Below are 57671 nucleotides of genomic sequence, written 5' to 3'. Positions count from 1 at the left end.
TTTTTGACCCTTTTCTTTGAACCACGGATAAACGTAAATGAATGTAAAACGGTTAAAGGCAGAGACAGACCGCAATAGTACTAAGTTAAAGATTTTATAAATGGTGTTCCGCGCGAAAGGGCAGGCGGGCCGCCTGCGATACTATTGGTGAGTAAAACGATATCCACGGCCTCCCATGAGTTGCCAATACGACCGTACCGCAGGTGATTCAGAGCGAATAGCGACGAATCTTCGTCTACTCCGCGCAAAGCAAATCCTGCTAAACTTAGCCCCATTCGGGATAGACCGCCGGGCTGTCCGAATGCATAAACGATAAAAGTGCGCTCAACCCAAAACCTATCCCCCTTCAACGTTTCCCTTCGGGTAAACGTTCCCTACAAATACTGCCGGGTAAACGTTCTCTGCAAAAACTGGCGGGTGTAGAGATCGCTTAACCCCGAAGGGGAAAGCGATTCAACTTCACCGTATTACCCCAGTCATCTGCGTTTGAGGCCACGTTGCCGTGCTCAAATCGGCTCACGAGATGGGCTGTCCGACGTTGTAAGGATGCAGATGGACAGTGCGAATGGGCGGCGTACCGGGCGGACGGCTGGGACAGCCGTCCCTACCAAAATCTTATTAATCCTGCGGAACCTGTCAGAAAAATGCCGCACGTAGATTCTGAATCCCTTTTTCTATGAATCAAAAAAAACACGAAGAACCCGATTTAATTCTTCGTGCCCTTCCTGCCTTCGTGGTTAAAAACCCGTCGCTATATTATTTTGCTGCGGCTTCCTGTTCGGCTTTACGCTGGGCGCGGGAGGCGGATTTGGCGGCCTTTTTTTCGGGGGAGACTTCTTTCTTTTCTTTCCCTTTGTTCCACTCGAGATAGTTGCGCTTCATGCGCGTGTCCATGGCCGCGAGTTTATCCTCCCAAGGGATATGGCGATCGTAGAGTTGCCCAAACAGTGGATAGTTACCGTATTCCACGCACTCCTGTTTCCAAACCGCCAGCGAGCCGTCGTATTTCTTCTGCATACGGTTCAGGATTTCCTGTTTTTCAGGATTGGCCGCGAGGTTGTTCATTTCAAACCGGTCTTTAGACAGATCAAACAGCTCTTCAGCGGCCTCCATCTCATGATTGAACGGCCAGTTGATGTATTTATAGTCCTCGGTCACCACCGCCAGCGAATGCGTCGGCGCACTACCCCAGGCATTAATCAGCAGGATCGAGTCGTGGACTTTTCCTTTCGGATCATCCAGCAACGGCATCAGGCTTTTACCGTCCATATTCTCAGGGACAGGAATGCCGGCTACATCCAGCACCGTAGGCGCCATATCGATGTTCGCGGTCACGGCTTTGACGCGGGCGCCTTTGCCGGAAACCGGATGCCGCGGATCATAAACAATCATCGGCGAACGGCTCGGTTCTTCATAGGGAAGGACTTTGCCACCCATGCTGTTTGCGCCGCAGCTGTAGCCATTATCGGTCAGGAACAGAATGACCGTATTATCGGCCACTCCCTGACGTTCCAGCTCTTCGCGAATCATACCGACGGCATAGTCGATGCCGTAAACAAGCTGGTTATATTTCCGCATGGTTTCCTGATATTTGTCCGGGCGGAAATCCTTGATGCTCATAAACTGCCGGCCACTCTTTGCCTGTTGCGGTCGGAGGGATGCTCCCGCCTCATCATAGTTCGGCGGCTCGTCCCACACGGTATCGGCGTAGACGTCGTTGAAAAATGGATCGGGCGACATCGGACCATGCGACGCTTTAAAACTCACCGACAAACAAAACGGCTTGTCGCTCTTAGCGGCATTCTTAATAAAATCCTGTGAAACCGCGCCGCAGGCACGGGTGACATGAGGGTACTTATCGGCATATTGCGCAACATATTCATTATCGGCGGTCCGGTATTGACCCTGCGCGGGCCAGCCATACCATTCATCAAATGAATCAATCGGCAGATCGTCGTTGTGATGATAATTTGAACTGCCGTCGGCCGTCGGCTTGACCGCGAATCCGAATTTGCCGACAAAGCCGGTATGATAGCCGGCCTGACGCATCAGAATGGGATAGGATTTCTGCCATTTATCCGCGGTCAGCGGTCCATGACTGAAATTACAGCCGGTTTTGTATTCATACATGCCGGTCATCACCTGAGCGCGGCTCGCCATGCAGATGGCCGTGGTGTCATAAGCGCGGTCAAAAATCACGCCGTCAGCCGCCAGTTGATCCAGATGCGGCGTTTTCGCCTGCGGATTTCCGTAACAGCCCATGGAGCGGTAACTTTGGTCATCCGTTAAAAGTAGAATCACATTCGGCCGGTTTTTGGGTTCCGCCCCATGGGCAACCGAACTGCAGAGTGCGGCGCCGACCGCCAGATTTCCGATAAAATTTCGTCTTTTCATGATTACACCTTAAAATTGGTTAATATGCCTGTAAAATAATAACGTCACTCCGGCACCCGGTTTTGATGAATAATCCTTATTTCACAACAAAAATGAAAATACCTGCCTGATGTCGTTCATATATTTTACGCTAAAAAGATCAAGAATGAGCTGTTGCACGGCATTTACCGATTGGATGGAGCTCGTATTCACTCAGACTTCCACCGCAAAAGATGGTGCGCTGCCCATTGCAGATGGCCATAAAAAAGATAAAACTGAACGATCCGGAGTTTTTATGTTTAAACCTATTTTGTCATTCATCAGCCTGCTTTTCATCACAATGGCTTCCGCCCATGCCGCGCCCCGGCCGAATATCATTCTGGTTATGGCGGACGACATGGGATGGGGCGATCCCAGTTATAACAGCACGAATGTGGTTTATGCCGATGGGACCCCGCATCCGGACCAGGGCTGGATTCATACCCCGATCATGGACGATATGGCAGCCAGCGGCCTGCGGTTTGACCGCTTTTATGCCGCCTCGGCCGTATGCTCACCCACCCGGGCCAGCTGCCTGACCGGTCGCCACCCCTCCCGCGTCGGCATCGGCGGGGCCAACAGCGGAAAACTCGGCTTCGATGAAACCCCGCTTTCCACCATTCTATCCGATGCCGGATATGCGACCGGCCATTATGGGAAATGGCACATGGGCACCATGACTACGCTGCGTAACGATGCCAACCGGGGTGCGGTTGGCAATACCGCCGATTACAGCGCTCCGTGGCATTTTGACTATGACGTCTGTTTTGCCACTGAATCGAAGGTGCCCACCTACAATCCTTACAGCGGTGGAAGTCCACTCATTTCCGATTTTGACGATTCCAATTTTTACGGCACGCGTTACTGGCGTATCCCGGACACCTGGAACGAGACCTCCGGCGAAGGTGATGTGGTTCTTCCGGCAGATGTCAATGATGCCGGCGATGGCGACGACTCCAAACTGCTGGTTGATCAGGCCATCCCTTTCATGCAGGACGCCGTCTCCAACAATACACCGTTCTTTCTCGTGCTCTGGTTCCATACGCCGCATAAGCCGATTATCGATCCCGACGGTGTAAGCGGGGTCAACTCCAGCGATGCCGCCAAAGATTCCATTGAGGATCTCGATACCGCATTGGGCCGCTTACGCGATCAACTGACCACACTGGGAGTTCGCAGCAATACCATGTTCTGGGTCACCAGCGATAACGGCCCCGAAAACGGCGTCAATTCGTTCAATGAAACCGACACCGTCCGCTCGATCCGCTCCGGCCGTTACCGCGACCGCAAAGGCAAACTGTTCGACGGCGGGATCATTGTGCCCGGCATCCTGGAATGGCCCGACGTAATTCCCTCGCCGATGTCGACTGATATCCCGGTGGTGACCAGCGATTATTATCCGACGATTCTTGACTATCTGGAACTCAGCGTGCCGAACCAGAAACCGCTCGATGGCATTTCACTCCGTCCGATCATTAACGGCACCGCCACGGAGCGGACCAAACCAATCGGCTTTAAGCTCGGCAATGACACGGCCTGGATGAATGACCGCTACAAGCTGGTGGATCAGGACACCGGATGGTTGCTGTTCGATATGGAAAACATTGCGCCCGGCGAAGAACCGGAACAGACCCCGCTCGCCACGGAAACCAACGTGGCTTCCCAGCCGCAGGAAATACAGGATATCTACAACACCATGTTGTCGGAATACAATGCGTGGATCAGCACCGTCAACACCGACACCCCGTATGTGCACGCCTCCCAGCCGACCGTAAGCCTGAGCACGCCGTTAAGCTCTGTTGCCGCTCCGTTTAACGTGACGGCAACCTTCAGCAAAGAGGTTACCCAGCTGAACGCCGGTGAATTTGCGGTGATCAATGGAACTCCATCAAACCTGACCGGTTCGGGCACTAACTGGACGGTAACGATTACCCCATCCGCACCGGGAACCGTAAACGTGTCACTGCCAGAAGGCAGTGCCATTGATACCGACGGAAACATCAATGCCGCATCCGGAACACTGGATGTGACCTACATCAATGCCTCGGCCCCCGATGTGGTTCTCTCGACCCCAACGAATGTGGTGACCACCAACTTCAGCGTCACCGCCCTCTTCACCGAAATCGTAACCGGGCTCGATGCCACCGACTTTACCATCAGCAATGGCGCGGCCTCTAACCTTTCGGGTGGACCGACCAACTATACGGTGCTGATTACGCCCGCCACACCGGGAACTGTTACCGTTTCCCTACCGGCCGGCGTGGTGCAGGACAGTGAATCCAACGGCAACAATGCATCCAATCCGCTCAATATTACCTATGATCCCCCCATCGCCCCCACGGTTGTTCTGACCGGCCCTTCCACCGCATCCGGAGCATATGCCGTCAGCCTTGTATTCAGCGAAAATGTAACCGGGTTGGATGCCGCCGACCTGAATGTACTCAACGGATCCGCCACCAATCTGACCGGCACTGGTGACAGCTATTCGGCAACCATTACGCCTGCAGTTCCAGGTAATGTTACCGTTTCGCTTCCGGCCGGCGTTGTAACAGATCTCGATGACGCTCTGGGCAATGCGGCCTCCGCCCCGCTCATCACCTCCTTCATCCCATCCGGTTCCGGAGGACATACGGTTGATATTCTGCCTCCACAAACGGCCGGGCAGACCGTCGACAGCGATGGGCTTGTACCCGGACACCAATCAAACAATCTGGATAAATTCAGTGAACCGGAGGCCCCATTCACTGCTACAAACCTGTTTGTTCGCGGAGCCAGTAACTCCGAACGAAAAGTACGGGCCTTTGCCCGCTTTGATCTCTCCAGCATTTCGGGAATGCCCGTTGAGCGGGCCACCCTGAGTTTTAATGGTTTTTCTCTGAACAGCAGTTCCAATAACGATACGGATATCGAAGTTATTGCGCTGGCATCGGATTGGTCGGAGAACGGAGTTCCACTGCCCACCTATACCCATCCTGTTATTGGCTCGCCGGTTAACGGCGGCAGCGTAACCACCGGACTGGTCAGCCTGGTCCGGGATTATACATTCGACCTGACCGATATGGTGCGGAACTGGACGGACGGAACCTGGACCAATTACGGCCTCCGTATTCAGCTTTCCAATGACGGAATGAACAATGGCGTGGGTATCCGAACCGAGGGCGAAGGTACGATTGCGCTTAGCGTAAGCGCAGCGCCATTGAATACGGAATCTGACCTGGGTCCGGGAAGCAGCGATTTCACCCTGCGCTGGAACGCCCTTCCCGGGGCGTCCTACAGCGTTGAAGCAACGGACCACCTCACCAACGCGTGGGAAGTGGCAACCAACCTATCCGGATCCTATACCGGAACCAACAGCTTTACGTTTGAAGGTGATACCGCCCTATACTCAAACCGTTTCTACCGGGTCGTCTATCCGGCAGCGCCGTGAACGATGGGATAAGCAGCCGAATGCTGCGGCCGCCAGTATGGGGCCTCAGCATCTGCTCCATCAGCTCTGCAAGCCTGCCGTGCTGAAACATAGTGCCGGTTATTACAAAGGGGCCCTCCATGGCCGCTTCGGCCCTGCACGGCGTAACACCCTCTCGTGGGCGCGAATTATAATTCCGGCAAGACCGGCATAGGGCAGGGCGTCACATCAAATACATGAGAAGAACCGACGGCTGATGTGAGCCCCTGTCCAATCCGGATCAGGACCTGATCGTTTCGCAGAACCGCATCAGCAGCAGTTGGATCCTTGCAGGTAAAACGCACTTTATGGATCCGATGCCATGCAGCCCCATCAGACACCCACCCGCCGTTAAAGGCGGTTGAACGCGTCAAGTCAGGATTCTTTTTCCCGACATGCTCCAGAAAACCGCCTGACTTTTGAAGGCTGTGAATGCCCGGACGTTTGATCCGGGCAATCAGCTTCCACTCCTTCGTTCCGGCAATACCAAACCAGGCGGTGTAGATCGTCTGACCGCCGGTATGAGCCACCGCGACAAATACCTTATAGCGCACACCCGGTTTCCATGCATAGTCCAGTTCAGAGTGGAATCCGGAGCCTTCATGACCAAAGCGGTGGTTCCGCGGCTTTCCGAGCGTTGAGGCCTCGACCAGCTCCGCTTCCCCGATCACCCTGCCCTTTTCCTTGGTATCCCAGATGGAAAAGTTAAGATGCTTTGCACGTCGTCCCGGCGAGGCCAGCCCGACATAGCCCCCGTTAAAGCTGATCGAGGAATAGGTCCCCGGCGGAACCTCTACCGCTTCTATCTCACGGTATAATGCCATGATTTTCTTTACCGGGGAAACCGCCGATGCATAAACAGCCTTCAGATGCACGTCTTCCCCGCCTATAACCCTTGAGGCAGTAGACAGGCCTGCCGCGTATAAAAGGGCTTTTCTACGGCAAAGCATTCGGTGTCCGTTATTGAATCTTCAAAGCAAAAGCCCATTCGCACGGTTTCTCCTGCGGGAAGGTCACTTCCAACCCTTCCTCCGTGCGGGTCCACTTCAGTTTTTCATCGGAACCGACCATGGAAACGGATTTGATTTCCTCCGGATAGTACTCCGAACCGGCTTTCAGGTTTTTGACCACCACCTTGCCGTCTTCCGGCCAGTTGAGCGAAATAGCATACACCGTCTTGCCATCCTTGGACTGCGTAAAACGGATGTCCTGCGCAGTCCAGGGCAGACGGTAGTTCCACACCGGCATATCCTTCCCGGACTTACTTTTCTTTCTGTCGCTCATGTCGGCTGTACCTTCGGCATATACCTTCCATGGACGGGTGGCATGAATCGCCTCGGAATTGACTTTCAACCAGCGGCCCATGCCTTTCATGATGGCCACTTCTTCCGGTGGGATGGAGCCATCGCCTTTCGGGGTGAGCGAAAGCAGGAAAACGCCGCCGCGGGAAACGAGGTCGATCAGGCTGCGGGTGTGGTAGTCTGGACCATCTTTATACTTTTTGTTTTCAACATAGCTCCAGGGATACGCGATGGCGCGGTCGCTGAGGAACCACGGTCCGACGTCGTAGGGCATTTCGCGCGCATTTTCAAAGCAGCGCATGCCAAACTCCTCCGGAAAGTTAAAGTCGCCAGCATGTTTGTTACAGATAATCGGTTCCTGGCCGCGCTTAATGGATTCGTTGTAGTAGTAGGCAAAGGTATCGAGCACCATCTGTTCGGGGAGCACGCCCTTCTTAGTATCGATGCCATCAAACCAGATGCAGTCCGGCTGATACTTATCGACCACTTCCTTGATCTTATTTTCCCAATCCGCCGCAAATTTTTCACCGGATGCGCCGACTTCTTCATTCCAGTAAAAATCGTTATAGGCCGGATCGTAGACGTCCCACGTTTTCTTCTCTTCCATCGGGGTTTTGGATTTGGACAAGAATCCGGTGGAATAGCCAAAGGTGCGCTCGTGATGGAAGGTCGCCAGCAACTTCATGTCGTCATATTTTCCGACCGCGGTAGCAATCTCGCCATAGATGTCCCGTTTAGGCCCTTTATCCATCGAATTCCACTGCGTGAACTCCGAATCCCACAGGCAGAAACCGTCATGGTGTACCAAGAGAATGCCACCGAACCTTGCGCCGGCCTCGTGCATCAGCCCCACCCACTCATCGGCATTGAACTTTTCCGCCGTGAACATGGGCACAAAATCCTTGTACCCGAATTGATCCAGCGTGCCATATTTTTCAACATGGTGGGAATAGATGCCCTTCACATCCTTATCCGGGCCACTGTAGAGATTCTTAATATAATCCGGCCCGCCCATGGCCGGCACCGAAAAGACGCTCCAGTGCGTATATACGCCGAACTTGGCATCCTGCATCCATTCCGGAATATCCTGCTGCGACAGCGACTCCCAGCTTCCTTCAAATGCGGCTGACGCAACACAAACGGTTGTTCCCAGCAGTAAACCTGTGATGATTGACTTCATAAATTTTCCTTCGTTGTACCCTCTAAAATAAACAGTTCCTGAATAATTAACGCTTCAAGGGGCAATAACTTTGATGCTGAAATTTACATTTATGCCTATTTTCCTGCGAGACATCGCTTCCTTTCAGGTAAGCGATCGCTACACCGTCCAGAGAAACACAGCCCTTAGAGAACATACCCAATGGTGTAGAGAACGTTTACCCGGAGCGCAGCGTAGGGAAACGTTGCTTCGCCCTAACACTTTACAAGTCTGTATACTTTAAATGTCTTCCAACCATGAAACCGCAACCCCGAAAACCGCGCAGACTTGAAAACCTGTTTCACTCCTACGATTCGCCCATCTACTTCATTACCTTTTCAACCTTCGACCGGAAACCGATCCTCGCGACAGAACCCGCGCACCAAAAATTTCAGGCTTTCGCTGAACAGGCGCGCGATCACGGTGCGGCTTTCGGTCGCTATGTCATCATGCCCGATCATATTCATGTATTTATCCGGATCAGCCGACAGAACAAACTCGGCACAACGGTCAGACTGCTGAAACGATCTATATCTGCGGCTATTGAAAACCCTCAGCCCCATTGGCAGCCCGGATTTTTCGACCACGTCCTTCGGCATAGTGAAAGTTATGCTGAAAAGTGGAATTATGTTCTTCAAAATCCTGCACGGGCAAAACTTGTGGAAAAACCTGAAGACTGGCCCTATCAGGGAGAAGCAACCCCTCTCTTCTTCTGACATCGCTTCCTTTCAGGTAAGCGATCGCTACACCTGGTCGATATAGTCTCCAACTTAGATCATATGCCGATCGGTGTAGAGAACGTTTACCCGGAGCGGAGCGCAGGGAAACGTTGATTACCCGGCAAAGAAGCATTGCCCGCACCTCAGTTCAAATATTCCTTAACCACCTCGATCTGTGTCCACTTTTTATTGCCGCGGACGGGATCGTTCGTTTGTGGCACGCCGGGCGTGCTGCGCCCGTTGTTAACATATTCCGCCAGCAACCGTTTCAGTCCATCGACCACTTCCGGATGCTCTGCGGCCACATTCGTGGTTTCTTCCACGTCGTTTTGCATATCGAACAGCAAAAGATCGGCGGAATTAATTACGGGTTTATCCTTCGGATTCTTTCGACGTGAACCACCGTGATTATCGAACAAAAGTTTCCACTTACCGCGCCGGATGGAAAACTGCCCCGAATCGGAATGGTGCACGACACCACGACTTCCAATGTTTGGAATGGCCTTTCCTTTCAGCGCCGGCAGAAAACTCACGCTGTCCTCGCCAACGTTTTCCGGAAGCTCCACGCTCGCAAGCTCGGCAACGGTCGCTATCAGATCCGTGGTGCAAATCAGTTGATCGGAAACCGCTCCGGATTTCACGCCCTCCGGCCAACGGACGAGGAACGGAACGCGGTGCCCGCCCTCCCAGGTCGTCCCTTTAAGACCGCGATACATCCAGCTCGAGTAATGGCCTTTTGCCTGCGCGTGCTCGAATTTTGATCCAGGCGACGTCCCGTTATCGGCTGTAAAGATCACGATCGTATTATCCGCCACGCCCAGCTCGTCGAGGGTATTCAGCACTTCGCCCACCGCCCAGTCGGTTTCCATACAGAAATCACCATGCGGGGTAATCCCGCTCTTTCCTTCAAATGCGGAACTCGGAACAATCGGCGAATGCGGCGAGTTAAGCGGCATGTAGACAAAAAACGGCTGATCGGCATTTTTACGAATCCAATCGCAGGTTTTACGCGTAAAGTCGGGCAGCACCTGGCTTTGAACAAATTCCTTCGCGGCCCAGCCCGGCTTGGCACCAATAAAACCTCGCGCTTTGACCGCTTCCTTATCCTCCAAAAACTCCAGCGTACCCTGAGCCAGCCTGCCATCGATATAGGCGTGCGGGTCCATATTGAGCGACGCCGCAATCCCGAAAAAATAATCGAACCCGACATCCAGCGGGCAGTTTTTCATGGGCGCAGAAAAATCCACATTACGCGGCATGGTTTGAGCAATCTCCTTGCCATCGGTGCTGGTCCAGTCCATCCCCAGATGCCACTTGCCGACGCAGGCCGTATTATATCCCTGCTTCTTAAGAAATGAGGCGACGGTTTCGCGGTCCGGATGGATCATGTGCATGTCATGCCCATGCTCCACACCGGTTTTCAGAAACGTGCGCCAGGCGTAGCGCCCCGTCAGGATGCCGTATCGTGTGGGGGTGCAAACGCTCGAATTCGAATGCGCGTCCATGAACTTCATGCCCTCGGCGGCCATACGGTCGAGATGCGGCGTCGGGAACTTACAATCCTTGTTATAGGCCATCACATCGCCCGGCCCCATGTCGTCGGCCAGAATATAGATGATGTTTGGTTTTGCGGCGCTAGCGGTTATCGCGGCGGATAAGCCAATCGCGGCGATTAAAGCTGATTTTTTCATTTCTTTTTACTCCCTACGTTCTTCCATTTTCCAACCGGTTTGAATTCCGGATCGTTGTAATCCGCTCCGGCGTGGCTGGTTTTAAAGCTTTCGAGCAATTCGGCGATTTCGCGGCTCATGCGTTCAACACGTTCGGGGTGCGCCGCCGCAACATTGTTTTCTTCGCTCCAATCCTTGGAAAGATCATAGAGCTCGCCCTTGGGCAGCAGAAGCTTGAACTCTCCATCAACCAATGAAACCTCGTTGCCGCGAATGAACGGTATCGCTTTTTCACGTTGATCCATTTCGCCCGCAAGGATCGGCCAGATATTCTGCCCGTCAATCGGCCGCGCATCCGGCATCTCATACCCAGTAAGGTTTCCAAGGGTTGGAAAGTAATCGAGCGTGGACAACGGAACATCAGACTCGGTTCCCGCCGCGAGTTTTCCGGGCCAGCAGGCCAGCGCCGGAACGCGCACGCCGCCGTCGTACAGATCGCGTTTGCGACCGCGCAACCCGCTGGTCACCCCCTGCCGGCGTTTTGCAGGCGTCTTACCCTCCGGGCCGTTATCCGAACAGAAAAAAATCAGGGTGTTGTCCGAAATTCCCAGTTCTTCAACTTTCGCGCGGATACGGCCGACCTGTTCATCGAGTTCGGTGATGCATCCATAATAATGCGCGCCTTCTCCATGCTCCTCATACATTTTCAAATAGTCCGGCCCCGCCTCGATGTCCTCGTGCGGCGCGTGGAACCAGACCACGGACAGGAAGGGCTTGCCGTCCTTTACGGCCTGCTCCATGAAGGGCACCGCGCGATCCACCACCACGCGGGCGGCGCCGCCAGCCAGTGTGGGATCATCGGGATCCAGTGCCTTCCCGTTCTCGTAAAACGGATTGTTTTTTGCTCGGTTTCCAGCGCCTGGATTCCAGGTGTTCACCGCGGATTCGGTGACGAATGAGCGGTCGTAGTCGCGCTGCCACGGCGGCGCGAAGTTTTCCGCGGGCTTGCGCTTGGCCCCTTTAGAGGAAATGACCTTATCGAGCGTGCCCAAATGCCACTTGCCAAAATGTCCCGTGGTGTAACCTTGTTCCTTGAGCATGCTCGCTAAAGTAATTTCCTGTTTCGGAAGATGTCCGACGTTCGCAGTCCAAATACCATAGCGATGATGATGCCGTCCCGTCAGGAAGGTGCCGCGGGTCGGCGAACAGACCGAATTGCCGGCATAAAAATGAGTGAGTTTAATTCCATCCTTCGCCATCTGGTCGAGATGCGGCGTCTGGATGATCGTGTTGCCGTTGAAGCCGGTGTCGCCGTAGCCCAAATCATCGGCCATCATCAGAATGATGTTGGGCTTCGCCGCGTCCGCAAACAAGGCCGAACCTAACAGACTAAGAACAATCAATGTGTTTTTCATAAATTAACCTTCGTGATGCGTGGCGATTGAGCCGTGATTTTCTTTTTCACGCCTCACGTTTCATTCGTCATTATTTTCCGCGTTTCGCCGATTCGACGTCCTTTTTCTTGGTGCTCACCGAATTTACCGCAACCTGATTGGATATCTGAATGGCTTCTTCTTCACCGCCCTCCCAATGGGTGGCGATGATTTCCGCGATATGCGGCCGGCCATTTTCCATAGTGCCCGGTGGCATAGCCATGATCCCGGAAAACTTCGGCAACCGTGTAGACATCGCCGCGCATCATCGTGCGGCCCAGGCTGGTGCGCCACGCGCCGGTGTGTTCCGCATATTGACCGGACATCAGCCCCGCCCGCGATGTCGTACACATCGGCATCTGATGAAAATTGCTCAGGCTCACCCCCTCCGACGCCATCTTATCGATATGCGGTGTTTTGACATGCGGATTACCCTGATAGCCAATGTTGTTCCCGGTGTCATCCGTCATGATCACAATCACGTTTGGACGCTTTGCTTCAGTCCCCGCCGCGAGCAATGCCCATGTGCCGAATAGAAATGCGATTCCCTTCAAAGATCCCTGCATAAACGTTCTCCGTACAAACCTCCTATATATAACGCCGCACCGCGTCGGTCTTTGATTATTATTATCAGGAATAATGAATCAAAAACGTCGAATAAAGCGGTGTTTATTTATACATATGAACCGTGACCATCTAAATGGAGCTTAACCCATGTTCAAATCAATGCCTTCGACCTTATCCATACCGACCTTCTGCCTACTGCTCGCCGGCTGCGAGCACCCGTCCGCAGACATCCCACCCAACAGGGATATCCATGTCGACCCACAATCACAGCAGATCGGAACCGGAACGAAGCAAGCGCCTTTCCAAACCTTGGAACAGGCGCGGGATGCCATTCGGAAACTGGATGACGCAGCGCGGAATCAGGAAATCAACGTATGGCTCGCCGATGGAGATCACCGCCTCACGGAAACGCTTGTGCTCAATCGTCAGGATGGAGGTAAAGCAGAACACATGATCCGTTACCGGGCGCTGCCCGGTGCTACTCCCGTTCTGACCAGCGGAAAGCCGGTCACTCAATGGAAAAAACTAAAGGCTCCGGTTGAAGGATTGCCCAATACGGCGGAAGGCCACGTCTGGGTGGCCGATGTCAGTCAGGAAGAATACGGCCGCTTCACCACTCTCTTTACAGGCGATAAACGTCTGCCGCGCGCCAAGAGCGCCCGCTTCCAGGGCGAGAAACCCACCGGCTATGAAATCGCTGATTCCCGCAACGTTATGCACAAGAAGGATCGTCATCTGCTGCGCGAAATCCGCTACCTCGATGGTGCGCCGATCCGCCAGTGGTCGAACCTCGATGATATCGAGGTTTTCTTCAACCCGGTGCCCTGGGCGCTCAACTTTATTCCCCTCGAAAGCATTAATCTGGAGCAGCGCCTGCTAACCCTTAAATATGAAGCCAACGCTCCGGCCTTCTCGCAGAACGGCCCCTATGCCTGGATCGAGAACGCCGTCGATTTTATCGATGAACCCGGCGAGTGGGCACACAACAGTCAGACCGGTAAGTTGTATTACTGGCCAATTGATGGCAAAGAACCTGCGAATATTCTGATTCCGCAGCTTCATGAACTGGTCCGTATCGAGGGCGAGATCGACTATGACGGCCCAGTCGACCAACCGGTCAGAAACATCAGTTTCGAAGGACTGACCTTCACCCACGCCAAACGGTCTAACTGGTATAAGGACCGTAAGGGATGGGGCATCCAGCACGACTGGGATACCTTTGATTACGGCAACGCCATGCTGCGCCTGCGCGGCGCGGAAAATATTCGCATTAAAGGCAACCACTTTACCAACTCCGGCGGCTCCGCCATCCGCCTCGACCTGCACGCACAGAACAATACCATTGAAAACAATCTAATCGATTACGTGGGACACATGGGCATCCTGCTGGCCGGCTACGGCCCGGGCACCAAAGACGTCAATCATCACAATACGATCCATAACAACATCATTCACCACGTCGGCGAAATCATCTGGCACGGACACGCCATCTTTGTCTGGCAGAGCGGCGATAACATCATTTCCCATAACTGGATCCACGACGTCCCGCGCAAGGCGGTCGGCATCTGCGGCGTGCGGGTGCAGATCCTGATGAAATACAACGAGGATTTCGATGAGGCGGCCCAGACCATCCGTTGGAACGAGATCGAACAGACCGCCACCTGGTCCGACGATGTTCAAACACACTTCATGCCTTACCTGCACGCGAAGAATAATATCATCGAGCACAACAAGGTTACGAAAACCCTGCTGCAGCTTTCCGACGGCGCCTCGCTCAACGTTTCCGGCGCCGGTGAAGGCAACATTATTCGTCACAACTACGTCTACGACGTCGACTATATTGCCGTGCGCACCGACGACTGGCAGCGCGGGACGACCACTACCCAGAACATTATCGCCCGCGCCGGAACGGGCGTCGTGCACAAGGACTACAATCACATCGTCAACAATATCTTCATCGACCTGAACGGCGAAGCGATCCGTATGCGCGCCTTCCCGCGGCAGGTGTTCGTGCCCGACTCGATCATGCAGCGCAACATGGTCTACAGCTCGAAAAAAAATCCGGTACCGCCCTATGGCGAACGCGACCTATGGAACTCCCCCGAGTTCAAGGTTGTAAAGGCCGGCACGAAGCCCCTGCCCTACGAATATCACCTCAACAACAACCTCTACTGGTTCGACGGCGCCGAGGAATTCCTCACTCAATTTCAGGCTAAAGGCGTGGAAGCGAACTCGATCGTCGCGAACCCGAACTTCGCGAACGTCGAAAAGATGGATCTGCGACTACCCGCAGATTCACCTGCTCTGATAAAGATCGGCTTCGAACCGTTCGATGTAAACCTCGACAGCTTCGGCATCACCAAGGACTACCCAGCCCATCTATTAGAAAAGGACAACCGCCTGACGCAATGGGGCAAGCCCACCGTCAAAGGTGCCGACTCGCACCGAAAGCATTACTGATGTTTTTAGACCGGATAACAGGATCGTCAGAAATTACGTTCTAGATCCTATTCATCCTGTCAAACTGCTCTGCTGTTTGTGGAGGGACAGCGTCCCCGCTGTCCGTTGACGACGAGGACGTCGTCCCTCCAGCTAAGGCGACGGATTTTCGAACCAGACGACGTTATTATTAAAATGGCCGGCGACCAGTAAATCCAGGTCGCCGTTACCATCCATGTCCACCGCGCGCAGGTCATAGGATCCTTGATCCGCACCGATGTCGTGGCGGGTGAACCCGGCCTTCCCGTCGTTTTCATACCAAACAGCCTCACCGTCCGGCTGACTGCCTACAGTCGCCACATCGGGATCGCCATCCCCGTCCAGATCATCGACGATCAGGCAGTGGGGGTTGACGATGTCTGGATCGTTTTCGATCAATTCAAATTGCGGCCCTTTAAACCAGAGCACACCGGTTCCATGACCGCGGCTTGCCACATAATCCATATGGCCATCGCCATCGAGATCGATCGGAAGAATATTGGTGGCACCAACTTCCTCGTCGGCCAGCATATGTTTTTTCCAGGGATTGGAAAGGTCGGCAGGTTGTTCCCACCAGGCAAACCATTCCCCGCCAGGATGTTTTTCACCGCCTTTCGCGGCGCAGGCGATATCCGGCCGGCCATCCCTGTTCACATCACCCAACCCCATGTAATGCGAGCCGCCTGGCGCATCGCGATCCGCAAAAATACGACGTTTCCATGCGCCGTCTTTTTTCGTGGGCGTTTCAAACCAGGCAATGGAGTTAGGAAAGTCGGTTTTAGTCGCCCGGCCGGAGTTTGCGATCAGATCAGGCCTTCCATCGATATTCACGTCGCCCGTAATCAGGCAGTGCGTCCCGAGCAGCTCATCGTCGATAGTTCGATAGATCCAGGGTTCGCCGGAAAACGGGTCATCCGGGCACTCCAGCCAGAACAGCGTAAGGTTGGAGCCGCAGAAATCCACATCCCCGTCACCGTCCACATCCAACAGGCAGCTGTGGATGCACATCGGTCGCGGTTTATTGCGGGAATGCTCCGGACTGAAGGTATGTACCACATAAGGTTTCCAGTCCGGCCCTTTCAGTGCCACAACATGCCCGTCATAGGATGCAAGGATATCCATTTTTCCATCCCTATCAAAATCAGCAGCCACGGCGGAATTGATTGCACTTTTCGCCTGGTCCACCACCACCTGTTTTTTCCAACCATTGGAAGCCTGTACTGCTGCTCCAACCATGACCGATAAAACCACTAATTCTGTTTTCATGACTTCTTCGCTTTGTACGCTTCAATGTTCGCTATTTCGGCATACCCGGCCACTTTTTCAATCAGGGCTCTTTTTCCGGCTTCATCCAGCCGGGCAAATGAGCGGACAATCCCGGTATTCTGGCGAATATGGTCCAGGGATTCCATACCGCTCACCCATGACGTGATCGGCTGGGACAGCACAAACTGCATATTTTCCTCGAAGCTGATGGCATGGGGAATCGGAAACCGTTCAGGAGCTTTGACCTTATTTTTCATTTTACGGCCATTCAAACCGCCGCCGGCCAGCGTTTTCATGGCAATCACCGATTGACCGGCCTTCACGGTTGCCGGAAGCAGGTCGCGGGTGAAGCTGTTGTCCGGATTTGCGGCATCGACCGGGTTTACAGGAAACTGGCCACATACCGTGAACGGAGCTTGTTGGGTTTTATCAAGAAAATGTAATGCCGCATCGGGATGCGTGTGGCAGGACCATCCCAGATAACGCGCCTTCCCCTGCTCGTGGAATTTCTTTATCGCCTCGAACACGCCGTCCATTTCCCGCTCATCCACCTCTTCCGGGGTTTTGAAACTATGCAGATAAAGCAGGTCCACGTAATCGGTATTCAGGCGTTTCAGCGAGAGTTCAAATTGTTCGATGAATGTTGCAGCGGTGCCGGCGGTCGATTTGGTCATGATGAACGTATCATCCCGATATTTTGGACAGAGGTATTTTCCATAAAGGGTTTCGGCATTTCCACGGGAATAGCCGTACGCGTTGTCGAAGAAGCGCACGCCTTCCTCCAGTGCCCGTTCAATACAGGCCTGGGCATCGGCGTCTTCCATCCGGCCGATATGCGCCCCGCCTACCCCCAGCAACGTGAGCGATTCGCCGGTATCAGCCAGCGGCCGGGTCGGCAATAGGTTGCCCAATCGGTCCGATTTACCCGTTGTGATTTTCCCGGCCCGCGCGGAATTGGCGAGTAACGTTGCGGCCAGTGTACCGGATGCATTGAATGTTCTTCGGCTGGCTGAATAGGTACTCATGATCCATGCTCCTGTTTATTCGAAACGCCATGCTAGCCGATTTACGACCGATAACCTATACCCATATTTAACCCGATACCATCCAATAGATGGAGGGCTGTCTAGTAGGTCACTTTATAAACAGAGGCCAGATTGAACGGCGCATTCTTTGCTCTGAGCTGCAACCCTTCATCAGTCATCGTCCAATCGATGGAGGTATCTGAACCCAGTTGTGAGATGGATTTAATCTTCTGATTAAAGCCCTTGAAGGATTTCAGCGTGATTGATTTTTCCAGCGGTTGGAAGGCGATGATGTAGATGGCGCCGCCTTTTGAGGTGTAGCGGAATTCCTGTTCGTGAATGTGCATACTATGGCTGGTGTAGTGCACGCCCTCTTCATTTTCAATCAGCTCACCGGCATATTCGCCATAGGTTTTCCACGGGTTGGAACTGTAGATAGCCTCGCCGTTTATCTTCAGCCAATCACCCAATGCCAGCAGGCGGATTTTCATGCCTTCGGGAATGGTTCCGTCTGCCCGCGGACCGATGTTCAGCAAGAGGTTGCCATTTTTACTGACCACGTCACAGAGCAGACGCACCAGTTCGGCCGGGGTTTTATAGAGATCGTTGATCTCCTCGTTTTCCATATAGGCATATGACGTACCGAGCGTAGCCGGATTCTGCCAGCGCGGCCCGATCGTTTCCATCTTCAGGTTATCGGCTTCGATGCAGCCGACGCCTTCCGGCCAGTTGATGGTTTTGCCCTTGTTATTGAACCACACCTGCTTACCCCACCCTTCGGCGGCATTGAGATAATCGGCCATCATTTTACGGAATGCGGCTTCAAACTTAGCCACCTGGGGATCTTCTTCCCGCAGGAAAGGCACATCATCAATCCACATAAAATCGGGCTGATATTTGGTTTCCGCCTCTTTCCATCGGGCCACATAGTCGGCAATAAAAGCATCGTCATATTCAAATGGACCATAAAGTGACGCCGCCTCCGGCATACGCTCGATCTCTTCATCAATCAGACCCGTCTCACGGGTAAAACGATCCGGGTGGCGTTCGCGATGATAGGTGATGCCATACTTCATCCCCTCCGCGCGAACGGCTTTTCCGAGGTCCCCGATCAGGTCGCGCATGGGGCCCTTTTTTGCAGCGGTCCAGGGCGTCAGCTCGGAATCCCATAAAACATATCCATCGTGGTGCTCCCCGGTCGGCAGGACATAGGTAGCCCCCGCATCTTTAAACAGCTTCGCCCATTCAGCCGGATCCCAGTTTTCCGCCTTGAACAGTGGCACCATATCTTTGTAGCCGAACTCCGGCATGGTCGCCCCGAACTTTTCAGTCATGAATTCGGTATAGCGCTCGGGCTTTTTATACATATCCGCCGTGATGGCTTCGGCATAGCCGCGATGCCGATCTTTATAACCGGCCACACTGTAGGGCCCCCAATGAATAAAAATACCCAGCTTACCCTGGTCCCACCATTCCGGCACCGGAGCAGTGGCCAATGATTCCCATTTGGGTTCGTAGGTTTTTGCCTCGACGGCACCAACAACCAACAAAGCCGCAATCAAACTGAAAATAATATTTCGCATCGTATTCCCCAATCGTTGAATTCATCCTGATTCTACAAATAGAACCCCGCAGAATCTGTAGAAATTGATAATTTCTAAAAATAAACTGAGCCCGCAGATCACGCGGAACACGCAGATATTTGCAGGGAGGTTTCATCCGTAACCTGGAGGAACATTATCTCTCCGTATCCCACGGACGCTGAGGACAGCGTCCCTCCAGATAAGAGCCGCACCGTGGAGGGGCATCGTCCTCGATGCCTGCCCAATCGGAATGACGGTCTAGTGAAAATGCTTTTTATCGATCGCATCGTAGCTCATGGATTCTTCTTCCATGATAAACGGCTGCCCCGCCACCATCTTTTCGCCAACGTCGCCGGAGAGCTTAATCTTAAAGGCATACGCATAGTTATGCGGTTTCTTTTCCAAGGATTCGATAACGAGTGCATCCGCTGTCTGTTTCGTCTTCAGCTCACCATCATAGCCCAGCAGTTCGATACTTTCGATTTTTGCGTTTGGAATCATGTCCTTACCGAGTGATCGGATGACAAATTCATCCTCTTCCCAGTCGAGGAAGATGGCATACATAAAGTCGCCTTTTTGCGTAAAACGGATCTGGCCCTTTTTATCCGCTTCGCGGTAGTCCCAATAGATCACGCCTTTATCGGGTTTATACATAAAGGTGCCGAGCGGTCCTTCGGAGGCAATTTTCCACATGCGCGTTCCATAGATAGCATCGCCGTTTACCTTCAGCCATTTTCCGATCTCCGCACAGATCTCTTTTTCCTTCGGCGGAATGGTGCCGTCGCCCATCGGGGTCAGGGACATAAAATAATACCCGCCGCGTGACACCATATCGATGAGGGCATCCACATGATAATCGGGGCCGAATTTGTATTGTTTATCTTCGACGTAACTCCACGGATAGCTGATGGCTTTGTCCACCAGGAACGGCCCAGTGGCAAATGGCGGCTGATCCCGTCCTCCTTCGTAGCATTTAATGCCGACGCCCTGCGGAAAATTAAAGACTCCAGTGCCCGGAAGTTTATTGAATACGGCTACCTCGCGGTTTTCTTTTTCCGCCTTCCCGAAATAATAGTTCATCATTTCCAGATGACTTTCTTCGGTGCAATGGTCGGCCGGCTTGAGCCCATCAAACCAGAGGGAGTCCGGATTATATTTATCCACGACTTCTTTCACTTTTTTCAGCCATAGCTCATCAAACAGTTTGGCATCCGCTTTTCCCCACTTTGGAAAAAACCAGGTATCGAATTCAGGATTAAAAAGATCGAGCTTTGCTTTTTCCTCTTCCGAAAACTCGCTCTCTTCGAGCTGACTGGTGGCATAGCCGAAACTGCGGGCATGGTGAAAGGTGGCGATGGTTTTAAAATCAGCACCTTTGGCTGCATCCACAAATTCGCCATAGATATCGCGCTTCGGCCCCATCTTACCGACATTCCATGGCACGACATCGGAATCCCACAGTAGGAAGCCGTCATGATGCACAATGCAAAGTCCACCGAATTTTGCGCCGGCATCTTTCATGACATCGACATATTCCTGCCCATCGAAACCTTCGCACAAAAACTTTTCCGTAAAATCGGAATACCCGAATTCGGTGGGCTTTCCATACTTTTCCGTGTGCCAGGCGCTGACCGTCGTCGCACCTTTTTTCTTATCCACCCGATCTTTATACATGTAGCGGATATAGGTATTGCTGACGTCTTTATTACCCGGAACGGAATAGAGCCCCCAATGGGTATAAATGCCGAACTTGCCGTCTTCCAACCATTTTGGAACGGCTTCGCCCCTAAGCTGCTCCCAGCCCGGCCGGTATTCAGCTGATGGAATCCGGAAATGGGGCTTATTATATTTATTGCCCTCCATTTCTTTCACCCGCTCCTGGGCATCAGCCCCCAACGGCGCACGGTTTTCATCTGGATAAATATGCTGGTTGGATTGAGCGGCAGCAAATGCACTACCGGCGGCCAAAGACAAAAATACGGTTGCAGTTATTTTCATACATTCCTTTAGTTCAAATACAAATCACATCACAGACTAAATGCCGCTGCCGGTAGTGATCTTGACGGTTCCTTCATGCAAACCCAACAAAAAGGTCCCGCCTTTTCGGGCGAGACCCCGTACTGAGGAACGTGATGATGAAAATCTATTTATTTACAAAACCTACACAATCATGCAGCCATCCATTCGTCGGGAATCAGCCTGTAATCAGACCAAGCGATTCCAGCCGGGTTTCCGGCTCTGGCTCTGAAACCGTCTCTTTAACTGTATCCGGTTTCTTTCTTCGTTTAACATTCTGCTTCGATGGCGTGTTTGGCACTCCATCCATTACGATGTCCGCCAATACACCTATACAGGAAATTCGGGACTGATTATCCGATCCACCGAGATCCAGCGCTTTCACTAGAATGGATACGTCAGCACACTCCCCAAGATCTATTGAACTGAAACGGGTATTGGTGACAGTCAAACTACCGCCTATAACAGCGCATGCACTTTGCCCTGCTGTAAACCCGTTCATATCGACCCGGTTAATCAGCATGCCACCAACGCTCGCAGTCTCACCGGTATTTCCTGATACAGCAAACCACTCACGGAGTTCGAAAACGACCGATTCTCCCGGCTCAAACTGCGCATCTCCCAAACCGAATCCGCTTCCGGTTCCGCAGATACTCTCCGCGTTTAGGGAAGATACCTTCAGCGTAAATCCCCAGTTTATGTTATTCACCTCATCCTGAAAGGTGAAATCGTGAGAAATTGAACTTCTACCGTCTTTGGCCTTTTTAGCCATATCGGCACCAAAGCCACCCACCAGATTCTGATTCAACTTTCCGGGGTTTACCGTTTCGTTGGCTACCGCCTCATCTGTCTGCGTCCTGACCGATATGCCATACGATACCACCCTGGCCTGGGCAGCACCTGCCAGCAAACAGAGTATGCCTATAACCTGCTTAAAGCATCTCAACCGCCTCCATCGATTATTCATCTGCATATACCCTTCGGTTTTTCCAATGCCAACATTCCCCAAAGCCGGAGAAAACCCATACTCTCTACAGAAATAAAAATACCGCAGTACTCCCTGATTTTGACATTTTTAAAAAAGAGTCGAAAAACGGACGACGCTTTCTTCAATAAAAAAGCCCCACCCGCGAGCGGATGGGGCGAGCAATGTCCCATATACACTGAGCGATATAAATTTAGCCCATCATAAAGCGACGGCGGATAAAGAGGATACCGCCACCAAAAACCGCAACCATACCGAGTGTGACCGGTTCCGGGATGACCGTTATGCCCACATCACCTATAGTGGTTCCGATCATAATTTCATCAAAACCTAGCTTGCTGTTTGTAGAGAGCGACAGCGTATCCAGGTTTGTTTCATCGACCGCAAATTCAGCAGTGGAAATCGCTGCATTGGGATCAATCTCCCAGTCTGTATTCCCGAGAAAGAGCGATAACTTGTCATTTCCCGCGGCACTGAACTCGATTTTTCCAACGACCAGCACGATGTCATCAGTAAGCGCAACTTTTGAACCTATGACACTACGATCACCACGATCTTTCCAAACGACGGCACCAAATCCACCACTATCATGCTGGAAACCAAATCCAGCGGATGTATTCGTATCCGTATCCGTGGGAAACTTCGGCGTTCCGCTTCCGCCCGCCAAAAAGCTGGCTCCACCGATTGCAAATTGCGCATTTGCGGACTGGTCATATAACACGCTGAACCAAAGCTCAGTTGTAGCATCGAGATCAGCACTGATCCCCCGTCCTATGCTCTCGGTTCCTCCCGCGGAAGTTCTCGACAGGTTATTTCCGTAAGAACCCGAGCCGAAAGAAAACGCGCTGGACGTGATGTTAAAATTCGGATCATCTGTAACATAGGCTGGAGCATCAACACCCTGCCATGCCCCGGAAAATCCAGTCCCCCCATTCTGAGTTCCATTGGTCAGACCTCCTGACGTTACAGCATAGTTAAACGACTCCTGAACTAGCAATGCAGACTGCGCCGAAACTGCGAGCAAACAAACTATCCCTGCTATGCATTTAATTTTTCCCATTTTCTTTTCTCCTTTTTCACTGCATGAATTCACTGAAGAGCAACCGCTTCGTTGCTATCAAGAGTGGTAATGCCGCGGCGGGATATCGTTTTGATGTTTTTTATAAAAATCTTATAGGGGTATTCACTTCGCTGGACTAAGTCTGTATCTTGTGGTTTCTTCCCCTGACCGACAGGGATATTTCCTTGAACCGAACGGGTTCCATAGCGACTGCATTTTGTAGCAGACGGTAAAGCAGCATTCCCCGCGAGCGGGAAGTGCGCCGGTTGAAGCGGAACGTGTATTCGTCGAGATAGTATGCCAAATGCTCGTGACTTACTGCGCCCTGATGTGTTCCGCCAAGCCACCGCTTAAGCAAACTGGCGACTCGATGGCAAAGGGGGAGCAGGTTCGCGCCAACATCCTCGGATTTCCGAACGACTTTATGGTCGTAGCCCAAAGCTCCCAAACCATTGTACCCCTTCCACCCGTCCGTCTTCACCTGCGTACCCGGATCAACCGTTTCTCGGATGGCCCCTTCAAGGCTTTTGGATGAGGCATCGGGTATTTTTACAAGGCGAATGCGACCGACGGCCTTACCATTCTCCTGCGCCACGATCAGCACAAGGGTCTTGCCTTCGGCTCCGCGCCCCCGTTTCCCGGGCCTTGTGCCGCCTATGAAGGTTTCATCCACCTGCACGGTTCCGGCCAGTCTTTCCCGTCCCGGACGTACCATCGCCCGGCGGAGCTTGTGCAGCCACGTCCATGCGGTCTTGTAGCTTCCGAGGCCGAGAACGCGCATCAGTCCCAAGGCGCTGGCTCCGTTCTTCTGGCTTGTCACCCACCAGATCGCCCTGAACCAGGACGCCAGCGGTTTGCGGGTGCCCTCAAAGATCGTACCCGAGGTTACAGATGTTTAACGACTGCACGTCTTGCACTTGAAAAGGCCGTCTGACAGTCGCCACGACTCCCCATGGCCACAGGCCGGGCAAAGGAAGCCGTTCGGCCATCGCAATGATGCAAGATAGTCGCGACATGCTTCTTCACTTGAAAAGTTCAGTTCCAATTCTTCCAGATCCTTTGGATACGCTTCCATGAAACGTGTGTACCACAACATGTGGGTCTAGTCCATCGAAGTGAATACCCCTAAAATCTTAAAACCTGCCTCGGCCCAGAAAAACAGTTTATGTCCCATCTGAATAAAGAACATCTCCTTCCGTTTTCAGGTAAACAAACACTATACTTCTTTAGCGGCGAAACATTTATTTACCCCTGTCACAGCAAGGGAATCGGCAACGTAGAAGCCTTCGCGAGCATGCCTCGCACCTCGTCGCTTTACACGCTCAGAGCCTGCCATTCGACGGAAACGCGACGAGGGCGTCGCGTCTACATTCAAACGCTAAACATCTATTCCCTGCAGTTGGGCCATGAACAAAAAAAGCCCCACCTGAAAGCAGATGGGGCATGCTGAATTTTTTGATTCAGTTATCGGTTAGTCCTTCTCAACCTGGAGGCGGATGAATTCTGCGGCTTCCAACATATCAGTGCTATTGGTCACACTCTGGAATTCGCCATCATCAAGGCCGCGTTCTTCGGCTTCAAGACCGGCGCTTCCCCAACCACCCGGGATAGTCAGATTGCCGTTGAGGTCCACGATGAACGTCAGTGACGGATCATCCGTACGTTCATTGTAAACGTGGTAGAAGAATCCACCGGCCTCACTGGTCTGCGGTGAAACTGTGGCGGCATCATCCACCAGCGGGTCACCACCCAGCGCATATTCCATCAGGTTATTGAGGCCATCGCCCAATCCACCATTTTCGGCATCATCTTCAAGACCGTCATTCACCCCGGCGGTCAGCCCATTATCTTCAGCCCATAAACTGTAGCCTTCCAACGGAAGGTCTCCTGTGCGCAGCAGTTCGACATTATCGATGAAGAAGTCCGGTCCGTAGCGATGGTAGAACACGATCGCCACATCCTGATCCGCCTGCACGTTCAGGTCGCTGAGCACGAGCGTTTCAGTCACGGTGTTCGTGTAGGTCTTCGATCCCAACAGGGTGACCTTAGCGTTTCCATTCGTTTTAAGATACTCACCGGTTCCCGGAGCATGGTCCCACTTGACATAATTATTGGTTCCGGATGTATCCTGATCGAGTGCCCAAAACTCAACACGGGCGATGGAATCGTTGGACGGAAATGTACCGTCAACCTGCACATCCAATGAGAGTTCATACGTACCCTCAGTCAATGCAATCGTATCCTGCAAGCCAACATCATCATAACCCGCCGTATTGCGATGAATGATGGTACCTGTGGCCCGAACCGCCGTATCGGCCGCATTTGACTTTAACTTACGATCCACGTGACTGAGCCCGGTGCCGCGCCAGGTATTGTTCACCCCGTTCGTATTGGTTTCGGTAGCACCCACAACAACAATCGAGTTGGTCACCGCTGAATCCTCAAACTGTGCGGCAAGAACCGCATTCGTGCTGTTGACCGGCAGTTCATAATCACCAACACGGGTCAGCACGAGGTCATATAAACGCACGTCGCATTTTCCGGAACGATGCATCACGAAGAGCGCATCCTGGTTGTCTTTCACATTCAGATAAACGTATCCCGTTGTGCGGGCAACATCGCCTGTTCCTGCCAGGATTCCATCCCCATGCTCTGAATAGTAGCCATTGCCGTCATTCTGGATATCCACATCCACCCCGCCGCTGGCTCCTGTAGCAATATCAAGCACCACCTTATCCGGATTACTGCTGGTGGAAAACAACTGCTGATCAATCAATCCATAGGCATTAAACGACCAGATTACATTGGCGCCATCGGTATTCAGCACTTCATAGTCAAACTCATACCTGTATAGCCCATTGGTCAGAATATGCGTATCCTGCGCTCCGAAATTATCAGATCCTGCAGTATTCGCTTCAACCAGGTTATAGGCTGAACGCGTGTTGCCGGAAGAGCTCAACGTGATACTGCCCGCAGAGGTCTCCTGAGTAAAGTTTCCGTTATGGTTCCAGTTATTAGTAAATGCTTCGAAATTATTCATCGGCAGCGTGCCGCCTCCAAGGGGGCCGTTCAGATTAACCGCATTCCCAAACACCTGCTGGATGACCGAACCCGTCGACAAATCATAATTGAACGCCGCAACGGAAACCGTATTGGTATAATCAATACTGCTTCCAGCTTCACCATAAACCACTTCAACCGTGCACGTTGAACTTTGCTTATTGCCCAGACCGACGAATGAATCGTCAAAGGTGACTGTAATGACATCCGTGGTCTGAATAGCGCCCGGATTGTTCGCTGAAAACGCTCCCGGATGCTGTTCGTCGAGAATATTGACTTCAGAAATGACTACATTGGTATATCCCGGACGCCCTTCAACGTATGAAACAGCGATGTCATTGCTAACAAGTGTTGCCGGAGCAACGAGGGTCAATCCCAGACTGCTGTCGCTGCTGAACTGGAACGGTGGATTGCTGAACGTACCTTTCAGCGCAACCGTATTGGTTTGGAGAACATTGTCATCCAGATTTTTATAAACGATATCAACAGTACCCGTCGTCGTGAACGCCTCCGTTGCACTGGTAATTGCCTTTATTGCGGAAGCATCAAACGCAAAATCCAATGCTGTAATCGCTGGAGACGGAGTGCTCAGGGTGAAGGGTGTCGCGGTGATTGCCGTGATAGCATTCGAAACACTCATTACATTCAACGCGGTGATTTCAACTCCGGAGGAGCTGTTTGCATATTCCGTCAGAATGCTGTTGGACACAACAACGGCCGGATAATCCGCAAGGAGATCCTGTGTGTCGTCCGGCGTCAAATTAAATGTAAAAGCAGCCGAAGCCGGCACGACATCGTTATATGTGGCGCCAACACGAATTTCGTCAATTCCCGGCCCGCGGTTGGATGAGATGGTCAGCGTATTCAGAGAGCCGGCTGCCGTAGGCTGAGAAACCGTACTGAGCGGTGCCCCTGGAAGGACGAGCGTGGCATCGACCTCATACAAGTCAACCGTATCATTGCCACCTACATTCCGCTTTACGTGTCCCACTAGTAACAGAACATTATTATCAGATTTTGCTACCGTACCACCCACTGATACCGATACCGCACTTCCTGCCGGCCAGACAGCCGCTCCCAGATTACCACCTTTATGAGTGAATCCAAACCCTGGCCCCGTGGCCATATTTCCATTACCACTGCTGCCATCCCCGAAAGCGCCGCCACCGATGCCGAACTGCGTGGTGGCAGAGGTTTCATGTAAAACGCTAAACCAGAATTCTGATGGTAAAGATGCGGAAATCGTTCGCTCAATCGCTTCAACTCCGCCCGTATTTGTACGTTTCAGCTTATTACTTGAAACCGTCAGCGAGCCCAGACTAAAGCTACCTGACGTAACATTAAAAAATGAGCCTGCCGCATCTGAACTACCCCAGGCACCGGATAATCCTACCCCACCGCCAAGGCTGGCACTCTCGATACCGCCAGTCGTCGTATCATACTCAAATCCCTCATAAACAAGCGGGTCTGCCGCCTGAACCGTTCCAGCCACGGCCATCACAGCCACTAAACTTATCCATCTCTTTATATCCATTTCCATCTCCTGCTTTCGCTTGGATTTATCTGATTCTTCGGAATGCTCCCATGCATCCCCTCCTACAGATGGTGTAAATGCCGACTCAAGAAGGTGGTTTGATATTTTTTTAAATAAAAATAAAAAGTCCCACCCGCGTTAGCGGATGGGACCTGCACAAACTTATCTCTGAATAGAGGTTAGTTACTTCCGTTTTAACTACATACCATTTTGCGTTCCTTAAAGATGAGAGATGAAAGATGAACTATGACAGTGGGTCTGCGACGCATTCTATAAAAAGGCCAATGCCGCCTGAGTTCTGATTTCATCTGTCATAGTTCATAATTCATAATTTCTGCTGCGCAGCCGCATTAGTCTTTTTCAACCTGCAAACGAATGAACTCGGAGGAAAGATCCACATCCGTCCGGTTGGTTACCGACTTATAGTTACCAGCCGGAACCGTTTCATCGACATAGTCGATACCTGCCGCACTCCAGTTGGTGTACACCAGGTTGTTTCCGGCTTCAACGGTGTAGGTCAGTGTACCGTCATCCGTACGTTCGGTATGAACATAATAGAGCCAGTTGCTTCCACCATCCATACCCATAGTGGATTTCGGCAGGATATCGTCGCCTCCTGCGGTTGGGTCACCATTAAGGGCATATTCCAGGAGGTTGTTGACGCCATCGCCATCAGGATCTGATTCAAGCGCCGTATCGAAGAATCCGGCAAAGCCTGATGCCCATCCCTCATAGCCAGACAGGACTGCATCGCCGGTGCGCACCAGCTCGATGTTGTCGATGAGCAGATCAGGCCCTTCCCGGTGATAAAAAACGAGGGCAACGTCCTGATCATTAAGTACCTGCATATCCGTCAGCGATACGGTGGTCGACAGTGTATTGGTATACTCCACCTTACCCAACAGACTGAAGCCCGCGGTTCCATCCGTTCGCAGCGTCGCAAAGTCGCCGGGTGCGTGGAAGATCTGAACCTGATTAACATCACCGGCCGGATCCTGTGATAACGCATAGAGCTCAACGCTGACCAAGGAAGAATTCGATGGGAACGATCCCTCAATATCAAGATCAAGCGTCAGGCTGTATACCCCGGATGTCAGAGCAATCGTATCCTGCACACCGACGTCATCATAGCCTGCCTCACCCCGCCGTAACACAATCGCTGTGGCCTTCCTGGTATTATTATTTGCAATGGAGGAAAGCTTCTGACTATCCCAATCCACATTGGTACCGCGGAATGTATTCGCAATCGAAACCCCGTTGCTGTCCGTTCCTGCGTTGGTATCGGTCTGATCCCATACAACAATTGCATTTGTTGCACTGGCATCATTGAAGTCGGCCGCCAGTACCGCATTCGGTGAATTCGGTGTATCGGTGTTTGGATCAAAGTCCCCGACACGGGTCAGTGTCAGCTCATAAATATAGGGCTCTGCATTTCCACCCGACTGAATCACGAACAGGGCATCTTCTCCATCCTGAATGTTCAGATAGACGGAACCGGTCGTGCGCGCAATGATATTTGAACTGATCAGCTTGCCGTTCGGGTGAACGCGGTAATAGGCAGAGCCCACCCCTACCGGATCAACATAGACCGGGTCACCGGTACCCAGATCAAACTCAACATAGTTGACCATACTGTTGGTATCGTAGGTATCCTGGCCGATCAAGGCATAGGCCCCGAAGCCCCACATATTTTCCGCATTAGGTGTTCGCGTCATTTCAAAGTCGAAGTCATAGCGATACAGGCCGTTGCTCAGAACCACCGTATCCTGCGGGCCGAAGTTATCCATGCCGCGCGTGCCGCTTTCGATCAGATTCACCGTTGAGCGGTTGTTACCGCCGGACTTCACCCACAGATATCCGTCACCAACCTTCTGCTCCAGATTTGCGCCGATCCATTTATTGGTGGCCAATGCAAAGTTGTTCAACTGCAGCTTACCATCACCAAAGGTTTCAATATTGGATGGATTGGAAAATACCTGCTGAATGACCCCCTGCGGCAGGTTCAGATAAGTAACTGACACCGAGTTGGTCACAACATAATTGGTGATTCCTCCGGCTTCCTGCCAGGTGATCAGAATATCAGCGGTCGCGCTGTCCTTATTCTGCAGCTGACCACCGCTGTTGTCGAATGCCACCTGAATGACCGAATTGGACGGCTCAGCATCCGGGATCGTAAACGGAGCTGTCAGAACGCTGAATCCATTGGTGGAGGCATTCACCAAATCAATCGCCGTAATCTGCACGTTGGTGTGTCCCGGACGACCGGCCACATAGGAGACCGATATATCGTTGGTTACCGCTGTTGCGGGATATTGCAGTCCCAGGGAGAGGCTGCTGTCATAATTAAAATCAGCGGCGGAATTGCGGAACTGTCCGATCAACTCAACCGTATTGGTTTCGGAAACTCCACTTCCCACCTTGGTCCAAACGATATCCACCGAACCGGTGGTACTGAATCCGGCCGTCGCTCCGGTAATATTGGAAACCACAGAGGCATCATAAATAAATTCCAATGCCGTGTTCGAAGGAATGGGATCGGTCATGGTGAAAGGCGTCCCGGTTAAAACACTGAACGCATTGGTATCGGAAAGGTTCAACGCCGAAATCTCGATGCCTGCTGCGTGGTTGTCATACTCCACCTGAATACTGTTCGTTGCTGAAACTGCCGGATAATCGGCCCGGACAATCTGCTGGTCTTCCGGCATCAGGTTAAAGATGAACTCCACAGAAGCGGCTATAACGTCGGCATAGGTAGTTCCGATGCGCAGCTCATCCATTCCCGGGTTGCGGTTGGTGTTCTGGGCTACCGTATCCAATAAAGACTCTGTTGCATTGACTTCAAGTGTGGCGATTGGTGTATCCGGCAAGACCAGATCCACGCCGACGGAATAAAGTTTATAAACATCCGCGCCGCCAGTGCCTGTATTAAATGAAACATGGCCGACCAGAAAAGCTGTGGTTCCACGCGAAAGAGCCAAGTCACCGGCTCCGTTGAAGGTTACAACGCCCCCGTCGTCCCAAACTGCGGCAGCAATACCCTGTCCTGTTCCTGAAAGGTTTCTGTTCTGGAAACCAAATCCAGGTCCCGAAGAGAGAGTCAGGGCGGTGTCGTTGGCAAATGGGCCTCCTCCGATAGCAAAAGCCGCATTATCACCACCTTTCCAAAGCACACTGAACCACATTTCACCTGCAGCAACAAAAGCAGTTACATTCGTCGCATGAATCGGCCGGCTTAATTCCTCTGTACCGCCTGTTAATTCGCGGAACAGCTGATTACTGCTCACATTCAGCGATCCCCATGAAGGGCTTCCGGCGGTGATGTTCCAGTTTGCGGCGCCGCTGGTATCGGTTACAAACCATTCGCCGGCAAAGCCAGTCCCTCCGTTTAATCCGGTACTTCCTGTGCCTGACCATAATCCCCCGGCTGTGGTCGGATATTCGAATCCTTCATAGGCTAACAACACCGCATTCGCAGAACCCGCCGTAACTAAAACAGACGCCACTGCCATCCACTGCTTGACTTTCATGCTTACTCTCCTGTTTATGCTTTATTACACGCTGTATGGGGAATGCGGTATGAACCGCCTTCATCTCAGGTAATGCCGTACAAAATGCTGATTTTGATGTTTTTTACAAAAAAAATGCATTTCATAAAAAAATGTCTGCTTTCCGGCGTTTCATGGGTATGATGGATGACATGAAAAACGGCCAGAACGACCAATACGCCACTCGTAAAACCCTCATCGCGCGGGTACAGAACCAGCAGAATGAGCGGGCTTGGGAAGAATTCATCGAAATCTACCGGCGGTATGTGTATGCCGTAATTCGGAATATGAATATATCAGAGGCTGATGCGCAGGACATCCACCAGAATATCATGATTAAACTCTGGGAAAAACTTCCAAACATTGAACTGGAACGCATTACCAGTTTCCGGGGATACCTCAGCACCATCACCAAAAACGAAGTGCTGCAGTTTATCCGTTCCAGTCAGCGCCGTGTTGCCCGCGAGGAAAAAGCAGCAGCGGATTCCACGCTGAGCTACCTCGACAATATCCGCCTGCCGGAGATCGATAAAATTGCCGATCAGGAATGGCGTATCCATCTCACCAACCTGGCCTTGAAAAACATAGAGTCCCTCTTTTCAAAAAATGCCATCGAGGTTTTCCGCCTCTGCATTCAGGGATGGAGCACCGAAGAAGTGATGTCGCGCACGGGACTTTCGGAAAGCACCGTCAACACACTCAAGTCGCGCGTCAAAACCCGCTTTAATACCGAACTGGAGTTTCTGAAACAGGATTTGGAGTAGAGAGAGGTAGGGATGGCTCTCCGAGCCGTCCGCCCTGCCGCACCGCACAAGCGCAGAGCTGTTCCACCGAGAGGCGCGCTCGGAGAGCGAGCCCTACCTAATCCACCCGGATAAACTCCACATCCGGCGCATGTTTCCTGAGATATTTATCGGGGTGATCCAACGTATGGAAAACCTTTTTCACCTTGAGCCGGTCAAAGACATAGAATTTAAAGGATGGAATGGTTTTAAGACCGGCAATATTCAGCTCGTCGACCAACATGCCGCTGATCCGTTCAAGATCGTTCAGTCCAGAATCGCTTAAATCCAGCGAATGCAATTTAAGAGGCCGCAAGACGTTGGCCTGCCTAATCGTTACCGGAATAGGCATAATAAAGACGGAATAGGGTTTTCCCGCAAGAGACAGATGCAATCCTTGCTCACCGGAAACCAGCTCCAGGCTGTTCATGGATTTTTCAGTATAGGAAAGATTATTGAGCGTATCCAGCATGACCTCAACCACCGGCAGCAACTCCTCTGCCGGCATCCTCGGGTGTTCGCTGAAATAGTAATAGGCCATATAGTAGGCCACGTTCCGGATATGGCGTTTAAGTTCATTGAGCAAAGATACCATTTCAGTGGCACTCAGCCATTCCTCGTCGGTTTTATTTGCTCCATATTGTTTCGCCAGATCCCGACAAGCCTCATACCGCTGGCTCACGGTGATCTGATCAAAACATGCCGCGGCCTGTCTAAAATCCTGCACCACAAAATGCAGCATAGCCAAATATTCGAGCATGACCTGCCGATTTTCAGGATCAGTTTCCTGCAGAAGGTGACTGTTAATGGACTTAATCTTTCCCGGTGCATTCAGGAAATCTTCATCATTTATAAAATCCAATGCAGTCGCCCGGATACTGTCTGAAAGGGTGCGCGAAACTTCTGTTTCCTCTTTATACAACCTGAGGTTTTCCTCCGCTTCGCTCCGGGCCGCTTCGGCCTGTCGTTTTTCCCCCACCACCCGGACGAACGCACCAACCCCCAGCAGCAACAGAAGAATGGAAGATATTACCGCGACACGAAAAGCAAACTTCCGGCGTTTGATCAACAGCCACAGCTGCATCAGCCAGCCCGCATCCTGGGCCTTGGTGGCAAACCCCATCAGGTAGCGGTCGAGTTCATCACGGAAGGCCTGCACACTGACATAACGATCTTCCGGCTTCAGCGATAACGCTTTCATCACAACCGCCTCAAGCCCACTGGCAATCGAACGCCCCTTCAAGGCTCGGGATGGGGCAATAATATTCCCCGCAAGGGTGCGTTCAGCGACCTCCGTCATGGACGTGCCGGAGACCGGCGGTCGAAAAATAAGAATAAAATACAGAAGGGCTCCCAGCGAATACACATCGGTCTGTGCCGATATCTGTTGACCGGGTTTCACTTGCTCCGGAGCCATAAACCCCGGTGTTCCCTTTACTACCCCATGCCGGGTCAGATCATTGAGTATATCTCCGTTCGGCAATTCCTCAGCGGGCAATTCATCAGTATCCAATCCATCATCCGACCGGATAATTTTGGCCAACCCCCAATCACACAACAACGCCTCACCGTAAGGACCGACAAAAATATTTGCAGGCTTAATATCCAGATGAAGGACCCCTCTGGAATGGGCATAGGCGATTCCATCACAGATTTTAACGAAAAGCTCCAGCAGACGGGACAGCGGAAAGCGCTTCACATAATCCTCATCACCCCGCTGAATCCTTCGGATAATGGTCTTCAGCGTATCGCCATGAACATATTCCATGGTGAAAAACGGATCGCCGTTTTCATCGAGCCCCTCATCGTGAATGGAAAGAATGTTGGGATGCTGCAGGCAAGCCGTCAACCGGCCTTCACGGAGAAACTGCTCTTTCTGCTCTTCTGTTGCATCCTCCAGCGGTTTGGCCAGCGCCACCATACGGTCGGTATGCAAATCACGCACTTTGTAGATACGCTTTTCTCCGCCCGCGCTGACAAAGGTTTCATCCGTATAATGCCCGTGGGCTTCGCGCAACGAGTTCAGGATAGGAAGAAGATACGTCTGCTCTGCACCCTCCATATCCCCGGAATCTTCATACAGCGATTCCAGGTCGGGCAGCCGATCCGTTAATTCCTGTTCAAGCTCTGAATAGTCATCGCTCATTTCGGGAGTTTCGCGCATTTCACACCGCTATTCAATAGAGATGCGCAGGCGAATATACTGCTCACCGTCATCGGCCTGCACCCGGTTGGTTACGGATTCAAATCCCGGCTCGAGGCTTCCTGTACCGACTTCCATATATCCATTGGTGTTCCAAATATTGGAAACAAGATTTGTGCTCCGCTCCAGCCAATAGGCCAGTCCGCGGCTGTCGGCATCGGTGCGCCGGCGATAGACATATTCCATCCAGTTTGTTCCGCCAATCTCAATCATTGAAGACGCCGGCATAACGGCATCAGCATCGTCATTGGTCGGATTGCCGCCCAGACCGTATTCCAGCAACTGATTCATGCCATCGGTATCGGTTTGGGCAAAATAATTCGTCTCCGCACCCACCAGTCCAAATTCATCGCTCCACGTGTCATACGCCGGTACAGGCGCCGGAGGCTCTGAACTGTCCGGAAGCACATCGTCAACCGTTCGGCCGATTCGAATTTCGTCATAACCCGGCCCCGCCTGGGTTTCAATGGTGAGTGTATTCAATGTGCTTTCATCGACATCCAACTCAACGGTAATTGCTGATCCCAATGTAAGGTTGGTCGAAACCGGATATAATGACAACCGGTCCTCTCCCGAGGTTCCGACATTGAACTCGATATACCCCGCCACGAGCACCGGAGTATTCTGGCTGATGGAAATAGAACCGCTGGATTCGTGGCGGCCGGATGCATCCCAGATACACGCTAATGCATTCAGATTATCGGCATTGGTGAAACCGAAACCAACATCACCATTAATATTATCGGGTGGGCTACCATCTTCCTGTAAGGCTCCTGACCCAATGGCGAATCCTTCATTTTCATTCGGACGCCAAAGCACGCTGAACCAAAGGTTCGTAGCTCCCAGATCGCCGGACAGCACGCGGGATAACGATTCTTTTCCTCCGGGCGAAACCCGTTGAAGCCGGTTACTTGAAACCGCCAGATCGCCCCAACTGTCACCGTCCGACACAATGGTGAAGTGATCATCCGACAATCCATTCTGGCTGCTGACCCAGACATTGCTGAATCCTAACCCTCCATTAAGGCCATGAATCTTCGTGCCAGCCTCATATTCAAACCCCTCATAGGCGAGCAGCTCGCCTGCTGGAGGTTCGGCGGCCACGTCAATATGAAGTATTGCCGTATCACTTCCACCGTTGCCATCAGAAACCTGCACATTGAAAATATTCAGGCCGGCAGCATCGGGCATTCCGGAAAGTTCCCCATTGGCCGCCACACTCAACCAGGAGGGCCCGGACAGTTTAGAGAAGGTCAGCGTATCCCCGTCCATATCATCGGCATCATCTGCAAGGGTATCCATATAGTCCTCTCCAACAATGCCGTCAGTTCCAATGATTGGATCAGCATTAAACACCGGAGCGTCGTTCACATTGATTACGGTGATCCGAAGTGTGGCCGTATTGGCATCCTCGCCATCGCTTACCTCAACCTGCCAGCTATTCAGCCCCACATCATCGTTGCCCGGCATTCCTGACAGCACCCCGTTGGTCGCCACGTTCAACCACGATGGACCGGAAAGCTTGCTGAACAGTAATGAATCACCATCTAAATCCACGGCATTGTCCGCCAGGTTACCGCTGTATGATGAATCCTGACCGCCCACGGATTTCACAACCGGGTTGGAGGTGAATATGGGCGGTGTATTTCCTCCCTGTGTCTGCGGCACGGCATCCGCCCATGGCGTACCGTACGACTGCCGTCCATACTGATCCACTGCCCGGACTTTATAGTAATAAATCTGCCCCGGAATGACGGCCGTATCCACATAAACAGCGGAGGTCACCAGCGACGCATTGATCTTAACAAAGTCATCTTCAATATAATCGGTTCGGTAAACATCATAACCCATCACATAGGTTTCCGGACTCGCATCCCAACTCAGTGCAATATTCCCCGGACCACCGAGCGCGGTTAAATTCTGAGGCATCGCCGGAAGATCAGGAAGGTCCGCGGCATATTCAACGATCAGCACCGGACTGTTGGTGGTTTCCGAACTGGAAATGGCCCGGTTTCCGTTACCCAGTTCCTTAATCAGTCCAAATGACACCAGGCCGGTGGATACGCCTTCCCCGACAAAAAACGAGCTCCACCCGGTTTTAATATCCTTACTGTCCAGAATAGGCCCATCAATTTCCGGACGGTTATTCCAGGTGAGTGTAGACTCACCCCACGCGGCATTGGTCATAGCATAAACCCCCAGCCCCCCTACCGTTCCGCCATTGGGGTTATGCAGGTTCAACGTAGCCGAAACCACCTGGCCGGTCACATTGACATCAAACATCATGTAACCGTGTTTCCTAACGTCTCCATTATTATAACTGGTAAACTTGATCGAGGTATCAGTGCCGAAATTCTGTGTGGCATAGGTTGCATTGCTGGCATCATAGTGCGCATACGTATCGGCAATCGGAGTAAAGCTTTGATAAACGGTCGTCAGCTCGGTTCCCGGTGTGAAACTCCATTCGGTGCCAACCACGGTTCCCGTCGGCGTCACTTCGTCAATCCGCCAGAAATAGGTCTGCCCCTCCACCAGTTCACCCGGCTCAAAAATATTGTTCACCTGATTGGTGCTGAACGTGAGAGCTCCCGAAATAGTGCCGAAATAAATATTGTGTGAGGTCGAATCCCGGCCGGCCAGCCACATCAGGTCGGCATCGGATTTCACGGTTATGGAACCATTGGGAGGAACCGGCGTACTGGCTTCCAGTGATTGGAAACCGGGAATCCAATAGTTTGTGCAGTTATGCTCATAGGCGCCGATATCCGGCGCACTGCCCATATAATCCTCATTGAGACCGGGAACCACCGTACCCTGGTCAATCAGATCCGAATCCGCCCGCGGGCGAAAATCGAGATTCTTCGGGTCACGCAGTTGCTTGTCTGCCGTATCGGACGGGTCTGGATGATGATATCCGTTCCAGTTGTTGGTGGCATTCCCGTTCAACGGCGTATAGCCGCTGCGTGTGGCCGAAATACTGTCGGAAAGATTGTTATAGGTGATGGTGTGACCATTCTTCACATCATTCGTATCCGACCCCATGTCGATCTTATGCATGTTATCGGTCGGGTCATGAGAGAAGAGTCCGGTATTATTCACAACGCGATGGTAGTCCCCTTTGATCAGCAGCGATGCCACGGCATTCCATGAAACAAAGTGATCGTCGGTGCCATTGATTCCGGCATTACCATCCCAGCGTCCGCCGACCTTCTTGGCATCATGGTGCCAGATATGATGTCGTCGTACGCCATCTGATCCGCCCCCGGCCCCGTTACCCCCTTTGCACTGCCACGCGGTTCCATCGTTCTGGAAATAGCCGAACCAATACGCACGCGACCACTCCACATCACAGTTGGAATGCTTGGACATCACCTTTGAACCATTGGTATGGAAGGTGTTTCGGCGCTGCACACTTTCGTGATTCGAATTCATGTTCAACACAAAGGAGGCCATACCGGAAAAGCTCCAGTGGTGAAACAGATTATTATCCACCACATTCTGAAACCCGTCATCCATATCGACCAGCGCATCCGAATATCGGAAAATGCAGTTTTTGATGGTGTGGTTCGATCCATCCGTCAGGCGGGTGGTTCCCTCGCCCAGCGGCTGCATGCGGGCCTCGCCGTTGACCATGTTGTAGGTATGTTCCCCCAGCATCCTCGGAAACCAGGTGGGATAGTCAAAAAGACAGTCGTCAAACGTCAGATATGACTGGTTCGGTGCATTCACCGTGCAGGCAAAGAAGTCGATATTTTTCACTTCGATATCCGAACTGGATCCACCAATCGACAATCCATAATCAATCGATTTTCCACGAATGTTGAGCTGGTTGGGATCCTGCCCGCCTTCCGGCCAGAACCAGACCAGCCCTGAGGTTTGGTCATACCACCACTCGCCGGGAAGATCCAACGCGTTCAAATGCTCAATCAGAAAGGGACCCGCCCCTTTGTCGTGCGGGTTAACCACCGGCTCATAGGTCAGCGCATTGCTCCCGGCAGTATGCGTGAGGATGTTGCGCGAAAACTGTGATTCGGAGTGGAAATTCAGAATAATCGAGCCCCCCGAAAAACTAAGCCCCTCAGCGGCCAGGTCGTGATAAGCGGTATGATTGGTCAGAACCCCGGAATCATTATGTACATTATACATCTGCCCCCAGGTGCCAATATCCCACCAGCTGTTCTCCACCGGATCATGGCCGTTGGCCTTCAGCTGGATCGGATCGCACGGATGCCCCACCGTCACATTCGGCCAGCGCGCCACCACCTGCATGCGGTCATCCACAAAAAGCTGCCAGATATCTTCGCTCGCTGAAGTCACCCAGACCGAATGCCCATTCAAATTCGTTGCCGTCCAGGTTCCAACCATTGGAATCGTGCCATCGATGACCGGCTGCTCACCGGCATAGGCTTCAATCGTCAGGCCGGTGCGATTGGTAATGCCCACCTCTTCATGATAGCGCCCACCGCGGATATAGAGCGTATCCCCGGATGACATTTCATCAATACCTTTCTGAATCGTCGCGAAGGCGTTCCCTACGGATTTCCCGTTCGCGGTGTCATTGCCGTTTGTGGCCACATAGTAGTCTGTTGCATGCGCAGCCATAGCACAGGCAAAAATCGATAATATAAGGGATTTATTCACAGGTATCATCCGCATCCTCTTTTGTTCATTGCACCTTTGCGACACTATTTTGTTAATGCCGTAAAATCGGGAGAATTTGACGAAAACAGCTAAGAAACGTTCAATGTAAGCACTTATGGAACACTCACCTCAACCCTGAAAAACTCCTCTGGTTTTTTGGCAGGCAGCGGAACCTCCACTTCAACGCCCGGCCCGGGCACCAAATTGGTTTCCGTGTTCCAGACCTTGGAAATCAGGTTGGTCGATGATTTAACGGCATAGTTTCGATTCGTGGATGTTCCAAAGGACAGTCTGAAATCTGCGCCGTTGGTCACACTCGCGGATACGGAAAAAACCGAATTGGAATCAGTGGGATCCGTATCGCCGACATATTCGCCATAATTATCCACGCCATCCAGATCGGCATCCGTATTATCGACGATGTGCCCGAAATAATCCGTTTCCCACCAGTCGGGAATAGTATTGGTATTCAGATCGGCGGTATCCGAAAAATAGGTCACGGCTAGATAGGGCACGTTCCCCGACTCTTCCGCATGCCAGTTGAGCGCCCCCGAAGCAGATGTTGACAGGGCAACCGACCAGACCCCCTTGCCCGTAATCCAGCTCGACGAATCAAATTCAACCCAGTCCCCGGCAGAAGCGGTCACGGAATCAAAAACAGCACCGCGCACCGGGGCATTCGAGCCCACGAGCGTTGGCGCCGTCCAGCTGTTGTTGGAAACACTGTGCATTGACGTATCCGGAATATCCTGTGTGGCACGGATAAAAATCCGGGCCGAATCAAACTGAGCCCCATCCAGGTTGCCGGTATCAAACTTCAAATAACTGAAACGGGTTGTTCCGCGCACTTTAAGGATCGTTTCGCCGTCATGGTTAACCCCTTCATTATTGCCCTCCTGCACCCAGGAATCCTCAAGCACCGGCAGGTGTGCAACGGCAATTTTAGTAGAAGGTGGCATTGCCCCGCCGGTCAGAAAACTGCCTATGGTAGGCGCCCAGCTCGTCCCATACGTGTTCGATGCCTGAGCTTGGAAATAATACTGCGTATTCGTGATCAACCCGTTAAGCGGAAGGTCGAAAGCATAATCCTGAACGCCCATATTGACCGTATTGGTTGCCCCGGCTTCCGGCCACCAATGAACCCATACCTGTGAGGCCGTTCCTCCATCCGTGATCTGTCCGCCAATTACAGCGGAATCTTCCGTAATATTTTCAGCCGGAGCATTTATAATCCCCGGAAGCGTTGCGGAAACGTCCGATGCCGCAAACGACCAGACTGCGCCCTTGACGGTACCCGTTACCGTAACGCAATCGATGCGCCAATAGTAGGTCTGCGCATAAAGCCCCAGCGGATCATATATATTGTTTACCGTGTTTCCCCGGTATTCGGGCGACACATGCGTGGCATTGAGAACGGCATTGGATGAAGTTCCGAGATAAACATGATTCGAAAGCGTACCCAGTGCAGGATGCCACATCAGCGAGGCTGAACCTTTGGCATCAGCCGTCCCGTTTGGCGGAATGGGTATCGAAGCCTGTTCGGCCTGATGACCCGCAATCCAATAGTTGGAATCCCCATATTCATACGCACCGATATCGGGTGCACTGCCCATATAACCGTCCGTTACACCGGGAACGTTGGTGCCGGCATCAACAATATCCGCGCCGGGCAATGGACGGAAGTCGAGGTTATCGGGATCCCGCAGTTGTGTTCGAATATCTGCACCGGTCGCCTGACTGTTCCAGTTATGGTCAAAGGTGCCCGGTACATCATTGATCCCACTGTTGCTGCCGCCCATGCGCGGCGCAATATTGTTGCGCGTAATCGAGTTTGTATTGTGGCTGTATGGATCCCCGCCGTGCTCTACCACAATCTCGTTGCGTGATTTACTGTATATGCCGGAGTTATTGTAAACCTCGTTGTTTTCATGATTCCCGATATAGACAGTGGAATTCATGTTCGGCCCCCAGCCCACAGAGTGGTGAATCAGGCCGCCCTGACCGCCTCCTCCATCGAAGCGGATACCCAGGCGCGACCAGTCATGCACCCAGTTCCAGCCGATATTTGCATTCAACTGATTCGCCACCATCACCTGAACCATGGCACCATCGTGTTGCTTGTAGCCGCCGTTATAGAAATTATTATATTCCGTGGTTGCGGCTTTATCCTGCAGATAGCCGACCGATGCCCCGAAACTGTGCAGCGTATTTTTACGAAAGCTATTCCGGTTGCCGTTCATATAAAGTGCCGCCATAACCGACGGCAGTTCGGAAACACTGTAGTCGATATGATGAAAGTAGCAGTTCTCTACCGTATTGTCGTCGCCGTTCACATAGATGCCATGGCCGTCTGAGTAAGCGAAGGTACAGTTAAATACGATAGAGTCATCCCCATCCAGATGCGTGGTTTCCGGAGCCCCAATATTACGGAGCATGCGTTTCGTACAGCTGGGATAAAGCAATTCACAATTTTCGACCCGGGCACGCAGGCAGTTATCCAAATGGAAAGTCCCTGCAAAAAAATCGATGCCCGAAAGCATCAAGTCATCACAATTGCTTGCCGAGAAACAATACGTGGTATGTTTGCCCCTAATCTCCAAGCTCGCCGGGGTTACTCCCCCCGGAACCCAAGCATAAAGATTTGACGTTACCGTATCATAGAACCACTCATTCTCCGCATCGAGCAGTTCCAATTTGCCTTCGACAAAATAATAGTGCTCCTTGTCTTTATAGCCCGACGCAGAAACCGGGGCATGGGTGAACATATTGGAACCAGGGACATGCGCATCCACAACACGCGTCCAGGTTCTGAAACTGCCCAGGTTCAGCACCGCAATGGCATTGCTGATATCCAGCCCCGATGCGGCTAGATCGATTCCATTATGCGGATGATCATATACCGTTCCGTTCACATCCCAAGGTGGATTATCCGGGGAGAAATTACGTTCTGATCGTCCTTCCGCCCAATGATCCGATTCCCACTGCTCCCACAGATCTATATTCGGGTCCGCATTCGGCCAGCGGGCAGGAATCAGCATTTCACCATCGGCAAACAGCTGCCACACATCTTCGTTCAGGGTCGTTTTGTAGATATTTCCAGAATGCAGCGTCCAACCATTGGAAATAACCATGGAGCCATCCAACACGACGGTTTCATTGCTGTAGGCCGAAAAGGTTAATTGATCCGTATTTGAAACAGTAATTTCCTCGTGGTAGCGCCCGGTCCGGATGTAGCAGGAATCCCCGGGTACCATGCGGTCCGCGGCATATTGGATGCTCGCAAACGGAGCCGAAAAATCACCCCCGGGCCAAACATCCACCCCGTTGGTTGAAACATAATAATCTGTTGAAAAGGCCGAAAGAGTACAAAGCATGGATACATGCAGTACATATTTAAGTCGTCTATTCACTTATTCCCTCTTATTTACGTAAGTATATTCAGTTGTTGAGGTAATCCCATTCAACAGTGGCGTTTTGATAAATTCATCAAAAATAAAATCAAAACCCCGTAAACAGGCGGTATTTATTGATTAGAAGCACCCAACCATCACTTTAGGAATGTACAATGAAACGGAATGCAATTTTAACGATCATGATTCTCGCGGCAGCAGCGGCGACGTCTGCGCTAAGTAAAGAAACGCGCCCGAATATCCTTTTTATCATGACCGATGACCAATGGCGTCCGGAGTTCAACTTTCTCCCTGAGGGCCGGGATGAAGACGGCAAACCGAAAAACCTGACCCCGACCATTGATCGCCTCTCCTCCGAAGGCATTATTCTGGACCGGATGTATGCAACATCCACCGTCTGTACCCCGAGCCGGTTTAGTGTGTTGACCGGAGAATATCCCAGCCGCAGCCAGGACAAAGGATTCCTGCAGGATATGGAAGCCTTCGGAAACCAGCCGAACCCGCATTTCAATGTTCATGTCACCCCGGGCAAGGCGAATATCGGTAGTGTGCTCAAAGAAAACGGCTATTTCACCGGCTTTGCAGGAAAAAACCACGTACTCCACAGCGACACCATCAAAGTGCCGGGCATTTCGCCCTGGCGCGATGCAGATCCTTTTGATGCAAAAACGCAGGAATTCCTCGAAAGCAAGCAGGCTGCTGAAGTGGCCAGCGTCCTGCAGAACGGATTTGACTATGCGGCCAGCATTTATGCCGGCAACGTTCCGGGCCATATGCCGATTAAGATGGAAGCCCATAATCAGGACTGGATCACCAAAGGCGGCCTCGACTTTCTGGAACAGGCTGAAAAACAGGACAAGCCGTTTTATCTTCATTTCTGTTCCACCCTCAACCATGGTCCGGGTCCCGCAGGGCACAAATACTCCGCAAATCCGCGCTTTACTCCTGCAGGCGTGCTTGGAGAACCGTTGCAGGTCCAACCCGCACGAAACACCATTCCCAAACGCCTCAAAGCCGCCGGATATCCGCCCAAAGGTGACCATGCCGATGCGTTGTGGCTCGACGACGGAATCAACGCGATCATTACGAAGCTTGAAGAAATGGGTGAACTCGACAACACCATCATCTTTTTCTTTGTGGATAACGGCATGGGGGCCAAAGGTGCACTCTACGAAGGTGGCGCCCATGTGCCGGCCTTTGTCTGGGGTAAAAACCTGAAAGGGAAACGTCGCGCCGATCAGCTGCTGGCCAATATTGATTTTGCGCCGACCATTTATGAACTCTGCGGGATACCGGAATCCAAACAACCTCCAATGGACGGAACCAGTTTTACCAGTGTTCTCCAGGGGGATAGCAAAGAGGTGCGGAAAGATGTACACCTGCAGATCGGTTCATCGCGTGCCGTGTTAAAAGATGGGTTCAAATACATCGCCTGGCGTGTACACCCGGATCGGGAAGAAAAGTTTGATATCCCGAAAAACGGCGAACCCAAACCGCTTTATCATATTGCCTCCACACGAGGCGGCCGCGGGCTGGAAAAGAAGATCCCGAAAAACTATGCGGCGTATTGGGATATCGATCAGCTCTACGATCTTTCCAAAGATCCGAAGGAACAGAAGAATCTGGCCAATCACCCGGAGTATGCACAGAAGTTGCAGCAGCTCAAACGGACCCTGATGGAACAGCTGGAAGGTCAGCCCGGGACATTTGCTGAATTCAAGCCGACAACTAAACTTTCAGGAAAATAGTTTCCAGAGATTGGAACATTAAAAGGACCGCCACCTCACGAAGCGGTCCTTTTTTGTATTTTTTCTGATTTCTGTATAAAATCGCCCCTTAGGTGGAGTTCTATAGTTAAACCATTTTTTACAGCAGAACCTTAAACCGGGATGGATGAATGAAATTAACAATGACAATGCTGGCGCTTGCCACCACTACTGCGGTGTGGTCAGAAGATAAACCGAAATTTGTAAATACCGTTGAATCGCTGCAGCAATATGAATGTGCCGACTGGTTCCGCGATGCCAAGTTCGGCATCTACCTGCACTGGGGCGCCTACTCGGTCGCCGAACAGGGCGAATGGTATGCCCGCAACCTCTACATTGAAGGTCGCCCGGAATATGAGCACCATTTGAAGACCTACGGTCACCCGTCCGAATTTGGATACGCTGACTTCATTCCGATGTGGAAAGCTGAAAATTTTGATCCCGATGCCTTGCTGGCTCTGTTCAAACGTTCGGGCGCAAAATATTTTACCCCTTGCGCCGTGCACCACGACAACTTTGACCTCTGGGATTCAAAGTACCATAAATGGAATTCCGTCAATAAAGGCCCGAAAAAAGACCTGATTCAAATGTGGAAAGATGCCACGCACAAAGTCGGCCTCCGTTTCGGAGTAACCACCCACCTCTCCCGCTCCTACAGCTGGCTTAATACTGCAAACCAGTCGGACACTGAAGGACCAAAAAAGGGTGTGCCATATGACGGTGCTCAGGGCAAAGCCAAAGGGCTCTACCCTGCCAATGACGGACAGAGCACCCACCCGCGTGCACCGTTTGATGCCCCGAAGGAATGGCGCGACAACTGGGCCAAGCGCATCAAACAGTTGATCGATGACTATGAACCGGATCACCTTTATTACGACTGCGCGGTTCCGTTCCGTGGAGAAGATGCCGGAGCAACCGGTATGGACGTGATTGCCCATTTCTATAACAAACGCCCGGAAGGGGTCATGTGCATCAAAGAGCGTCCCTGGCAGGGCCTCTATGCCGACGGCATTGCCACTCTCGATTATGAACGTGGTAAAGCCGCTTCCATCCTGACCGAACCGTGGCAGACGGATGACTCCATCGGTTCCTGGGGCTATAAAGCCGGCTCCTCTTATATGACCCCCGACCTGGTAGTCGATAAGCTCATCGATATTGTTTCCAAGAACGGAAACATGCTGCTGAATATTCCAATCAAAGCTGACGGTACGCTCGATGCGGAAGCGACCGAACTGCTGAACAAAGTCGGCGAATGGTTTGATGTGAATGGTGAAGCCATCTACGGAACCCGCCCCTGGTATATGTTTGGAGAAGGTCATAATGAAATCGGACATAAAGATCTGGAATCACCAATGTCCGCAAAGGATTTTCGCTACACCACCAAAGGCGATACGCTCTATGCCTTCGTACTCGATTGGCATAACGCCAAGAAAAAACCGGTCGTGTTTCCGAATCTTACAGCAATGAATACACGCATCACGGAAGTGGTATCTGTTGAAATGCTCGGGCATGAAGGCGAACTTAAATGGGAAAATCATGGCGATGGACTGCAGGTCTGGTTTCCAAATAAGAAACCGTGCGATTATGCCTATGCACTGAAAATCGAATTCAAAAAATAGGTTAAGCATCACACCGTCCGTCCCTCGACGGCTCCAACCTTTGGAATCTTCCAAAGGTTGGAATTGTACTTTTCAACAAGGAGAATCCCATGATTAAGCATTTCATCATCAGCGCACTCGCCGGCTTAAGCATCACGGCGCTAGCGGAAACTGAAAAACCGAACATCCTGTTTATCTTTGCCGATGATCTCTCCTACGAAACCATCGGGGCATTCGGCATTCTTGATATCGACACCCCCCACCTGGACAGCATGGTTGAGGGGGGAACAACCTTCACTCACGCCTATAATATGGGCGCCTATAACGGAGCCGTCTGCGTTGCCAGTCGCGCCATGCTCAACACCGGGCGCTTTGTCTGGGGGACCTATCAGCACGACACCGGCCCGAAAATGAAAGAAGAAGTCAAAAGCGGTCGCATGTGGTCACAGCTGATGAGCAAAGCCGGTTACCGCACCTACATGACCGGAAAATGGCATGTAAAAGCCAAACCTGCTGACATTTTCGATGTGGCCAAAAATGACCGCCCCGGAATGCCGAAGGACTTCTGGAGCAAGGGCTCAGCAGACGGAACCAAACCGAAGCATTACGGCTATTTCCGCCCGGTCGATGAAGAAGATTATAAAAACGGATGGAAACCGTGGGACACCTCGAACGGCGGTTTCTGGGAAGGCGGGAAACACTGGAGCGAAGTGGTCGCCGATGATGCGCTCGATTTCATAGCCGATGCAAAAGAACACAAAGATCCCTTTTTCATGTACATCGCCTTCAATGCCTCACACGATCCCCGTCAGGCCCCGAAAGAATACATCGACCGATATCCGCTTGATCGCATCAAGCTGCCTGATAACTATGTTTCAAAATATAAATACCAGGATGAAATCGGCTGCGGAAAAAGCCTGCGCGACGCCGCACTGGCCCCCTTCCCGCGCACCGAGTTCGCCGTAAAAGTTCACCGGCAGGAATACTTTGCCCTGATCACGCATATGGACGACCAGATCGGACGCATTCTCCAGGCATTGGAAGAATCAGGAAAAGCCGACAACACCTACATCGTCTTCACCGCCGACCATGGTCTTGCCGTTGGACGTCACGGACTCATCGGCAAACAGAATATGTATGACCACAGCGTACGCGTACCCTTCATGGTCGTTGGACCCAATGTTGAACCCGGCGCTGAAAACCCTGCGCCGATCTATCTGCAGGATATTATGCCGACCGCCCTTCAACTGGCCGATGCCCCTATACCCGAATATGTAGAGTTCAAAAGCCTTCTCCCCCTGCTGAAAGATAAACAAGCTCAGCACTACAACTCCGTTTACGGTGCCTATAAAAACCAACAGCGCATGATCCAGCAGGGCGACTGGAAATACATCACCTATCCCACCTGCGGAGGTGAACGCCTCTATAACATGAAAAACGACCCCTTCGAAAAGAGCGACCTTTCAGCCAATCCGGAATACGCGGCCAAAATGAAAGAACTCCGCTCCGACCTTCTGGCCCTCAGTACCGACCTGAACGACCCGCTCGACTACAACGATCCGGTCACCAGCTGGAAAAAAGCGGCGCCCACGAAATCAAAAAAGGCAGCCCACTAAGTGGTCGGCCGGACAGTATGACAAAAACCACAAGTCCGACGCTTGGAATGTGGTCGACCTGATTTCTTGTAGAACTACGACTTTTACAACCCCAACAACAGGAAACTCTGCTGACTGGCGTTAATCGTGAAATTAAGTCTTATGGTTTGAGGTCGCTAACGGGCGTTGAACACGGAATCCCCACCGATAGGGAGCCAGCCATTTAAATCGGCAGTCCTCCCTCTTCAGAGGTAAACCAGCGATCACCATGAATCATTTTGGCGCATCTTTATTCGCTCGCCAGGCTGACTGACTGAAAGATAATTCATGATTGCATGACTCTTCTCCATCCTTAAACCAGCAACACGATGATCCTCGACAAGGTCCCCAACGTGCATCCGATGGTCCCTGACTGCCTTGCCCCGCGCACAACCCTGTGCTGCGCCATGTGTCCCCGTATTCTTCATCGTACTCATCGGCAAACGCTTCCCACAACTCCTGGTGCTGATCAGAACCAGGAAGCTCCTGCAGAAAGTCCGGATCGAAGCAGCAGTAATAAACAGCCGAGGAGAAAACTGCCGGATGAACCTCATAGAAAAGACCCTCAAGCTCCAGCGCTGAAAACGCACACTCCAAATGAGCAGATGGGCCGCCATAGTGTGACCCGCCCCACGCAATTAAGTCTTCACGAGCTACCGGGGAGATCCATGAACAGGGATCATCTCCACTCCACCCAGACAGTGCGGCCAAAATGAGGGCTTGTCGAGGTGTCGTTCCGTACTTAGATTCTTTATCTCCAAACTGCTTTGACTCTGAAAGAACATGAACGAAGTCTCGCTCTCTCTTAATTTCGCGTTCTATCAAATCAGGAGTCATGTGTGCTGATTTATTATATAACTCGGCAGCTTCATCGACTCGATTCTGCAACAGGAGTTCGCGGATTTTGGAAAGATCTTTCTCCAAGCTCGGTGACCACATACTAAACATCGTATTTTTTCGCATAAAGCCTCAACTATCTTTTCCAACACTATACGTTTTTTCAGTGCACATGAATAGTTTCGCCCTCACGACAATGCACTATCTTGCTTCTATCAAGATAAGAGTGTCATGAGTTACAATCCAGTCAATTACTAAGTATTGCACCCTTTGCATTTTGAATATTTTTTATGTTGCCGCCAACCTCCCAATAAAATCGGCTCCAGCTTTATAAATTGCCACTCCTTACGAGTGGTAACGTGAAAATTCTAAACCTGTATGCGGGCATTGGAGGAAGCTGAAAGTTCTGGGGCCTCAATCACAGAATTACAGAGGAGATACGGGTACGACCTGTCCGAATACAGGCTACCGAACAAGAGACAAATGCTTCGAAACTGCGTTGATCCACAATTGGGGAAACACATTCTGAATATTGTCGAAGACATAAACCTGACTATGGCCGAACCTCTCCCCACTAATCGGGAGTTACCTACTTAAACAACCAGTCCTCCCTCTATAGTGGTGATAACAAATGTCAACTAGAGGATTAATTGGATTCAGAACTAACGAAACAGACAAACTTACCTACAACCATTCCGACTCCCATCCAGATGTGCTGGGGTTAAAAGTTCTTCGCGAATTACGAGGAGTGGATGACTGGGACGCCGGCGCGATCGTGCACGCAGTATTATTACAGTTCCGGAAACTCAACAGCTTGATGACAGGTCCGGCATGGCGCAGACTGAAGTCAGAAGGTATTTCCCGGATCTAGAATACAGATCCGATCCAAAGACCTTCTATGATCTCCACCAACCTTTACAGGGGTCATTGAAACCCTATCTGGACGGGCGATTAATGTTTATGCCGGACGCATCGGATTTCATAAACAACAGCCTCCATTGTGAGTGGGCATACATTGCTAACCTGGATGATAACAAATTTGAGGTATGGAAAGGGCTCCAGAGCGAACCTGACTTAGACAATGAGCGTTATCCTCAAGAAACTGATCGCACCGGACATTATCCCTGCACCATGCTGAGAGCCTACGATTTAGAAAATCTTCCCGAACAAGGAACCTACCTGTCGGACTACTTTTTCTTCAGGGATCTTACTTCATCGCGACCGGAGGACAGACCATGAACGATCAAGGATTGATCGGGTTTAGATTCAGAGAACAGGATAAACTTGCCTACAACCGTTCCGGTTCTGCGCCGGATAAACTCGGCCTCCAGATCCTTCACGAACTACGATCTGTTCAATCATGGGATAAGGTCGAAGATCGAGTCCGAGATCTGATTGCGATACCGGAAAGCCGACCTTTGGACGAAAGTTCAAGCTTGGCAGAGACAGAATTAAGAAGGCACTTTCCGGATCTGGAATATAAATCTGCTCCCAAGAATTTCCATCAACTATATCAACCGCTGCAGGGCTCACTGCGTCCTTATCTTGATAGTAAATTAACGTTCATGCCGGATGCTGGAATCCTCCCAAGACAAACAGGGGTGCAACTCAGCGGAGAACGGAGAGCAAACGGAGAATTTCGAGAGAAATTAAGCCTAAGAATCGCTACACAGGGGAGCAGAGAATAGCTTCAGATAGAATTTCGAACGAATTCTTTTCAGAGCCATTCACGCAACCACTTGATGGTGTGATAGATAATGAATAAAATTTTGATGTTATAAAAAAACGGCGATTCCCGGAGGAGTTCGCCGTAAGAAATTATGGTCGGCCCGGTTGGATAGCGATGCGAACCTTCTAAAAATGACTCTCCATTCGGATCGGTACGATCAGGATAGCGATGCGAACCTGATTTTACAAAAGTTAAGATACTCCACGACAATGCCTTGCAATAGAAAAGTGCGAAACTGAGTCAATATGACGCGAGTTTCGCTTTTTGAACAATCGTCTTGACCGGTACTCCTGGTTGGATGGAAAGGCGAACTTGAGCCCGCTTTCAACCCCAGTTGTTCGAATAGCATTCCAGACATCTTTCGCTGGATTTTTTCGTCTTCTAATCCGGCTTTGGAGTGGTTCAGAATCCTCCACTTCGATACGTTTACGAATTCTTTGAGTTTCCGAGGGGTACGGAAACATATCCGACGCCTTAACATGTTGTCGGTGAGGTTGATTTGATTTACGGGGTGCATGGGTAGATGAGCAGTTATTTGAGTATTTTTCAGGTTTTCATGATGCTTCTTCAGGAGAAGTTTCGCCCTCGATACGATGCCCGGCTTCAGTTGCTGGCCTATCAGGTCAAAATGCTGCGCAACCGGATTGATGATTCCAAAATTTATACAACGCCGGCAGAACGCGCGGAGCTGACCCGGCTTGGCGAGATGATTGAGCATGACATCTCTGATGTGATGCTGGTCGTCCAACCGGAAACTTACCATCGCTGGCGTAGGCCAAAGGGTGCCAACCCAAAACGGCCGGGGCGCCCGAGAACTCCGTACGCAACCGTAAATCTGGTTAAGCAGTTTGCTTCCGAAAACCTTACATGGGGATACGAACGGATCTATGGTGAACTGAAAAAGCTTGGGATACGAATCGGGCTGACGACCATCAGCGACATTCTGAAAAGGGAGGGGCACCATCCTGTTCCAGACAAGGATAGAACGGTTCCTTCCAGCACGTGGAATCAATTCATCAGCTCCCATATGGATACACTGGTCGCATGTGACTTTTTCACAAAACCGATCTACACCTTCAAAGGAAAAGTTAACGCCTACGTATTGATGTTTATTCATGTTGGCAGTCGCCGGGTCTTTATGAGCCCGGCTACGTTTCATCCCAATGAACAATGGGTACTTCAGCAGGCGAGAAACGCTTCGATATGGCTGGATGAGCTCGGGATCACAGCGACCCATCTCATTCGCGACCGTGATACAAAGTTCTCTTATGCTTTCGATCATCTGTGGAAAGCGGCTGGCACAAAAATCGTAAAGACTCCGCCGCGTACACCCCAAGCGAACGGATACGCGGAAGCCAGCATAGGTATCGTTAAGAAACAATGCCTTAACCACTTCATCTGCTTCAGTCTGGATCATCTAAATCACATTAACAAAGAGTGGCTTAATTACTATAACAACCACCGTCCTCATCAAGGAGTAGATATCGAAAATAAGATTCTTCGTCCTGATTTCCAACCGACCGACAAAGGTGTGATTAAGCGAGAACAACGCCTCGGTGGAGTAATCTCTTATTACTACCGAGAAGCTGCTTAGCTTTTCTCCAGCCGACTTTATTTACATACAACCTACTCGCATTATTCGCGGGAATTTTGTCATACCCTGACTGCGAAAATCGGGCCATTTTCCTCCGAAAAACCACCCGCTGTTACCTATTTACCCCCACCTAATGAATATCTTTTCGGCCCAACCCTCCGATTTAGGTCAATGTTTTCAGGCACTATCGCTGCGGATTAGTTTTCGGGGGGTGCACACCCAGCGCCTCGGCCATCGCCACCCCGTTCTCATAGGTCATCAGCATGAGCGCATGCATCCCGGCATCAACTGCCGGACGGTTGGCCTGCGTCGGCCAATCCAGAAAACCTTTCTGCAGGGTACAGGCATGGTTCGTACCGATATAGCGATCGAGATGGTCAAATACATCCACGATGTATTCATGGTGCCCTTTGAGGTATTCAAGGTCACCGGTATAATAATACCAGTCATGCTGACAACGCAGCCACCACAGGGTATAGGATGGCAGACCGTTCATCCACTGGTCTGCGGGGGTTGTTTTCTGCATATAGTCCAGCGAGGCGTTCACGATCTCCTGCGGGCCGAAAACAGCCATCATCGCCATCACCTCAGGGTGCATATCCCCCATCCAGACGAGACGGTCGCGCTTGATGCCGTCCCAGATATACTCCTGGCAGCAGAGGTGCAGCGTGTGCGCCGCGGTATCCCAGACCTCGTTCAACCGCTGATCACTGCACCTGAACGAACCCAACCGCGGCATATCACGCATCAGGGACACGGCCCGGATCGAATCCAGACTCAACACGCCCTCGGTCACCAGATCGATCCGGGCAAAACGGAACCCGGTGTTTCCCAGCTCGTGCGTTCCAAGCGCGGGGAGTTCAATTACGCTGTCGCGGATAGCATGGTCGTTACAGGCCCCGCGTTCCCCCAACTCGGCCATGGTTTCGGCAACTGACTCACCGAAACGTACTCGCACTTTCATCCCTTTTTCACTTATCGGACCGGATGCCAGAGCAACACCGCCATGCAGCTCCCGCCCAAAATCGACCAGCACCGATGCCGGTTCGCCCCGGTTCACCATCCGGCATCCGCCGCCTTGCTTGAAGGCTCCCTCCGGCACCTGTCCGTATTTAGGGGAAAGCAGGCTATCCGCATCGGACACCGATGAGGTATCGCTCTCCGCGGATGTCCAGACCACGCGCGTGGGCATCACGAATGAACGTACCCGCGGATCCCGGGATTCAAGCGCCGAACTGTTAAAAGCCGCAACGCAGATCAGCGCACAGGTCATTGAAGCTCTCTTCTTCATACAACTGCCCATTTGTTTTCCCCATAATGGTGTTAACCGACCGGGAGGTCCTTTATCGGTCAGTTAACCATAGTGAACGATGCCCTTGTTGCGACAATTTCATAACGGCCGGACTGAACGTTCAGCAGCACCCGCCCATCTTCCATTTTAACAACTTGTACATAAGGTGCATCAGCCACAGCTGCACCGTTGACGGTGATCTCTTTAACATCATGGGTCGGCACATAGACCGTTGCGGTGGAATTTGCCGGGATCGTGACCTCCATGGTCAACCTGTCTGCCTCATTCTTCCATTTGCTGACAATCCGGCCGTTGATCGAATCGTAATACCCTTCCGCCCACTCTAGATCCGTTTCCGTTTGAGGTTTTATAATGATTTTTTTGAATGCCACGGAATCTTCAGCCTGCTTGATTCCAATCAAATCCATGTAAAACCATTGCTGGATATGACCGAGCATACAGTGATTCATAGACTCATTGGTGGCGGCATCCCATGATTCCGGCAAGGCCGACCATCCCCGGTCGATCATAAATCCATAGCTTCCAAGATCGCGTCGGTTAAGGATTGTGCATACCGTCTTATGACAATTGAAGCGTCCAAGAGCCTCTACGAGATAGTGAAAACCAACGTCCCCGGCGGTCTGCTGATAATTGCGTTTCTCGAGATCCGCCAAAATCGCATGGAGAACATCCCGCTCATTTTGCGGCTCACACAAACCGGTTACCAGGGCAATGGCATTCGCAGTCTGCGGGCTCCCGTAATTTCGGTATTCCCCGTTCCCGGTATAGAACGTCTGATTGAATTTACTGCGGATCTCCTTGGCCAATGCTCTGTATTTTTGAACATCATCGCTCTCCCCCAATATTTCCGCACTCTTCTCAATAATCAGTGAACACCGGTAAAAGGTAGCCATTGCGGTCAAATCTGCAGGGGTAAACTTTGATGCGCCCCGTGACTGTCCATGCCCATAGTCAAACCAGTCGCCCAGCCCGGGCTTCGGAACCAGATCATTACAGCAGGTTTTGATATGATCTACAAAGGCCTTCATGGTCTGGAAATTTTCCCGTAATACCCGTTTATCTCCATACCAGCGATATAACTGCCACGGCAAAACAACACCGGCTGCACCCCACTCTATCGTATACCCGATCCGATGGTTTATATCGAGATTGATGTACCTTGGAGCGGTCGTATAGATTGCTCCGCTCTCCCCCTGGGTCTCCCGTATATCCCGCATCACTTTGGCATACAGAAGGGAAAGATCATAACGGCGTGAGAGGGACGGCCCCATCAGGTATGCCACTTCAAGCCACCCCAGTTTTTCCCTTGTCGGACAATCGGTCAAAACGTGTGCCAGGTTACTCCGAACCGCGCGGTCAATGGCCTTATCAATCTTTACAAACAGAGGATTTGAGCATGAAAAATCACCGACCCGCCTCGCCGACGAACGCACATGAACGGACTCGACCACTTCGATCACGGGAAGGTCATCCGGATTTAATCGGCCCTCAGGAACAGCACCAACCACCTCCAGATACTGGAAACCTCCGTACGTAAACTGAGGGCTCCAACGCTCCGTCCCATCCCCCTTCAGGGTATATTCATAATAGTTCGGGCTGCCGACACCGGCCTGATTAACGCGCCCCGTACCGTTATTGTAACGGCCGGACTGGCTATGGCGCTGTTCGGCAGGAATAACCCTGACAGTCTGCCCCTTCCGGCCGCGAATTTGAATACAAGGCACCGCTGAAAGGTTCTGTCCGAAGTCATAGACAAATACACCCGGCTCCGGTTCCTCAACCGCCTTGACAGGGGCCAACCGCTCAAAGGCCTTCATAGCGGGAGACTCCACGCCCCTCAACACGCCGGCGGCCTGTGTTTCAACTGCGCGGCCCCACTCCGAAGGCTGATCAAATGCTGCATTGTAATCACTGCCGCCCACCGTTGTAGCGTGCACAACCGGACCGTTTGCGACGTCCCATGAACGGTCAGTGACAACGGTCTGTTTGCTGCCATCGCTGTATTCAATATGGGCTTCGAGGATCGTCATCAGCTCGCCCCACGTATTCACGTGGTGGACAATGCGGTCTCCAAGCGTGTTGTAAAACCCCTTCCCCAGCATAATCTTAAATTCATTTTCACCACGCTTCAAAAGGCCGGTGATATCGAACATATTATAATACACGGTCTTCTCATACACAGACCATGGTGGAGAGAGAACATGATCCCCAACCTTTTCTCCGTTTACAAACAATTCGTACTGCCCCAGCCCCGATACGTTGACGAATGCTTTCCGGGGCGTTCCGTTAACCTCAAATCGCTTTCTGAACACCGGAAGCCCGCGAGGATTTTCTGTATCACCAAAGTAGACCTGCCTGCTCCAGGGCCCCTGTCCAAACGGAGCAATCTCACTTACGATCGATGTGCGCTCTATTTTCTTTTCAGGATGATTCTTATGCGTCCTGACCGTTTTTATAACTGCGGACCATTCTTTATCGCTGATAATCGACCGCTCAGTTCCATCTGACCGGGTGATTTTAAGCGAACATACAACACCGGCCGGCTTTTCTGTATCCGCTTCATTGAACGCGAAGATCTTCAGCTCATTTTCCCCCTCGACCAGCAGCTCTTTAACGGCAACCGTTTCCCCCGTTTGCCAATGCGCTGTTTTTACAGCCTGCGTCCCGTTCACATAAACCACAGCGTGGCTATCTGCGGCCACGTTGAGTTCAGCCTCCAGAACATCGGCATACCGCTCCAACTGAAAGCGGCGCGAAAACAGGCATGATCCAACAGGAGGTTCCTCAATAGTTCCTCCCTCTGCTACAGTCCAGATCCATTTTGCACCATTCAGGTCGGCGTCATTATTCCCGCCTTTATTTCCAGGACTGCGGATCCACTTTGCACGCCACTCATCAGGCGACATGATTCCCATCGTCCATAAAGCGGTTTCACTCCATGGCGATACCTTGCCATGCTGATCCCATACACGAACTTTCCACCGGTAACTCGTACATGAGACGAGAGGCTTTCCGTTATACCGGATTTGAGACGTTGACGAAGAGTCGACCTTCCCGCTATCCCAGACGCCTTCCACCACCATCTGATATGCGCTCTGACGGGTCCCCTGCTTGCCGGAATCGAGCTGCCAGGAGAAACGGGGCTTCGGAGTATCGATACCTAAAGGGGCCTTCCGGTATTCACAACGCAGGGCTCCCGGTTTGATAACAGGTGCATAAGCGGAGGCCCATCCTGCTCCAATGGTTATGATGAAGAACAGGATGATTGCTGACTTCATTTGCACTCTCTTTGTTAGCGACATACTTTCCTCCACTAATATCCGACCAGGCCGATCAAAAGCTGCCGGACATTACTTTCCGGAGTCCGCGCTGCTAACGCCCAGCCGCAGGAACAGGCTGTCAGATAGCGCCTTGACCCGCACCCGCATGGATCTGGCGCTGGCATCTCCATCGGGATCAGGATCAACCGTTTCCAGCACGGCATCGTTGCCATCAGGAATCACGCCGGACCATGGTGCCAGCAGGTTGGTGCTGTCCATCGGCATAAAGTCAAGATCGTCTGCACGGCTGTTTTGCCGATAATCCATCGCAAACCACGGATCAGTTCCGTCCCCGATTAACCGGCCCTCAGGCAGAATGCTGCGATCATAAACCAGCGGATCACCATCCAGGGCATATTCCATGAAATTGGAAATACCGTCGCCATCGGGATCATCAAGTTCCCCGGAACCGCCGCCTGCCCAGTCGATGAGTGAACTCCATTCCACGTAGGACGATGCTCCGCTGCCGGACGAGGCCAGCAAATCGCCATTGCGGCTGATCTCTATGGCATTGGGCTTACCCTCGGTGGTTGTCAGTTCGAACGCATCGACCGTTGAGCCCAGTGTTACCGTAAAGTTGCTGCCCGTGCCGCTCACCACCGGTTGCGGGTCGCCGTCGCGGTAGGGATAAAGCATGACCCGGAACCGCCCCTCGGCGGCATCAGCCCGGCCGTTAAGTTTCCAGGCTTCCGCAGGACCATCCACAGCGGTGAAGGTTTCATGACTCACATCAAAGGTGACCGTCGCCGCGGAATCGATCACCTTGATCAGCAGGTGCTTTGTGGAATCATCCGGATCGGTGTAGACCACCGAATCCCCGTTGATGGTGTAGCTGCCGGCGGTATAGATATCCTTCGGCATGGTCATGCTCCAGTTGTATTCACGTACGGTGCCGTCCTTCTTCAGGTCATCGATGATCAATGCATACGGATAGTCGCCGCGCACCAGCGTGGCCGTCCGGTAGGCATAGTCAAAGGTCTGGGCGGCACCGTATTCGTCCAGTGGAATCGCCAGCGTGGTTCCGGGGCGGTCCGCTAATTCCCAATGGACCAGATACCGCTTGTCCATATCCATCCAGGGCCGCTGCGTATCCGGGAAGAGCCGCGTGGCGTTGAGGGTTTCCCAGGCATCGCCGATCTGCCGGTAGGCGGCGGTCAGGTCGCCGCCCATCAGGTCGGCCCCCGCTCCGGCCCTGCCGGCGGCCCCCTCATAGAAGAGCACCCGGGCCGCGGAAATATCCTGTCCGACATCGTCCACCCGCACGACAGAGTGGAGTTTGGAAGCCTCCGCGTTATGGCCGTCGAACGGCACCCAGTTGCGGCCCAGCGCATTGATCACGAAGTAGCCGCGCGACGGCAAAAGGTGTCCCGTCGTCAGGCATTTGGGCTGGTAGATCAGCTGCAGCGCATCGGTGGTCCAGTCGCTGCGACCGGTCATGAGGCCGCGGTAGTTGCTGAACCAGCCCAGCGGCTCTCCGGCGGCGGCCGCGGCTTCCTGGAGGTGTGCTCCGAGATCCGCCGGCCCGCTCCAGTCCTGGTTGTACATGGC

General features: G+C 52.0%; 30 protein-coding genes and 1 pseudogene (1 of these 31 only partly in view). 9 read left to right on the top strand and 22 right to left on the bottom strand.

Annotated elements, in window-relative coordinates; genetic code table 11:
• Positions 1 to 756 precede the first annotated feature (756 nt).
• Positions 757 to 2394: a sulfatase family protein gene (locus E9954_RS24010; protein ID WP_136081814.1), complete on the bottom strand. Its 1638-nt coding sequence runs from the start codon at positions 2392 to 2394 to the stop codon at positions 757 to 759.
• Positions 2395 to 2668: 274 nt separating this feature from the next.
• On the opposite strand from E9954_RS24010, the gene E9954_RS24005 reads away from it, so the two are divergent.
• Positions 2669 to 5839 carry a sulfatase-like hydrolase/transferase gene (locus tag E9954_RS24005; RefSeq protein WP_168442552.1) on the top strand — a complete coding sequence of 1057 codons (3171 nt, stop codon included), beginning with the start codon at positions 2669 to 2671 and terminating at the stop codon, positions 5837 to 5839.
• A 167-nt stretch (positions 5840 to 6006) separates the two neighbouring features.
• Here the strand turns inward: E9954_RS24005 and E9954_RS24000 are convergent, their stop codons facing one another.
• Positions 6007 to 6807, bottom strand: coding sequence for a DUF3472 domain-containing protein (locus E9954_RS24000; RefSeq protein ID WP_136081812.1), 801 nt, complete (start codon positions 6805 to 6807; stop codon positions 6007 to 6009).
• 10 nt (positions 6808 to 6817) lie between these two features.
• Complete coding sequence (locus E9954_RS23995; protein ID WP_136081811.1) at positions 6818 to 8338, bottom strand: alpha-L-fucosidase; 1521 nt, start codon at positions 8336 to 8338, stop codon at positions 6818 to 6820.
• A 275-nt stretch (positions 8339 to 8613) separates the two neighbouring features.
• On the opposite strand from E9954_RS23995, the gene E9954_RS23990 reads away from it, so the two are divergent.
• Positions 8614 to 9072, top strand: a complete 459-nt coding sequence (locus tag E9954_RS23990) for an REP-associated tyrosine transposase (protein ID WP_136081810.1) — start codon at positions 8614 to 8616, stop codon at positions 9070 to 9072.
• A gap of 146 nt (positions 9073 to 9218) precedes the next feature.
• On the opposite strand, the gene E9954_RS23985 is transcribed toward E9954_RS23990, so the two are convergent.
• The 3 genes from E9954_RS23985 to E9954_RS23975 form a co-directional block, all read right to left on the bottom strand.
• Positions 9219 to 10766, bottom strand: a complete 1548-nt coding sequence (locus tag E9954_RS23985) for a sulfatase family protein (RefSeq protein WP_136081809.1) — start codon at positions 10764 to 10766, stop codon at positions 9219 to 9221.
• Entirely contained in the window at positions 10763 to 12160 is a 1398-nt protein-coding gene (locus E9954_RS23980) for a sulfatase family protein (protein ID WP_136081808.1), read from the bottom strand. The genes E9954_RS23985 and E9954_RS23980 overlap by 4 nt, the downstream gene beginning before the upstream one ends.
• 161 nt (positions 12161 to 12321) lie before the next feature.
• Complete coding sequence (locus E9954_RS23975) at positions 12322 to 12744, bottom strand: sulfatase-like hydrolase/transferase (RefSeq protein WP_136081807.1); 423 nt, start codon at positions 12742 to 12744, stop codon at positions 12322 to 12324.
• Positions 12745 to 12892: 148 nt separating this feature from the next.
• Between E9954_RS23975 and E9954_RS23970 the strand changes: the two genes are divergently transcribed.
• Positions 12893 to 15205: a right-handed parallel beta-helix repeat-containing protein gene (locus tag E9954_RS23970; RefSeq protein WP_136081806.1), complete on the top strand. Its 2313-nt coding sequence runs from the start codon at positions 12893 to 12895 to the stop codon at positions 15203 to 15205.
• Between the two features lie 132 nt (positions 15206 to 15337).
• Here the strand turns inward: E9954_RS23970 and E9954_RS23965 are convergent, their stop codons facing one another.
• From E9954_RS23965 to E9954_RS23925, 9 genes and pseudogenes are all read right to left on the bottom strand, one after another.
• The gene (locus E9954_RS23965; protein ID WP_136081805.1) at positions 15338 to 16489 is read right to left on the bottom strand and encodes an FG-GAP repeat domain-containing protein; all 1152 of its coding nucleotides are present in this window, start codon (positions 16487 to 16489) and stop codon (positions 15338 to 15340) included.
• Positions 16486 to 17514: an aldo/keto reductase gene (locus E9954_RS23960; protein ID WP_136081804.1), complete on the bottom strand. Its 1029-nt coding sequence runs from the start codon at positions 17512 to 17514 to the stop codon at positions 16486 to 16488. Before E9954_RS23960 ends, E9954_RS23965 begins: the two co-directional genes overlap by 4 nt.
• Positions 17515 to 17615: 101 nt before the next feature.
• Complete coding sequence (locus E9954_RS23955) at positions 17616 to 19097, bottom strand: alpha-L-fucosidase (protein ID WP_136081803.1); 1482 nt, start codon at positions 19095 to 19097, stop codon at positions 17616 to 17618.
• Positions 19098 to 19355: 258 nt separating this feature from the next.
• The gene (locus E9954_RS23950; RefSeq protein ID WP_136081802.1) at positions 19356 to 21095 is read right to left on the bottom strand and encodes an alpha-L-fucosidase; all 1740 of its coding nucleotides are present in this window, start codon (positions 21093 to 21095) and stop codon (positions 19356 to 19358) included.
• Positions 21096 to 21291: 196 nt separating this feature from the next.
• On the bottom strand, positions 21292 to 22080 hold the full coding sequence (locus E9954_RS23945; RefSeq protein WP_136081801.1) for a hypothetical protein: 789 nt from the start codon (positions 22078 to 22080) through the stop codon (positions 21292 to 21294).
• Between the two features lie 211 nt (positions 22081 to 22291).
• Positions 22292 to 23158 carry a hypothetical protein gene (locus E9954_RS23940; protein ID WP_136081800.1) on the bottom strand — a complete coding sequence of 289 codons (867 nt, stop codon included), beginning with the start codon at positions 23156 to 23158 and terminating at the stop codon, positions 22292 to 22294.
• 136 nt (positions 23159 to 23294) lie between these two features.
• Positions 23295 to 24233: pseudogene (locus tag E9954_RS23935) on the bottom strand (IS1595 family transposase).
• Positions 24234 to 24629: 396 nt separating this feature from the next.
• Positions 24630 to 27752, bottom strand: coding sequence for a hypothetical protein (locus E9954_RS23930; protein ID WP_136081799.1), 3123 nt, complete (start codon positions 27750 to 27752; stop codon positions 24630 to 24632).
• A gap of 350 nt (positions 27753 to 28102) precedes the next feature.
• Complete coding sequence (locus E9954_RS23925; RefSeq protein WP_136081798.1) at positions 28103 to 31279, bottom strand: hypothetical protein; 3177 nt, start codon at positions 31277 to 31279, stop codon at positions 28103 to 28105.
• Between the two features lie 152 nt (positions 31280 to 31431).
• On the opposite strand from E9954_RS23925, the gene E9954_RS23920 reads away from it, so the two are divergent.
• Positions 31432 to 32061: an RNA polymerase sigma factor gene (locus E9954_RS23920; protein WP_168442550.1), complete on the top strand. Its 630-nt coding sequence runs from the start codon at positions 31432 to 31434 to the stop codon at positions 32059 to 32061.
• Between the two features lie 97 nt (positions 32062 to 32158).
• On the opposite strand, the gene E9954_RS23915 is transcribed toward E9954_RS23920, so the two are convergent.
• From E9954_RS23915 to E9954_RS23905, 3 genes are all read right to left on the bottom strand, one after another.
• Positions 32159 to 34225, bottom strand: coding sequence for a serine/threonine protein kinase (locus tag E9954_RS23915; protein WP_168442549.1), 2067 nt, complete (start codon positions 34223 to 34225; stop codon positions 32159 to 32161).
• 27 nt (positions 34226 to 34252) lie between these two features.
• Positions 34253 to 38884 (bottom strand): CBM96 family carbohydrate-binding protein, encoded by a 4632-nt coding sequence (locus E9954_RS23910; RefSeq protein ID WP_168442548.1) that lies wholly within the window; start codon positions 38882 to 38884, stop codon positions 34253 to 34255.
• Positions 38885 to 39036: 152 nt separating this feature from the next.
• The gene (locus tag E9954_RS23905) at positions 39037 to 42333 is read right to left on the bottom strand and encodes a CBM96 family carbohydrate-binding protein (RefSeq protein WP_136081794.1); all 3297 of its coding nucleotides are present in this window, start codon (positions 42331 to 42333) and stop codon (positions 39037 to 39039) included.
• Between the two features lie 155 nt (positions 42334 to 42488).
• Here E9954_RS23905 and E9954_RS23900 point away from each other — a divergent pair, with 155 nt between their 5' ends.
• From E9954_RS23900 to E9954_RS23890, 3 genes are all read left to right on the top strand, one after another.
• The gene (locus E9954_RS23900) at positions 42489 to 44081 is read left to right on the top strand and encodes a sulfatase family protein (protein ID WP_136081793.1); all 1593 of its coding nucleotides are present in this window, start codon (positions 42489 to 42491) and stop codon (positions 44079 to 44081) included.
• 149 nt (positions 44082 to 44230) lie between these two features.
• Positions 44231 to 45718, top strand: a complete 1488-nt coding sequence (locus E9954_RS23895; protein ID WP_136081792.1) for an alpha-L-fucosidase — start codon at positions 44231 to 44233, stop codon at positions 45716 to 45718.
• Positions 45719 to 45807: 89 nt separating this feature from the next.
• Positions 45808 to 47313 (top strand): sulfatase-like hydrolase/transferase, encoded by a 1506-nt coding sequence (locus E9954_RS23890; RefSeq protein WP_136081791.1) that lies wholly within the window; start codon positions 45808 to 45810, stop codon positions 47311 to 47313.
• Between the two features lie 252 nt (positions 47314 to 47565).
• On the opposite strand, the gene E9954_RS23885 is transcribed toward E9954_RS23890, so the two are convergent.
• Positions 47566 to 48294, bottom strand: a complete 729-nt coding sequence (locus E9954_RS23885) for a hypothetical protein (protein WP_136081790.1) — start codon at positions 48292 to 48294, stop codon at positions 47566 to 47568.
• Between the two features lie 1109 nt (positions 48295 to 49403).
• On the opposite strand from E9954_RS23885, the gene E9954_RS23880 reads away from it, so the two are divergent.
• The gene (locus E9954_RS23880; protein WP_136081789.1) at positions 49404 to 49856 is read left to right on the top strand and encodes a hypothetical protein; all 453 of its coding nucleotides are present in this window, start codon (positions 49404 to 49406) and stop codon (positions 49854 to 49856) included.
• A gap of 564 nt (positions 49857 to 50420) precedes the next feature.
• Positions 50421 to 51491: an integrase core domain-containing protein gene (locus E9954_RS23875; RefSeq protein ID WP_222847296.1), complete on the top strand. Its 1071-nt coding sequence runs from the start codon at positions 50421 to 50423 to the stop codon at positions 51489 to 51491.
• Positions 51492 to 51675: 184 nt separating this feature from the next.
• On the opposite strand, the gene E9954_RS23870 is transcribed toward E9954_RS23875, so the two are convergent.
• The 3 genes from E9954_RS23870 to E9954_RS23860 form a co-directional block, all read right to left on the bottom strand.
• Entirely contained in the window at positions 51676 to 52782 is a 1107-nt protein-coding gene (locus E9954_RS23870; RefSeq protein ID WP_168442547.1) for an alpha-L-rhamnosidase-related protein, read from the bottom strand.
• A gap of 59 nt (positions 52783 to 52841) precedes the next feature.
• A complete protein-coding gene (locus E9954_RS23865; RefSeq protein WP_168442546.1) occupies positions 52842 to 56081 on the bottom strand; it encodes a family 78 glycoside hydrolase catalytic domain in 3240 nt (1079 codons plus the stop codon).
• Between the two features lie 72 nt (positions 56082 to 56153).
• Positions 56154 to 57671 carry the 3' portion of a LamG domain-containing protein gene (locus E9954_RS23860; RefSeq protein ID WP_168442545.1) on the bottom strand. It continues 2967 nt past the right edge of the window, so 1518 of the gene's 4485 nt are visible here — the last part of the coding sequence; the start codon falls outside the window, past its right edge — the gene reads right to left on this strand; the stop codon is at positions 56154 to 56156.

This window comes from Pontiella desulfatans (assembly GCF_900890425.1).
In the GTDB taxonomy this organism is placed as follows: Bacteria; Verrucomicrobiota; Kiritimatiellia; order Kiritimatiellales; family Pontiellaceae; genus Pontiella; species Pontiella desulfatans.
The sequence above is the reverse complement of the archived record's forward strand: the minus strand, read 5'-3'. Positions and strand labels throughout refer to the sequence as shown.

Bases quoted from the DNA above. Each gene is read 5' to 3' on its own strand.
- E9954_RS23990 (WP_136081810.1), top strand. From the start codon at position 8,614: ATGAAACCGCAACCCCGAAAACCGCGCAGACTTGAAAACCTGTTTCAC.
- E9954_RS23915 (WP_168442549.1), bottom strand. From the start codon at position 34,225: ATGAGCGATGACTATTCAGAGCTTGAACAGGAATTAACGGATCGGCTG.
- E9954_RS23870 (WP_168442547.1), bottom strand. From the start codon at position 52,782: ATGAAGAAGAGAGCTTCAATGACCTGTGCGCTGATCTGCGTTGCGGCT.
- E9954_RS23965 (WP_136081805.1), bottom strand. From the start codon at position 16,489: ATGAAAACAGAATTAGTGGTTTTATCGGTCATGGTTGGAGCAGCAGTA.
- E9954_RS23890 (WP_136081791.1), top strand. From the start codon at position 45,808: ATGATTAAGCATTTCATCATCAGCGCACTCGCCGGCTTAAGCATCACG.
- E9954_RS23880 (WP_136081789.1), top strand. From the start codon at position 49,404: ATGAACGATCAAGGATTGATCGGGTTTAGATTCAGAGAACAGGATAAA.
- E9954_RS23985 (WP_136081809.1), bottom strand. From the start codon at position 10,766: ATGAAAAAATCAGCTTTAATCGCCGCGATTGGCTTATCCGCCGCGATA.
- E9954_RS23910 (WP_168442548.1), bottom strand. From the start codon at position 38,884: ATGGCTGCGCATGCAACAGACTACTATGTGGCCACAAACGGCAATGAC.
- E9954_RS24005 (WP_168442552.1), top strand. From the start codon at position 2,669: ATGTTTAAACCTATTTTGTCATTCATCAGCCTGCTTTTCATCACAATG.
- E9954_RS23865 (WP_168442546.1), bottom strand. From the start codon at position 56,081: ATGAAGTCAGCAATCATCCTGTTCTTCATCATAACCATTGGAGCAGGA.
- E9954_RS23950 (WP_136081802.1), bottom strand. From the start codon at position 21,095: ATGAAAATAACTGCAACCGTATTTTTGTCTTTGGCCGCCGGTAGTGCA.
- E9954_RS24000 (WP_136081812.1), bottom strand. From the start codon at position 6,807: ATGCTTTGCCGTAGAAAAGCCCTTTTATACGCGGCAGGCCTGTCTACT.
- E9954_RS23875 (WP_222847296.1), top strand. From the start codon at position 50,421: ATGAGCAGTTATTTGAGTATTTTTCAGGTTTTCATGATGCTTCTTCAG.
- E9954_RS23980 (WP_136081808.1), bottom strand. From the start codon at position 12,160: ATGAAAAACACATTGATTGTTCTTAGTCTGTTAGGTTCGGCCTTGTTT.
- E9954_RS23930 (WP_136081799.1), bottom strand. From the start codon at position 27,752: ATGGATATAAAGAGATGGATAAGTTTAGTGGCTGTGATGGCCGTGGCT.
- E9954_RS23925 (WP_136081798.1), bottom strand. From the start codon at position 31,279: ATGAAAGTCAAGCAGTGGATGGCAGTGGCGTCTGTTTTAGTTACGGCG.
- E9954_RS23960 (WP_136081804.1), bottom strand. From the start codon at position 17,514: ATGAGTACCTATTCAGCCAGCCGAAGAACATTCAATGCATCCGGTACA.
- E9954_RS23955 (WP_136081803.1), bottom strand. From the start codon at position 19,097: ATGCGAAATATTATTTTCAGTTTGATTGCGGCTTTGTTGGTTGTTGGT.
- E9954_RS23920 (WP_168442550.1), top strand. From the start codon at position 31,432: ATGGGTATGATGGATGACATGAAAAACGGCCAGAACGACCAATACGCC.
- E9954_RS23975 (WP_136081807.1), bottom strand. From the start codon at position 12,744: ATGCAGGGATCTTTGAAGGGAATCGCATTTCTATTCGGCACATGGGCA.
- E9954_RS23945 (WP_136081801.1), bottom strand. From the start codon at position 22,080: ATGAATAATCGATGGAGGCGGTTGAGATGCTTTAAGCAGGTTATAGGC.
- E9954_RS23895 (WP_136081792.1), top strand. From the start codon at position 44,231: ATGAAATTAACAATGACAATGCTGGCGCTTGCCACCACTACTGCGGTG.
- E9954_RS24010 (WP_136081814.1), bottom strand. From the start codon at position 2,394: ATGAAAAGACGAAATTTTATCGGAAATCTGGCGGTCGGCGCCGCACTC.
- E9954_RS23995 (WP_136081811.1), bottom strand. From the start codon at position 8,338: ATGAAGTCAATCATCACAGGTTTACTGCTGGGAACAACCGTTTGTGTT.
- E9954_RS23970 (WP_136081806.1), top strand. From the start codon at position 12,893: ATGTTCAAATCAATGCCTTCGACCTTATCCATACCGACCTTCTGCCTA.
- E9954_RS23900 (WP_136081793.1), top strand. From the start codon at position 42,489: ATGAAACGGAATGCAATTTTAACGATCATGATTCTCGCGGCAGCAGCG.
- E9954_RS23940 (WP_136081800.1), bottom strand. From the start codon at position 23,158: ATGGGAAAAATTAAATGCATAGCAGGGATAGTTTGTTTGCTCGCAGTT.
- E9954_RS23885 (WP_136081790.1), bottom strand. From the start codon at position 48,294: ATGCGAAAAAATACGATGTTTAGTATGTGGTCACCGAGCTTGGAGAAA.